This is a genomic window from Antrihabitans cavernicola (assembly GCF_008297975.1).
In the GTDB taxonomy this organism is placed as follows: domain Bacteria; phylum Actinomycetota; class Actinomycetes; order Mycobacteriales; family Mycobacteriaceae; genus Antrihabitans; species Antrihabitans cavernicola.
The window spans coordinates 115,344-169,445 of record NZ_VLNY01000010.1; the positions used below are offsets into that span (position 1 = coordinate 115,344).

Annotated in this window: 66 protein-coding genes and 3 pseudogenes (2 of these 69 running past the window's edge); 37 read left to right on the top strand and 32 right to left on the bottom strand. The window is 63.7% G+C overall.

Annotated elements, in window-relative coordinates:
- The 3 genes and pseudogenes from FOY51_RS19280 to FOY51_RS19285 all read left to right on the top strand — a co-directional run.
- A pseudogene (locus FOY51_RS19280) lies at positions 1-864 on the top strand (MFS transporter) (its annotated part extends 828 nt beyond the left edge of the window); the annotation flags it as partial.
- Positions 865-969: 105 nt separating this feature from the next.
- The gene (locus FOY51_RS27675; RefSeq protein ID WP_235916528.1) at positions 970-1,449 is read left to right on the top strand and encodes a cysteine hydrolase family protein; all 480 of its coding nucleotides are present in this window, start codon (positions 970-972) and stop codon (positions 1,447-1,449) included.
- Positions 1,450-1,451: 2 nt separating this feature from the next.
- Positions 1,452-2,015 (top strand): YbhB/YbcL family Raf kinase inhibitor-like protein, encoded by a 564-nt coding sequence (locus tag FOY51_RS19285; protein WP_235916507.1) that lies wholly within the window; start codon positions 1,452-1,454, stop codon positions 2,013-2,015.
- 58 nt (positions 2,016-2,073) lie between these two features.
- On the opposite strand, the gene FOY51_RS19290 is transcribed toward FOY51_RS19285, so the two are convergent.
- A complete protein-coding gene (locus tag FOY51_RS19290; protein ID WP_187776391.1) occupies positions 2,074-2,619 on the bottom strand; it encodes a TrmH family RNA methyltransferase in 546 nt (181 codons plus the stop codon).
- 57 nt (positions 2,620-2,676) lie between these two features.
- Positions 2,677-2,811 carry a hypothetical protein gene (locus FOY51_RS27860; protein ID WP_290367905.1) on the bottom strand — a complete coding sequence of 45 codons (135 nt, stop codon included), beginning with the start codon at positions 2,809-2,811 and terminating at the stop codon, positions 2,677-2,679.
- A gap of 113 nt (positions 2,812-2,924) precedes the next feature.
- Here FOY51_RS27860 and FOY51_RS19295 point away from each other — a divergent pair, with 113 nt between their 5' ends.
- From FOY51_RS19295 to FOY51_RS19305, 3 genes are read left to right on the top strand one after another with little or no spacing between them, the layout of a single operon-like run.
- Positions 2,925-3,653 (top strand): SDR family NAD(P)-dependent oxidoreductase, encoded by a 729-nt coding sequence (locus tag FOY51_RS19295; RefSeq protein ID WP_149431892.1) that lies wholly within the window; start codon positions 2,925-2,927, stop codon positions 3,651-3,653.
- A 27-nt stretch (positions 3,654-3,680) separates the two neighbouring features.
- A complete protein-coding gene (locus tag FOY51_RS19300; protein WP_149431893.1) occupies positions 3,681-4,193 on the top strand; it encodes a DinB family protein in 513 nt (170 codons plus the stop codon).
- Between the two features lie 7 nt (positions 4,194-4,200).
- A complete protein-coding gene (locus tag FOY51_RS19305; RefSeq protein ID WP_149431894.1) occupies positions 4,201-4,602 on the top strand; it encodes a PPOX class F420-dependent oxidoreductase in 402 nt (133 codons plus the stop codon).
- Between the two features lie 3 nt (positions 4,603-4,605).
- Here FOY51_RS19305 and FOY51_RS19310 read toward each other — a convergent pair whose 3' ends face one another.
- Positions 4,606-4,749: an FAD-dependent oxidoreductase gene (locus tag FOY51_RS19310; RefSeq protein WP_149431895.1), complete on the bottom strand. Its 144-nt coding sequence runs from the start codon at positions 4,747-4,749 to the stop codon at positions 4,606-4,608.
- Positions 4,750-5,030: 281 nt separating this feature from the next.
- Here FOY51_RS19310 and FOY51_RS19320 point away from each other — a divergent pair.
- A pseudogene (locus FOY51_RS19320) lies at positions 5,031-5,353 on the top strand (hypothetical protein).
- 16 nt (positions 5,354-5,369) lie between these two features.
- Here the strand turns inward: FOY51_RS19320 and FOY51_RS19325 are convergent.
- The gene (locus FOY51_RS19325; RefSeq protein ID WP_149431896.1) at positions 5,370-6,254 is read right to left on the bottom strand and encodes an aldo/keto reductase; all 885 of its coding nucleotides are present in this window, start codon (positions 6,252-6,254) and stop codon (positions 5,370-5,372) included.
- A gap of 101 nt (positions 6,255-6,355) precedes the next feature.
- Here FOY51_RS19325 and FOY51_RS19330 point away from each other — a divergent pair.
- Together FOY51_RS19330 and mddA are read left to right on the top strand one after the other, a co-directional pair.
- A pseudogene (locus FOY51_RS19330) lies at positions 6,356-7,017 on the top strand (MmyB family transcriptional regulator).
- A 119-nt stretch (positions 7,018-7,136) separates the two neighbouring features.
- Positions 7,137-7,925 carry a methanethiol S-methyltransferase gene (gene mddA / locus FOY51_RS19335; protein ID WP_149431897.1) on the top strand — a complete coding sequence of 263 codons (789 nt, stop codon included), beginning with the start codon at positions 7,137-7,139 and terminating at the stop codon, positions 7,923-7,925.
- On the opposite strand, the gene FOY51_RS19340 is transcribed toward mddA, so the two are convergent.
- Together FOY51_RS19340 and FOY51_RS19345 are read right to left on the bottom strand one after the other, a co-directional pair.
- Entirely contained in the window at positions 7,922-8,344 is a 423-nt protein-coding gene (locus FOY51_RS19340; protein ID WP_214633123.1) for a DUF1772 domain-containing protein, read from the bottom strand. The two genes, mddA and FOY51_RS19340, sit on opposite strands and share 4 nt — an antisense overlap.
- 140 nt (positions 8,345-8,484) lie before the next feature.
- A complete protein-coding gene (locus FOY51_RS19345) occupies positions 8,485-8,865 on the bottom strand; it encodes a DoxX family protein (protein WP_149431898.1) in 381 nt (126 codons plus the stop codon).
- A gap of 81 nt (positions 8,866-8,946) precedes the next feature.
- Here FOY51_RS19345 and FOY51_RS19350 point away from each other — a divergent pair, with 81 nt between their 5' ends.
- The gene (locus FOY51_RS19350) at positions 8,947-9,825 is read left to right on the top strand and encodes a sigma-70 family RNA polymerase sigma factor (RefSeq protein WP_149431899.1); all 879 of its coding nucleotides are present in this window, start codon (positions 8,947-8,949) and stop codon (positions 9,823-9,825) included.
- A 13-nt stretch (positions 9,826-9,838) separates the two neighbouring features.
- On the opposite strand, the gene FOY51_RS19355 is transcribed toward FOY51_RS19350, so the two are convergent.
- The 4 genes from FOY51_RS19355 to FOY51_RS19365 form a co-directional block, all read right to left on the bottom strand.
- Positions 9,839-10,639: an alpha/beta fold hydrolase gene (locus FOY51_RS19355; RefSeq protein ID WP_149431900.1), complete on the bottom strand. Its 801-nt coding sequence runs from the start codon at positions 10,637-10,639 to the stop codon at positions 9,839-9,841.
- A 61-nt stretch (positions 10,640-10,700) separates the two neighbouring features.
- A complete protein-coding gene (locus tag FOY51_RS19360) occupies positions 10,701-11,216 on the bottom strand; it encodes a class I SAM-dependent methyltransferase (RefSeq protein WP_442862206.1) in 516 nt (171 codons plus the stop codon).
- Positions 11,217-11,225: 9 nt separating this feature from the next.
- Complete coding sequence (locus FOY51_RS28200) at positions 11,226-11,360, bottom strand: hypothetical protein (protein WP_442862207.1); 135 nt, start codon at positions 11,358-11,360, stop codon at positions 11,226-11,228.
- A gap of 62 nt (positions 11,361-11,422) precedes the next feature.
- Entirely contained in the window at positions 11,423-11,962 is a 540-nt protein-coding gene (locus tag FOY51_RS19365; protein ID WP_235916509.1) for a hypothetical protein, read from the bottom strand.
- Positions 11,963-12,162: 200 nt separating this feature from the next.
- Here FOY51_RS19365 and FOY51_RS19370 point away from each other — a divergent pair, with 200 nt between their 5' ends.
- Together FOY51_RS19370 and katG are read left to right on the top strand one after the other, a co-directional pair.
- Positions 12,163-12,594 (top strand): Fur family transcriptional regulator, encoded by a 432-nt coding sequence (locus FOY51_RS19370; protein WP_149431902.1) that lies wholly within the window; start codon positions 12,163-12,165, stop codon positions 12,592-12,594.
- Between the two features lie 59 nt (positions 12,595-12,653).
- Positions 12,654-14,846 carry a catalase/peroxidase HPI gene (gene katG, locus FOY51_RS19375; RefSeq protein ID WP_187776392.1) on the top strand — a complete coding sequence of 731 codons (2,193 nt, stop codon included), beginning with the start codon at positions 12,654-12,656 and terminating at the stop codon, positions 14,844-14,846.
- Between the two features lie 32 nt (positions 14,847-14,878).
- On the opposite strand, the gene FOY51_RS19380 is transcribed toward katG, so the two are convergent.
- A complete protein-coding gene (locus FOY51_RS19380) occupies positions 14,879-15,472 on the bottom strand; it encodes a TIGR03086 family metal-binding protein (protein ID WP_149431904.1) in 594 nt (197 codons plus the stop codon).
- A 62-nt stretch (positions 15,473-15,534) separates the two neighbouring features.
- Between FOY51_RS19380 and FOY51_RS19385 the strand changes: the two genes are divergently transcribed.
- Positions 15,535-16,488: a helix-turn-helix transcriptional regulator gene (locus tag FOY51_RS19385; RefSeq protein ID WP_149431905.1), complete on the top strand. Its 954-nt coding sequence runs from the start codon at positions 15,535-15,537 to the stop codon at positions 16,486-16,488.
- Here FOY51_RS19385 and FOY51_RS19390 read toward each other — a convergent pair.
- Positions 16,474-17,040, bottom strand: a complete 567-nt coding sequence (locus tag FOY51_RS19390) for a TetR/AcrR family transcriptional regulator (RefSeq protein ID WP_149431906.1) — start codon at positions 17,038-17,040, stop codon at positions 16,474-16,476. The genes FOY51_RS19385 and FOY51_RS19390 overlap by 15 nt on opposite strands.
- A gap of 129 nt (positions 17,041-17,169) precedes the next feature.
- Between FOY51_RS19390 and FOY51_RS19395 the strand changes: the two genes are divergently transcribed.
- The gene (locus FOY51_RS19395) at positions 17,170-18,543 is read left to right on the top strand and encodes an MFS transporter (RefSeq protein ID WP_149431907.1); all 1,374 of its coding nucleotides are present in this window, start codon (positions 17,170-17,172) and stop codon (positions 18,541-18,543) included.
- A 56-nt stretch (positions 18,544-18,599) separates the two neighbouring features.
- On the opposite strand, the gene FOY51_RS19400 is transcribed toward FOY51_RS19395, so the two are convergent.
- Together FOY51_RS19400 and FOY51_RS19405 are read right to left on the bottom strand one after the other, a co-directional pair.
- Positions 18,600-19,292, bottom strand: a complete 693-nt coding sequence (locus FOY51_RS19400; RefSeq protein WP_149431961.1) for a hypothetical protein — start codon at positions 19,290-19,292, stop codon at positions 18,600-18,602.
- A gap of 64 nt (positions 19,293-19,356) precedes the next feature.
- The gene (locus FOY51_RS19405) at positions 19,357-20,325 is read right to left on the bottom strand and encodes a quinone oxidoreductase family protein (protein ID WP_149431908.1); all 969 of its coding nucleotides are present in this window, start codon (positions 20,323-20,325) and stop codon (positions 19,357-19,359) included.
- Between the two features lie 82 nt (positions 20,326-20,407).
- Here FOY51_RS19405 and FOY51_RS19410 point away from each other — a divergent pair, with 82 nt between their 5' ends.
- Both FOY51_RS19410 and FOY51_RS19415 read left to right on the top strand, forming a co-directional pair.
- Entirely contained in the window at positions 20,408-20,854 is a 447-nt protein-coding gene (locus FOY51_RS19410; RefSeq protein ID WP_149431909.1) for a MarR family winged helix-turn-helix transcriptional regulator, read from the top strand.
- A gap of 65 nt (positions 20,855-20,919) precedes the next feature.
- Positions 20,920-21,291 carry a hypothetical protein gene (locus FOY51_RS19415; RefSeq protein WP_149431910.1) on the top strand — a complete coding sequence of 124 codons (372 nt, stop codon included), beginning with the start codon at positions 20,920-20,922 and terminating at the stop codon, positions 21,289-21,291.
- On the opposite strand, the gene FOY51_RS19420 is transcribed toward FOY51_RS19415, so the two are convergent.
- Complete coding sequence (locus tag FOY51_RS19420) at positions 21,275-21,664, bottom strand: hypothetical protein (RefSeq protein ID WP_149431911.1); 390 nt, start codon at positions 21,662-21,664, stop codon at positions 21,275-21,277. The two genes, FOY51_RS19415 and FOY51_RS19420, sit on opposite strands and share 17 nt — an antisense overlap.
- Before the next feature lie 31 nt (positions 21,665-21,695).
- Positions 21,696-22,124 carry a PaaI family thioesterase gene (locus FOY51_RS19425; protein WP_149431912.1) on the bottom strand — a complete coding sequence of 143 codons (429 nt, stop codon included), beginning with the start codon at positions 22,122-22,124 and terminating at the stop codon, positions 21,696-21,698.
- A gap of 116 nt (positions 22,125-22,240) precedes the next feature.
- On the opposite strand from FOY51_RS19425, the gene FOY51_RS19430 reads away from it, so the two are divergent.
- The 3 genes from FOY51_RS19430 to FOY51_RS19440 are packed head-to-tail and all read left to right on the top strand — an operon-like array spanning position 22,241 to position 24,470.
- Positions 22,241-22,588, top strand: coding sequence for an ArsR/SmtB family transcription factor (locus FOY51_RS19430; RefSeq protein ID WP_149431913.1), 348 nt, complete (start codon positions 22,241-22,243; stop codon positions 22,586-22,588).
- A complete protein-coding gene (locus FOY51_RS19435; RefSeq protein ID WP_149431914.1) occupies positions 22,585-23,103 on the top strand; it encodes an SRPBCC family protein in 519 nt (172 codons plus the stop codon). The genes FOY51_RS19430 and FOY51_RS19435 overlap by 4 nt, the downstream gene beginning before the upstream one ends.
- Complete coding sequence (locus tag FOY51_RS19440; RefSeq protein WP_149431915.1) at positions 23,100-24,470, top strand: MFS transporter; 1,371 nt, start codon at positions 23,100-23,102, stop codon at positions 24,468-24,470. Before FOY51_RS19435 ends, FOY51_RS19440 begins: the two co-directional genes overlap by 4 nt.
- A gap of 6 nt (positions 24,471-24,476) precedes the next feature.
- Here FOY51_RS19440 and FOY51_RS19445 read toward each other — a convergent pair whose 3' ends face one another.
- Positions 24,477-24,833, bottom strand: coding sequence for a CD225/dispanin family protein (locus FOY51_RS19445; protein ID WP_149431916.1), 357 nt, complete (start codon positions 24,831-24,833; stop codon positions 24,477-24,479).
- Between the two features lie 101 nt (positions 24,834-24,934).
- Between FOY51_RS19445 and FOY51_RS19450 the strand changes: the two genes are divergently transcribed.
- On the top strand, positions 24,935-25,771 hold the full coding sequence (locus tag FOY51_RS19450; RefSeq protein WP_149431917.1) for an SAM-dependent methyltransferase: 837 nt from the start codon (positions 24,935-24,937) through the stop codon (positions 25,769-25,771).
- A 6-nt stretch (positions 25,772-25,777) separates the two neighbouring features.
- Here FOY51_RS19450 and FOY51_RS19455 read toward each other — a convergent pair whose 3' ends face one another.
- On the bottom strand, positions 25,778-26,113 hold the full coding sequence (locus tag FOY51_RS19455; protein WP_149431918.1) for a hypothetical protein: 336 nt from the start codon (positions 26,111-26,113) through the stop codon (positions 25,778-25,780).
- Between the two features lie 102 nt (positions 26,114-26,215).
- Between FOY51_RS19455 and FOY51_RS19460 the strand changes: the two genes are divergently transcribed.
- Complete coding sequence (locus tag FOY51_RS19460; RefSeq protein ID WP_149431919.1) at positions 26,216-26,521, top strand: DUF6191 domain-containing protein; 306 nt, start codon at positions 26,216-26,218, stop codon at positions 26,519-26,521.
- Here FOY51_RS19460 and FOY51_RS19465 read toward each other — a convergent pair.
- From FOY51_RS19465 to FOY51_RS19475, 3 genes are read right to left on the bottom strand one after another with little or no spacing between them, the layout of a single operon-like run.
- Entirely contained in the window at positions 26,503-26,994 is a 492-nt protein-coding gene (locus FOY51_RS19465; protein WP_149431920.1) for an SRPBCC family protein, read from the bottom strand. The genes FOY51_RS19460 and FOY51_RS19465 overlap by 19 nt on opposite strands.
- A 43-nt stretch (positions 26,995-27,037) precedes the next feature.
- A complete protein-coding gene (locus tag FOY51_RS19470) occupies positions 27,038-27,829 on the bottom strand; it encodes an SCO6745 family protein (RefSeq protein ID WP_149431921.1) in 792 nt (263 codons plus the stop codon).
- 9 nt (positions 27,830-27,838) lie between these two features.
- On the bottom strand, positions 27,839-28,717 hold the full coding sequence (locus FOY51_RS19475; protein WP_149431922.1) for a LysR family transcriptional regulator: 879 nt from the start codon (positions 28,715-28,717) through the stop codon (positions 27,839-27,841).
- A gap of 119 nt (positions 28,718-28,836) precedes the next feature.
- On the opposite strand from FOY51_RS19475, the gene FOY51_RS19480 reads away from it, so the two are divergent.
- On the top strand, positions 28,837-30,117 hold the full coding sequence (locus FOY51_RS19480) for an NAD(P)/FAD-dependent oxidoreductase (RefSeq protein WP_149431923.1): 1,281 nt from the start codon (positions 28,837-28,839) through the stop codon (positions 30,115-30,117).
- Between the two features lie 65 nt (positions 30,118-30,182).
- Complete coding sequence (locus FOY51_RS19485) at positions 30,183-30,362, top strand: hypothetical protein (protein WP_149431924.1); 180 nt, start codon at positions 30,183-30,185, stop codon at positions 30,360-30,362.
- Positions 30,363-30,367: 5 nt separating this feature from the next.
- Here the strand turns inward: FOY51_RS19485 and FOY51_RS19490 are convergent, their stop codons facing one another.
- A complete protein-coding gene (locus FOY51_RS19490) occupies positions 30,368-31,228 on the bottom strand; it encodes an alpha/beta fold hydrolase (RefSeq protein ID WP_235916511.1) in 861 nt (286 codons plus the stop codon).
- A gap of 40 nt (positions 31,229-31,268) precedes the next feature.
- Complete coding sequence (locus tag FOY51_RS19495; protein ID WP_149431925.1) at positions 31,269-31,952, bottom strand: TetR/AcrR family transcriptional regulator C-terminal domain-containing protein; 684 nt, start codon at positions 31,950-31,952, stop codon at positions 31,269-31,271.
- An 82-nt stretch (positions 31,953-32,034) separates the two neighbouring features.
- Between FOY51_RS19495 and FOY51_RS19500 the strand changes: the two genes are divergently transcribed.
- From FOY51_RS19500 to FOY51_RS19510, 3 genes are read left to right on the top strand one after another with little or no spacing between them, the layout of a single operon-like run.
- Positions 32,035-33,054, top strand: coding sequence for an NAD(P)-dependent alcohol dehydrogenase (locus FOY51_RS19500; RefSeq protein WP_235916513.1), 1,020 nt, complete (start codon positions 32,035-32,037; stop codon positions 33,052-33,054).
- Positions 33,055-33,075: 21 nt separating this feature from the next.
- Positions 33,076-33,741 carry an O-methyltransferase gene (locus FOY51_RS19505; protein WP_149431926.1) on the top strand — a complete coding sequence of 222 codons (666 nt, stop codon included), beginning with the start codon at positions 33,076-33,078 and terminating at the stop codon, positions 33,739-33,741.
- Positions 33,742-33,745: 4 nt separating this feature from the next.
- Positions 33,746-34,801: a threonine aldolase family protein gene (locus tag FOY51_RS19510; protein WP_149431927.1), complete on the top strand. Its 1,056-nt coding sequence runs from the start codon at positions 33,746-33,748 to the stop codon at positions 34,799-34,801.
- Positions 34,802-34,816: 15 nt separating this feature from the next.
- Here the strand turns inward: FOY51_RS19510 and FOY51_RS19515 are convergent, their stop codons facing one another.
- Positions 34,817-35,374 carry a dihydrofolate reductase family protein gene (locus FOY51_RS19515; protein ID WP_149431928.1) on the bottom strand — a complete coding sequence of 186 codons (558 nt, stop codon included), beginning with the start codon at positions 35,372-35,374 and terminating at the stop codon, positions 34,817-34,819.
- Positions 35,375-35,566: 192 nt separating this feature from the next.
- Here FOY51_RS19515 and FOY51_RS19520 point away from each other — a divergent pair, with 192 nt between their 5' ends.
- Entirely contained in the window at positions 35,567-36,169 is a 603-nt protein-coding gene (locus FOY51_RS19520) for a hypothetical protein (protein ID WP_149431965.1), read from the top strand.
- Positions 36,170-36,178: 9 nt separating this feature from the next.
- On the opposite strand, the gene FOY51_RS19525 is transcribed toward FOY51_RS19520, so the two are convergent.
- The 4 genes from FOY51_RS19525 to FOY51_RS19540 are packed head-to-tail and all read right to left on the bottom strand — an operon-like array spanning position 36,179 to position 39,254.
- A complete protein-coding gene (locus FOY51_RS19525) occupies positions 36,179-37,738 on the bottom strand; it encodes an acyl-CoA carboxylase subunit beta (RefSeq protein ID WP_235916517.1) in 1,560 nt (519 codons plus the stop codon).
- Positions 37,735-38,391 carry a nitroreductase family protein gene (locus FOY51_RS19530; RefSeq protein ID WP_149431929.1) on the bottom strand — a complete coding sequence of 219 codons (657 nt, stop codon included), beginning with the start codon at positions 38,389-38,391 and terminating at the stop codon, positions 37,735-37,737. The genes FOY51_RS19525 and FOY51_RS19530 overlap by 4 nt, the downstream gene beginning before the upstream one ends.
- Positions 38,354-38,800: a VOC family protein gene (locus FOY51_RS19535; protein WP_149431930.1), complete on the bottom strand. Its 447-nt coding sequence runs from the start codon at positions 38,798-38,800 to the stop codon at positions 38,354-38,356. Before FOY51_RS19535 ends, FOY51_RS19530 begins: the two co-directional genes overlap by 38 nt.
- Before the next feature lie 22 nt (positions 38,801-38,822).
- Positions 38,823-39,254, bottom strand: coding sequence for a L,D-transpeptidase (locus FOY51_RS19540; protein WP_149431931.1), 432 nt, complete (start codon positions 39,252-39,254; stop codon positions 38,823-38,825).
- Positions 39,255-39,431: 177 nt separating this feature from the next.
- On the opposite strand from FOY51_RS19540, the gene FOY51_RS19545 reads away from it, so the two are divergent.
- Positions 39,432-39,845, top strand: a complete 414-nt coding sequence (locus tag FOY51_RS19545) for a VOC family protein (RefSeq protein WP_149431932.1) — start codon at positions 39,432-39,434, stop codon at positions 39,843-39,845.
- Between the two features lie 21 nt (positions 39,846-39,866).
- Here the strand turns inward: FOY51_RS19545 and FOY51_RS19550 are convergent, their stop codons facing one another.
- On the bottom strand, positions 39,867-41,117 hold the full coding sequence (locus tag FOY51_RS19550; RefSeq protein ID WP_149431933.1) for a citrate synthase: 1,251 nt from the start codon (positions 41,115-41,117) through the stop codon (positions 39,867-39,869).
- Positions 41,118-41,211: 94 nt separating this feature from the next.
- Between FOY51_RS19550 and FOY51_RS19555 the strand changes: the two genes are divergently transcribed.
- Positions 41,212-42,354 carry a citrate/2-methylcitrate synthase gene (locus FOY51_RS19555; RefSeq protein WP_149431934.1) on the top strand — a complete coding sequence of 381 codons (1,143 nt, stop codon included), beginning with the start codon at positions 41,212-41,214 and terminating at the stop codon, positions 42,352-42,354.
- Between the two features lie 118 nt (positions 42,355-42,472).
- Positions 42,473-42,910, top strand: coding sequence for a DoxX family protein (locus FOY51_RS19560; protein WP_149431935.1), 438 nt, complete (start codon positions 42,473-42,475; stop codon positions 42,908-42,910).
- Positions 42,911-42,937: 27 nt separating this feature from the next.
- Here the strand turns inward: FOY51_RS19560 and FOY51_RS19565 are convergent, their stop codons facing one another.
- Complete coding sequence (locus tag FOY51_RS19565) at positions 42,938-43,207, bottom strand: hypothetical protein (RefSeq protein ID WP_149431936.1); 270 nt, start codon at positions 43,205-43,207, stop codon at positions 42,938-42,940.
- A 137-nt stretch (positions 43,208-43,344) separates the two neighbouring features.
- On the opposite strand from FOY51_RS19565, the gene FOY51_RS19570 reads away from it, so the two are divergent.
- Genes FOY51_RS19570 through FOY51_RS19590 form a run of 5 tightly spaced genes read left to right on the top strand, consistent with a single transcriptional unit; the run spans position 43,345 to position 47,334 of the window.
- The gene (locus FOY51_RS19570; RefSeq protein ID WP_149431937.1) at positions 43,345-43,995 is read left to right on the top strand and encodes an ABC transporter permease; all 651 of its coding nucleotides are present in this window, start codon (positions 43,345-43,347) and stop codon (positions 43,993-43,995) included.
- Between the two features lies 1 nt (position 43,996).
- A complete protein-coding gene (locus FOY51_RS19575) occupies positions 43,997-45,223 on the top strand; it encodes an ABC transporter ATP-binding protein (protein ID WP_149431966.1) in 1,227 nt (408 codons plus the stop codon).
- Positions 45,224-45,267: 44 nt separating this feature from the next.
- Positions 45,268-46,047: an ABC transporter permease gene (locus tag FOY51_RS19580; RefSeq protein WP_149431967.1), complete on the top strand. Its 780-nt coding sequence runs from the start codon at positions 45,268-45,270 to the stop codon at positions 46,045-46,047.
- Position 46,048: 1 nt separating this feature from the next.
- The gene (locus FOY51_RS19585) at positions 46,049-47,035 is read left to right on the top strand and encodes a glycine betaine ABC transporter substrate-binding protein (protein ID WP_149431938.1); all 987 of its coding nucleotides are present in this window, start codon (positions 46,049-46,051) and stop codon (positions 47,033-47,035) included.
- A gap of 23 nt (positions 47,036-47,058) precedes the next feature.
- A complete protein-coding gene (locus tag FOY51_RS19590; protein WP_149431939.1) occupies positions 47,059-47,334 on the top strand; it encodes a hypothetical protein in 276 nt (91 codons plus the stop codon).
- A gap of 12 nt (positions 47,335-47,346) precedes the next feature.
- Here the strand turns inward: FOY51_RS19590 and FOY51_RS19595 are convergent, their stop codons facing one another.
- A complete protein-coding gene (locus tag FOY51_RS19595) occupies positions 47,347-49,851 on the bottom strand; it encodes a LuxR C-terminal-related transcriptional regulator (RefSeq protein WP_149431940.1) in 2,505 nt (834 codons plus the stop codon).
- Positions 49,844-51,688: an Hsp70 family protein gene (locus FOY51_RS19600; protein ID WP_187776393.1), complete on the bottom strand. Its 1,845-nt coding sequence runs from the start codon at positions 51,686-51,688 to the stop codon at positions 49,844-49,846. Before FOY51_RS19600 ends, FOY51_RS19595 begins: the two co-directional genes overlap by 8 nt.
- 252 nt (positions 51,689-51,940) lie before the next feature.
- Between FOY51_RS19600 and FOY51_RS19605 the strand changes: the two genes are divergently transcribed.
- Positions 51,941-53,983 carry an IniB N-terminal domain-containing protein gene (locus tag FOY51_RS19605; RefSeq protein WP_149431942.1) on the top strand — a complete coding sequence of 681 codons (2,043 nt, stop codon included), beginning with the start codon at positions 51,941-51,943 and terminating at the stop codon, positions 53,981-53,983.
- 91 nt (positions 53,984-54,074) lie between these two features.
- Positions 54,075-54,102 carry the 5' portion of a dynamin family protein gene (locus FOY51_RS19610; RefSeq protein ID WP_149431943.1) on the top strand. Its footprint extends 1,832 nt past the window's final position, so 28 of the gene's 1,860 nt are visible here — the first part of the coding sequence; the start codon lies at positions 54,075-54,077; its stop codon lies off the right edge, out of view.

Sequence of the window (54,102 nt, forward strand, 5' to 3'; positions counted from 1 at the left end):
GACTCGCCGATGATCCAGTTGAGCCTCTTCCGTATCCGAGCCTTCAGTTTGGGCAACCTTGCGGGGCTTGCCATCTCGATCGGCCGCGGCGGGATGCAATTCGTACTGATCGTCTGGCTGCAGGGCATCTGGCTTCCGTTGCACGGCTACAACTACGAAAGCACCCCACTGTGGGCGGGCATATTCATGCTGCCGCTGACCGCCGGATTCCTCGCCGCCGGCCCGGTTTCCGGCTACTTGTCCGACCGGGTCGGCTCACGCGGTCTGGCCACGGGCGGAGCCGCGTTGTTCGGCGCGAGCTTCCTCGGCCTGATACTCGTCCCGATCGACTTCAGCTACTGGATCTTCGCGGTGTTGATCGCACTCAACGGGATCGCCAGCGGCATGTTTGCCTCTCCCAACTCGTCCTCGATCATGGGCAGCGTGCCCGCGCAGTTGCGTGGCGTCGCTTCGGGTATGCGCGCCACCTTCCAGAACTCCGGCACTGCCGTTTCGATCGGCGTGTTCTTCTCCCTCATGATCGCCGGGCTGGCCAGCAGCCTCCCCCGCACCCTCACCAGCGCACTACAACAGCAGGGCGTCCCCGCTGATCTCGCCACCCAGGTCGGCAACCTACCCCCCGTTGCCTCACTTTTCGCCGCGCAACTCGGCGTCAACCCGATCCAACACTTGCTGCAACCGAGCGGCGCCCTGAGGCAACTCACAGCCGCGCAGCAACAAACGCTGACCGGACGGGAGTTCTTCCCTGCGCTCATCTCCGGGCCTTTTCACTCGGGGCTGGTCATCGTGTTCGCGTTCGGCGCGACGCTCGCCTTCGTCGCCGCAATCGTCTCGCTGCTGCGCGGCACAAATAGCACTACCGACCCAACAGGAGAAGCCGCCATGGCATTGACAACGATCGACCCGACGACCGCGTTGGTCGTGATCGACCTGCAGAAGGGCGTCGTGTCCGCCGTCGCCGACAATTCGATGACTGCTGTCGTCGGGCAAGCAGCACAACTGGTCGCCGAGTTCCGGCGACACAGCTTGCCGGTGGTTCTGGTGAACGTGATCGGACGTGCGCCGGGTCGTACCGAAGCTGGATGGTCCAGGGGCAGCGCCGCAATGTCGGCCAACTGGGCTGATCTCATCGACGAACTCGACGTCCAGCCGACCGATCACCTGATCACCAAGCGCCGCCGCAGCGCGTTTCACGACACCGGCCTCGACACCCTGCTGCGAGATCTCGGTGTTACCCAGATCGTGCTCGCGGGTATTTCGACCAGCGCAGGCGTCGAGTCGACCGCCCGATCGGCATCCGATTACGGCTACCACGTCGTGCTCGCCACCGACGCCATGGGCGACCTGGAATCCTACTCGCATCGGCACAGCATCGAACGCGTCTTCCCGAAGATCGGGGAAACAGCCACCACGGCCGAGGTCATCGACATGGTCGGGGCAACGCGATGAGCATGCTCGGTCGACTCCTGAACAACCGCAGAGCCGGCGACACTCACACAGCCTGGAACCGGCCCAACCTGCACGGCCCGGAACTACTGACCGTCAGCAGCCGACATATCGATGACGGCGGCGCAATACCACTGCAGCACTGCGCGAAGAACATCGGCGGCGACGACTTGTCCCCCCACCTGGCGTGGAGCTCACTACCAACCGGGACGACACAACTGCTCCTCGTCGTAGAGGACATCGACGTTCCCATGACGAAACCAGCGGTGCACTGCCTCGCCTTGGTCGAGCCGGCGATCGCACACCTCGAGGCGGGTGCCCTGGCTGCACGGCGGCCCGGCAACGGTGTGCGGGTGCTGCGGTCCACGATCGGACGCGGCTACCACGGTCCGGCACCGATCAAGGGGCACGGGCCGCACCACTACGTCTTTCAACTCTTCGCACTGTCCTCACCCCTGGACGGCACCGGTGCGTCCTCGCCAGATCGTGTTCGCCCTCGAACCCTTCTGTCCGGAATCGACTCGCCCGTCCTCGCCCGCGGTCGACTGACCGGCGCATTCGAACGCTGACCTGAACGATCGCCTTGTCCTGGTCGAGGTCATGACAGAGCGGTGGCAACGCAACGATTCACATCAACCCCGCCGCCTTGTACAACACCAGCGAGGCTGCGACGGCGACGTTCAGGCTGTGCCCGGAGCCGAGCATCGGTATCTCCACGGCCGAGTCGAGAAGTTCCAGCGCCTCCGCTGGTATGCCGCTGCCCTCGTTGCCGAGCACCACGATCGTTCGACGACGCGCCGCAGGCAGATCGGCGAGTCTGATCGACTCGTCGGCCAGCTCGACGCCGAGAATTGCAGAATCACCCGCGCGTTGGCGGTACAGCCACCGGCACACGTCGCCCTCGATCCAGTGCACACATTGCTTGTGCCGCAGAGTATTTCCACGCCGCAGCGCTTCGGGCACCCATGGCAGGCGAGGAACTGCCAGGCACGCGCCGACAGCGTCACACGTTCGTAGCAGCGTACCGAGATTGACGCCGTGTTGCGGCCATAGCGGTGCGGCGATGAGATGGTTCCAGCATTGATGGCGTGCTGGTCTACGCTGTTGTTGCAGTTCTGATTTGCTTCTGATTCGCGGCGGTTGTCGGTCCCCACGACCCGATCGGCCGGTCACAATCGGTCGGGAAAAGCCCTCCCGCGCAATGTAGTAGTCATCGACACGATCTTAGCTTCATCGATTGAGAAATCGGTACATCGCGACAAGCAGGCCGACGACGATCATCAGGTACACCAGTCTCGACACGATGAAGACACCAGCGAGATGTCCGCCGCTGATCCCAGCGTTCGTGAGGGCGAGTACGTCCACTCTTCGAGGCTACCGCCGCATTGGTTCTTCCTCGACTGACAATTCGACAAGCTGCTCATTCACTACAAGTCGCGAGACTCGCGATCAATTCGAACATGGAAGAAGGCACCGACATGACCGCCAAAACGGCCCTTGTCACGGGGACCAGCAGGGAGGCCGGGCTCGGCTTCGCCGTGGTACGACAGTTGGCCGAGCTCGACTTCCACGTCATCGTCACCGCCCGCGATATCTCGCAAGCGGAACCGCTTGCGGAGAAGCTTCGCCAGGACGGACACGCAGCGACCGCCCTACGACTCGACTTGACCGATCGAACCAGCATGGACGAGGCCGTGGGCTACCTGGCTCGCACCTTCGGCAGCCTCGATGTGCTCGTCAACAATGCCAGCGACATGCCCGACTTCCGAGTTCTGTCCGCGCTCGACGCCGACATGGATGCGGTGCGTAAAGCTATGGAAGTCAGCGTGATCGGGCCCTGGGCGCTGACCCAGTCGATGCTCCCGCTACTGACGGCCGCGCCCGCGGCTCGGATCGTGAACGTCTCCAGCACATCCGCGCTGCAGATCTCCGACGGCCTCGACCTCGGCGCGAGCCTGCGCGCACCGGCCTATTCCATGGCGAAGCACATGCTCAACGGCTTGACCGGCGTGCTCGCTCGCGCATTGGACGACACTCCGATCCTGGTCAACGCGGTCGACCCGGGCAACACCGCCACGCACCCCGAACGCGGCGACGACAACGACCGATCCGCTTCCGAGAGCGCAAAGGACATCGTATGGGCAGCGGTTCTCGGCACCAACGGTCCCACCGGAGGACTCTTCGCCAACGGGAAGCGTATCGCCTGAAGCCACGAAGGAACGGAGTGAAATCGCATGAGTATCAACAGAATTACCGAGGGCACTGAGCGGGCGCTCATCGAGAACACGCTCGATCGCAATCGTGAAGCACTCATCGACACCGTACGAGGCTTGTCGGATGCGGACGCCCGCCGACAACTGGTTATCTCGTTGACAACACCCATCTCATTGATAAAGCACGCCGCAGGTGCGGAACGCATTTGGTTCCAACGGTTCTGGGCAGGGCTCGACGAAACCGAGTGCGACGGTTACTCGAAGCGAGACGAAGGCACGTTCGCCGTCGCCGACGACGAATCGTTGGCCGACGTCATTGCCGAATTCCAGCGCGCCAGTGCACGATCGCGTGCGATCGCCGCCCGGTTCGATCTGGACGACACCAAGGACAATCCTCGCGAAGGAACCGTCAGTATGCGATGGACACTGCTTGCCATGATCGAAGAGTTCGCCCGGCACGCAGGCCACGGCGACATCTTGCGCGAACAGATCGAAGCGCCCCGATCGGGACCGCCCTGCCATACGCCGGTATAACTGACCGATGGCTCCGACATTCAGCGATGTTTCCGGCGAGAAGTACCTTCTCCTGACCACTTTCACCAAGGACGGCAGGCCCAAGCCAACGCCCGTCTGGGGTGTTCCCGAGGGCGACAAGTTGCTGATCATCACCGATGACGGATCGTGGAAGACCAAGCGCATCAACAACACCCCTCGCGTGACGATTCAGAAATGTGGAATCTTCGGCAAGGTGCAGGGCGAGCCGGTCGAGGCGGTAGCGCGCATGTTGCCGAAGTCGGATACGAGGCGCGTGTTCGACAAGATCGTCAGGCGCTACTGGCATCACGCCATCTATTTCGTTCCGCAGGCCATCCTGCGCGGTGGCATCGACAAGGTGCATGCGGCGATCGAGGTCGAGGCACCGTCGAGCCCGACCCAGCACTAGCCGTCAGCAGGCCCGGCGCATCGCTTCGAGGACTTGGCGCGCAGCCCTTTCCCCCGACTCGATGGCTCCCTCGATGTAGCCGGCATGTTCGCAGGCGGTCTCGGCTCCGGCCCAGAAGATTGCGTCGTCGATCGGGTCCGACGGCATGGGAGGATTGCCTCGGCGTCTGCCTTGTCACGCCAGAACGGCTCGACATCGATGCCCTCACGGTGTAACGCTCGTGCCGCGATCAACCCCGCCATGCCCGCACCGATCACAGCAACAGTGGTACTAAGCGAATCAGCCGGCTCGGTGGGCATCGACATGCGAACGACCCTACCGATACAGCAACATCACATTTCTTGTTCGGTGTCGTATCGGTCGCCGCCCATTCGTGGAGTAGACGAGAGACAGCCGCTCCTGGCCGTCCCTGGACGAGGAGGAACACCATGACCGCCACCTACACATTCGACGTCTTTTCCAGCCTCGACGGCTACGGCTCCGCCACCGGTGACTGGACCGGCTACTGGGGAAAGCAAGGCCCCGAGTTGCTCGATCACCGATACGCCTTGTTCGGCCAGGAGCAACAAATGGTGTTCGGAGCGAACACCTCGTCGACCGCGTCCAGGTGACGCTCTTCCCTGTAATCACCGGGCAGACCGGGCAAGATCCAATCTTCGAGGGCGCGGCCGACTTCGACCTGGAATTGCTCGAGAGCCGTGCGCTCGATCGAAACATCCTGGAACTGATCTACCGACCCACCCTGCATTGATCGCTAGTGCGCCAACTCAGGCTTCGGGAATGTCCCTCCGAAACTTCTCGCGCGTGATGGCGTCGGGCTCGGGTCCGCCACGCACACCGGTGTCGAGCCCGTCTATCGCGTCGAGTTGGTCTGCGGTGAGCTCGAAATCGAACACGTCGAAGTTCTCCGCGATGCGCGACGGCGTCACCGATTTCGGAATGACCTGACGGCCCTCTTGCAGGTGCCACCGCAGCATAACCTGCGCGGCAGTCTTGTTGTGCGCCTTGGCAATACCGACAATCGTGGTATCTTCCAGCGTCGAACCGTGCGAGCCGTCCCGGTAGAAGGTGATGCCGCCGATCGGCGACCACGCCTGCGACACGATTCCGCGATCGGCGTTGGCGGCCAACACTTCTGGCTGGCGGAAATACGGGTGCACCTCGATCTGGTTCACTGCAGGCACCACCGATGTCTTCTCGGCGAGGTCGGCGAGATGATCGGGCATGAAGTTGCTGACGCCGATCGCGCGTACCTTGCCGTCGGCAAGGAGTTTCTCCAATGCGCGGTACGCATCGACGGTGAGCTCGAACTCGCCAGGCAAAGCTTGATGCAAGATCAACAGATCGATCTGCTCGATCCCGAGCTTGCGCGCACTCTTGTCGAAGGCATGCAGTGTCGAGTCGTAGCCGTAGTCGGTGATCCAGATCTTCGTCTCGACGAAGAGCTCGGCGCGTGGGATACCCGATCGTGCGATCGCCTCCCCCACACCCGACTCGTTGCCGTAGGCAGCTGCGGTATCGATGTGGCGATATCCGGTCGTCAATGCGGTCTCGACCGCGGTGGCCGTCTCGTCAGGGGGCGTCTGAAAGACGCCGTAACCCAGGGCGGGTATTTCGACGCCGTTGTTCAAAGTCAGGTTCGGGAGGCTCATGATCTCCACAGTAGGAGGCGGTGCACAATCGAGGGAGGTTCCACGCACCCAGGTACCGACAGTGCCTCCCCTTGATTCGGCACCGCACCTACGGTGGCTACATGGGCCCGACTGATCTGCGAACCGAAATTCGCGACTTTCTCAGCTCCAGGCGAGCGCGTATCACTCCCGAGCAATCCGGCCTTCCCGCTTACGGCGGCAATCGCCGAGTCAAGGGATTGCGCCGCGAAGAGGTTGCCGTGCTCGCGGGTGTCTCGGTCGACTACAACATCCGCATGGAACGCGGCAACCTCGCGGGCGCCTCCGACGGCGTCCTCGACGCGTTGGCCAATGCCCTGCAACCACGCGCTTCCTCTACCTCCATCCTGTAGCCGCGGGAGAATTCTTTGTCGACTACGACATGGTTGCCAGGGACGCGGCTGCGATGCTCCGCCTCGAGGCGGGGCGCAATCCGCACGACAAGGCGCTCATCGAATTGGTCGGCGAACTGTCCACCCAGAGCGATCTCTTTCGTCGGCACTGGGCTTCACAAGATGTGCGATACCACCGGAGTGGCCGAAAGCGGCTGCGCCATCCCGAAATCGGTCAGCTCGACCTCGACTTCGAGGCGATGGAGCTCCCCGGCGAGCCGGGACTTCGGCTCAACATCTATACCGCGGCCTCGGGCACGCCGACTGCAGACGGACTCAAGCTGCTTGCCTCGTGGGCAGCAAGCCAAGCAGCGTTACCGACCGAAGGCGTATCGGCCCGCAGCATCGAATAGCCCTTCCGCCCAGTGCCACTACGGGGGTGCGGTGACTCCCACCCAAGGGCACCTTGTTCCGCACCTCGCCCGATCGGAGACTCCAATGATTGGAGTACCCAGCGATCGGAGAGAACATCATGGCCGAGATGGTCGATACACCGCGGACGCCGCCCACCCTTGGGCGCGGCCGAACCCTGATGACCGCATACGGTGCCGTCGTCTACGCGGCGTTCCTTGTCGTGTTCTTGTACGCGATCGGATGGGTCGAGGATGTCGTTGTCCCCCATAGCATCAACGACGGCGCCGACGCCCCCGCCGGCGTCGCGGTAGTGATCGACCTGGCACTCGTGGCAGTCTTCGCGATGCAGCATTCGGTCATGGCGAGGCCGTGGTTCAAACGGCGCTGGACGAAGATCGTGCCCCAGCCGATCGAGCGGTCCACATACGTCTTACTCGCCACCGCGGCGCTCGCTCTGCTGATGTGGCAATGGCGCCCACTCCCCGGGACCATCTGGGACATCGACTCGACTCCGATCCGCGTTGCGGTCTTCGCGGCGTCCCTTGGCGGATGGGGACTCGTGCTTGCCGCGACGTTTGCCATCGATCACTTCGATCTATTCGGATTGCGTCAAGTTTGGCGCAATCAACGGGGAAAGATGGCTGATTCCAATCACTTTCGTACGCCGTTGCTGTACCGCATGATTCGACACCCGCTGTACACAGGTTTCGTGATCGCATTCTGGGTCGCGCCGACGATGACGTGGGGTCGACTGGTGTTCGCCGCTGGGATGACCGGATTCATCTTGATCGCAATTCGTTTCGAGGAACGCGACCTGGTCGACACGTTCGGTGACGACTATCGCAGCTATCGCTCGCGGGTGCCGATGCTGATCCCCCGACTCGGTAGCCGAGCGCGGAAGTCCTAAGCCACCGCGAGCACGACGCACAACGCTACGAGCGCCGTGGCCTGCAGAGCAACTCTCACGTTGATCACACCGTCCCAAGTTGCCTGCAGGACACGAGCGTTCGGGTGCGCCCGACCGCGTTGGGCGGCATCGACGAGTTGCTTGTTCACTGGCAAGCTGATCTTCGCGAAGATTCCCAACCACACGACAAGTGCGAGGACGGCAATCGAGGCTGCCGTGGCAGCTACGACATTGCCGGACGCGGCCGCGACGACGGCCACCAGCACCGCACTCACCAGGCCGGTGATACCGATCGGCGGAAACCGCTTGTCCGCCACCCGGTGTGCGTGCCCCATCGCGGCGGTGAGTGCAGCGTCATCGACGGCCTGCAACGCCGAACGCTGAACGACTGCCGCAAAGACATCGGTTCCAAAGATCACCGCATTGGCCCAACACGGACACTGCCGCGACCACCGAGACGATCACGCTCATCATCGATCCTCCTCGTAGCACTGCTAGATGCAGGAGCGACGCTACCACCGATACGCATCAGTTCCTAGCGCTGCTAGCGCGAGCGGCGTCATACGAACGCGTGTGGACCGAACCGACCCCAGGCAACGAAAACCGCCAGTCCCAAATAGGTCAGATCGACCAAGACGTGAACAAACTCGCGTCGTCGCGACGTCACGACTGCTGCGCCGACCATGATCGCCGCGACTCCGACCGCCGCCAGCGGCACGAGGACCGGCACGATATCGAGCGCGGCGGGGACCACCAAACCTACGGCGCCCAGTATCTCGACAACTCCGAGAAGCTTGACGAATCGAGCGCTGAAGTCGTTCACCCATCCCCCACCGGGTGCCTTTGCCAGCGTTGCCTTCGGAAGGAACACCTTGTTGGCACCCGCCAAGGCAAACACGGCGGCCAACAAGCAAGCGATAATCCACAGCGTGAGGTTCATGATTTTCTCCTTGCCGGTTACCTCGACCCGTTCGGGTCCGTCATCACCTATGACGGAATACGAACGGCGGAGGTAACGAACATGAGCGGATCATTTCCCGACAGCTCCTTGGCAGATGCCTTCGTCGAACAACGGCCGCGCCTTGTCGCCGTCGCCCATCGAATACTCGGATCGCGCGTCGACGCGGAGGACGCAGTTCAGGAAGCATGGCTCCGACTCGCGCGCCAAGACGCCGCGACCATCGACAACCTCAGCGGGTGGCTGACCACCGTCGTCAGCCGGGTCTGCATCGACACCTTGCGATCGCGAAAGGCCAAACCCGAGCAGCCGTACGACGACGATCGTGTGCCCGAGATGATCGTCACCGAAGACATCGACCGAATGCCCGAGGAAGGTGCGCTGCTCGCCGATTCGGTGGGGCTGGCACTGCTGGTGGTACTCGATTCCCTCAGCCCCGCCGAGCGACTGGCTTTCGTTCTGCACGACACGTTCGCGGTGCCGTTCGACGAGGTCGCTCAGATCGTCGGAAAGTCCACCGACGCAACCAAGATGCTTGCCAGCAGGGCCCGACGGAAGGTGCAGGGCACACAGCGTCCGGCGTCCGAACTACAGCGCCAGCGCGATGTGGTCGATGCGTTTCTCTCAGCCGCAAGAAGTGGTGACTTCGAGGCGCTGCTGGAAGTTCTCGACCCGGACGTGCGATGGACCTCGCACACCGCGCGAGGCGTGGTGGTGCGGCTGGGCGCAACCCAGGTGGCCGGCCGAGCCAAGCAGGGTGCGCACGCGAAGGTCAGCGGCCGTCGCGTTCTGGTCGACGGCCAACCAGGACTCGCTGCCTGGGGTCCGACCGGCAAGCCCCTGAGTGTCATGGCATGCACGGTGGTCGACGGCAAGATCGTCGAGATCGTATCGGTGACAGATCCGAAACGACTTGCGACCATGGATCTTCCAAAGGTGTAGGGCTGATCGACGCCTATCTGCCGAAGACCCTGGTCGCAAAACTTTCGATGATCTCGGCAACTCGGCGCGGGTCGCCGTCGTTGCCGTTGTGCCCTTCTCTTGGCAGAACCACCTTCGTCGCAGTGGGCATGACAGCTTGCAGTGCCGCCAATCGCCGACCGAGATGCGCCGGACTCCGGTCGCCCGCCAGGAAGACCGTGGGAACGGTGATCGTCGCGTAGGCAGCACGACGATCACCGAGGTCGTCGATCGCATCGGTGTCGGCGAGTTGTCTCGGGACGAATGCGCGAATTCGCGGAACGCATCCGACCAGCACTCGAAGCAGTAACGCAAGCGCGCGCGATCCCTCCATCACCGTTCTGTCGAAGATCGCCATTGCCTTGCCCGACTTGCCTGCGTCGTAGGCGGTCCACGCATCGCGAACACCGGCTCCGCCGAGCGGCGGCCCGATCACCGCGGGAGGCTCGTAAGCCACCAGCCCGACAAACGATTCCGGTGCCGCGACAACGGCTTCCAACGCAACCACGGCCCCCGACGAGTGCCCGACCAGCAGGATCGGTTCCCCGATTCGCTCGACCAGCCGCAGAACGTCCGTGACCTCCTGTGCCATCGATACCGGTTCGCTCGGTGTCAGGTCGAGTCGATACTGGCGTCGATGCAATCGAACAACTCTGAACCGCGGGACCAGTTGCGCCGCAACCTTTGCCCAGGCCGAACTGTCACCCATGCCGCCGTGCACGATCAGCAACACCGGCCCGGCACCTTCGTCGACCGCCTGAATCTCGGTGCCGTCTATCGCCGCTACGCTCAACATGGCACCAGCGTCCGCCGTTCGCCTTTCATCCTGCTTGCACGCGTCTTGCGCGACGCAGGTTCTAGCTCCTGGTGATCGTTGCCAACCAGGCGGGCGCGCCCGTGTCGCCGTGATACCTCGTGTGAACCCGCTCCGGTTCGATTTCGATCCCTGACCATCCCGTACTCGCGTCGAACGCCGCCCGCAAGTCGTCCTGACTGATCGGGTGCGGGCCGATGTCGGCGCCCACATCGGCGAAACACAGCAGGTACAGCGTCCCTCCAGGTGCGATCACCGAACCTAGACTCGACGCGTATCGACGCCGTTCGTCGCTGTCGAAAGTGTGGAACAGTCCGCTGTCCAACGCTGTCTCGAAGGTGCGGTGCAACCGCTCGAGCGCAAAGGCATCGCCTGCGACGAACTCGACGTCGATGCCGCGGTCAGCCGCCTTCTCTCGGGCTTTCGCCAAGGCGGTACCGGCGACGTCCACGCCGACCACCGACAATCCCCGAGACGCAACGAGAAGTGCGTTCTCGCCGCTCCCACACCCGGCGTCCAGCACCGCCCCGTGGAATCGACCTTCGGACTCCAGCCGCACCACAGCCGGCTAGGGGCCTACGTCCCACGGCGCGGGGCCGTCGTTGTACGACTCGTCCCACGGCCGACCCATACGACGTTCTTCGTTGGTCGGCACTCGGCCGTCGAACGGATCGTCGGCCGGAGAACCTGCTGCGTCAGGCATGCTCGTCCTTCCCGATATCGAGAGGTGTCGAGCATCAGTGTGCCCTCAGGGGCCGCCCACGTTCAGCTGATCGGGCAATGGACGGTGTAGTCCCAATCGGTGGAGCTTCCGCCGGTCACTCGAACCAGGACGGCCGTGGCTGCACCGGCGGGCACGTTGATCACCACCGATCCGGTGCCTTCATTGATGTCGTCCCCGACGAATCCCGTGTTGTAGAGCAGCGCACCTTGGTAGAAGACCTCGATCTGATCCGGGACGTTGTAGGTCTCGTAACTCAACACGAAGGACAGCGGACCGCCCCGCCCGAGCTGATGCAAGGTTTCGGTGACGCCGTCGTGGCCGGACTGCGTCGACTCGTCGCACTGTTGGGTACTCGGCGACGACGAACCGAGGCCACCGCTGAGGCTGTTGCCGAGAATCCCGATACCGCTCTCGATGATGTCGATACCGCCGTCGACGAGGCCGCTGCCGGTGTCGCTGCTGCCCCCTGAGCTTCCAGGCACCGGTAAGGCGGATGCGACCGCGGGAACGGCGAGCGCCAGTGCGGCAGCCAGCGCCGTCGCCGATGCTACGTTGCGGAGAACAGCATTCCGACTTCTCAACTTGCGCAACATATTTCCTCCGAGGCTAATTGGGCCGAACGTCCAGTGCTCACGTTTCCATCGAGCCTGGTCACCGGCATATCCTTCGTTCGAATGTCAGTCGGTCGAGCCAAGCCGGCAAACGATCGGCCATCTACGCCGCAGAAATTGGGACCCGCAAACTCTTGACTCATTCCAGAAAAGAGCGGCATAGTGTGACCATGCCCACGACGCCGGATTTTGCGCAGCAGCTGCGTACGGCCGATCTGCGTGTGACTCGACCCCGAGTTGCCGTGCTCGAAGCCGTCGGCGAGCATCCACACGCGGATACGGAAGCGATTTTCGGTGCCGTTCGAAGTGCTCTGCCCGACGTCTCCCGACAGGCGGTCTACGACGTCCTGCACGCCCTCACGGCTGCAAGCCTGATCCGCCGAATTCAGCCGTCCGGTTCGACAGCCCGCTACGAGTCGCGGATCGGCGACAACCATCACCACGTGGTCTGCAGGACGTGCGGCGCAATTGCCGACGTCGACTGCGCAGTCGGCACAACGCCGTGCCTGACCGCCGACAACGACCACGGCTTCACCATCGACGAGGCCGAGGTCATCTACTGGGGCGTGTGCCCTGCGTGCTCCACAGTCCAAAGTTTCTGAAAACCGTTATCCCGAAAGGATTCACAGTGTCCGACAGTCCTGACGCCGTAGTTGGAGAAATGAACGACGACAGCGCCGAGAGCCGGTGCCCCATGGCCGGCGCGCGCGCACCGCACCCGACCGAGGGTGGTGACAACAGCGGTTGGTGGCCCAACCGGCTCAACCTGAAGATTCTTGCCAAGAACCCTGCCGTTGCGAATCCGTTGGGCGAAAGTTTCGACTATGCAGCGGGATTCAAAACCCTCGATCTCGCAGCGGTGAAGCAGGACATCGCGAATGTGCTGACGACGTCGCAGGATTGGTGGCCTGCCGACTTCGGGCACTACGGCCCCTTCATGATTCGGATGGCATGGCACAGCGCGGGTACGTACCGCATCAGCGACGGCCGCGGTGGTGCCGGAGCGGGACAGCAGCGCTTCGCTCCACTCAACAGCTGGCCCGACAACGGCAACCTCGACAAGGCGCGTCGGCTGCTGTGGCCGGTCAAGAAGAAGTACGGCCAGAACCTGTCGTGGGCCGATCTGATCGTCCTCACCGGCAACGTTGCACTCGAGTCGATGGGCTTCGAGACGTTCGGTTACGCGGGCGGTCGCGCCGACGTGTGGGAACCGGAAGAAGACGTCTACTGGGGTCCCGAGACCACCTGGCTCGGCGATGAGCGCTACACCGGCAACCGTGAGCTCGAAGAGCCGCTCGGCGCTGTCCAGATGGGCCTCATCTACGTAAACCCCGAGGGTCCCAACGGAAATCCCGACCCGCTCGCCGCGGCCGTCGACATTCGCGAGACGTTCCGACGCATGGCGATGAACGACGAAGAGACCGTCGCCCTGATCGCTGGTGGACACACGTTCGGCAAGGCGCACGGCGCCGGCGACCCGGATGCCCACGTCGGCCCCGAGCCCGAAGGCGCGGCTATCGAGAATCAGGGCCTCGGCTGGATCAGCTCGTTCGGCAGCGGAAAGGGCCGCGACGCCATCACCAGCGGCCTCGAGGTGACATGGACCGCTACCCCGATCAAGTGGGACAACACCTTCTTCGAGACGCTGTTCGGTTTCGAATGGGAGTTGACCAAGAGCCCTGCGGGCGCCCACCAGTGGCAGCCGAAAGACGGCGGCGGCGCCAACACTGTGCCTGATCCGGAGGACGGCACGCTGAACCGTCCGCCGACGATGCTGACCACTGACCTGTCCCTGCGATTCGACCCGATCTACGAGCCGATCTCGCGACGCTTCCTCGAGAACCCAGCCGAATTCGCGGATGCCTTCGCCAGGGCCTGGTACAAACTGACCCACCGCGACATGGGGCCGATCGACCGCTACCTCGGACCCGAGGTCCCAACCGAGACCCTCATCTGGCAGGACCCGGTTCCCGCCGTGGACCACGACTTGGTCGGTGCCGACGACATCGCCGCCCTCAAGAGCCAGATCCTGTCGTCGGGTCTGACTGTCTCGCAACTGGTTTCCACCGCCTGGGCATCGGCGGCATCGTTCCGTGGCAGCGACAAGCGCGGCGGAGCCAACGGTGGCCGTATCCGCTTGCAGCCGCAGAGCGGTTGGGAGGTCAACAACCCCGACGACCTCGCACAGGTCGTGCGCACGCTGGAGGGGATCCAGGAGTCCTTCAACGCCGGCGACAAGAAGGTGTCCTTCGCCGATCTCGTCGTGCTCGGCGGTGCCGCCGGTGTGGAGCAGGCAGCCAAGAACGCCGGTTTCGACATCGAGGTGCCGTTCACGCCGGGTCGAACGGATGCCACCCAGGAGCAGACCGATGTGGAGTCGTTCTCCGCGATGGAGCCCGCCGCAGACGGCTTCCGCAACTTCCTGGGCAAGGGCAACCGCCTGCCCGCTGAGTACCTGCTGCTCGATCGGGCGAACCTGCTGACACTCAGCGCTCCCGAGACGACAGTCTTGGTCGGCGGTCTCCGTGTGCTGGGTGCGAACTACAACAAGTCCGCCGTAGGCGTTCTCACGGACACCCCCGAGTCGTTGACCAACGACTTCTTCGTGAACCTGCTCGACCTCGGCACAACGTGGTCGGCGACCGACGACACGTCGGAGACGTTCGAGGGTCGCGACAGCGCGGGGACGGTCAAGTGGACCGGAAGTCGGGCAGACCTGGTCTTCGGGTCGAACTCCGAATTGCGCGCTCTCGCAGAGGTATACGCAAGCGATGACGCCAAGGAGAAGTTCGTCCACGACTTCGTGGCCGCCTGGGTGAAGGTCTCGAACCTCGATCGGTTCGACATCGCCTGAGTCAGCGCATCACCGCAGTCGCACAGCGTGGGTCACACCCAATTCTGGGCAGAGCGTCCGGACCAGTTGGCCAGGCGTTCGGTGGGCCCTGCCACATGGCGGGGTTCCACCACTGCGGTGAAGGGCGTCCCTGGCACGCGGACCTCTCCGGGCAGGATGGCACGAACCATCACCGCTGTCGGCTCCACCAACGATGGGTCTGCTTCGGAGGGCTGTCCAGTTGCAACGGCGAGGTCCCACCCGTGGACCAGTGCCTCGTTGATGTAGCCCCACAGGGCGACTCGGCCAGGCGCTTGACCCCAGGGCGCAGCAACCGGCTTGTCGAGCAAGGCGGTGTCGGCCCACACCACTTGCGCGCGATCGGCAAGCTGCGCAAAGGTTTTTGCGTCGTACTCGGGGGCGAGAGGTGACACGGCGTCAGGACTGCCGACCTCTCCGATCGCAATGATGCGGCCGACGGTGCCGACCAAGTGCGACGACAACGCGCGCACGTCGAACTCCTCGCAAGGTGTGGGCAAGGTGAGTTGATCTTCACGAACGGCGACGAGCAAGCCTGTCACCCATGCCGTGGCACCGAGATAGATGGGTCGAGGGTCGAGTTGCTGGAGATCGGTTGCTGTAGTCATACGCCCAGTAAACCGATTGAACATGACATCTCTTGTCACCTTTTTCTGGCAATATTTCTGGCATGCGCGCCGACCGACTTCTTGCCATTCTCATGCTGCTGCAGCATCGCAGCCAGTTGACTGCCGACGAGATCGCGGCCGAACTGGAGGTCTCGCGTCGAACCGTCCTCCGCGACGTCGAAGCATTGTCCGCATCGGGCGTTCCGGTCTACACCGATCGGGGGCGGGGCGGCGGGATCCGGCTGATTGCCGGCTATCGCACCGATCTGACCGGACTGACGTTGCTCGAAGCGAAAGCGCTGATGTCGTCAACCTCGGGGCACGTCACATCCCCCGCATTTGCGAGCGCCATGCGTAAGGTCTCGGCGGCTCTGCCGGAACCGCATCGCGCCGAAGCCTCGCGCGCCGCACAACGGATCCTGGTGCGCCCCGACGGATTCGCGTGGCCGCGGATGCCCGAGCCACACCTCGGTGACTTGCAACGCGCGGTGATCGACGGAATCCGGGTGCGGGCTCGCTATCGCAGCCGAACCGCCGACGCCGTCGACCGAGTTCTCGATCCCGTCGGCCTCGTCTATGCCGGCGATCGTTGGTACCTACTTGCTCGACGCAACGACATCGAACGCACGTACCGCGTCTCCAGATTCGAGTCGGTGACGGTGCTGGCCGAGCCCGCTCAGCGACCCGCGGACGTCGATTTGGAGGCAGCGTTTCTGGCGCATCGATCGTCGTTCCGAACCTCCCTGCCGGTCGTCACCGTGAGTTGCGTGGTGCGCGCGGATACCTGGGAGAAACTGTCGCGCAGGGCAGTTCGCACGATCGACTACGACGACGAAGTCGATGGCTGGCATCGGGCCGAATTGGAGTTCTCGAGCGACCAGCATGCGGTCGGCTCGTTGTGGGCTGCCGCACCGGGAGCCGTTGCCCTTGCGCCACAGCGGATCCGGGACGCATTGGCTGATCGATCGGTCGCGGCTGCAGCCGCGTACGGCCGTCCGAGGTCACTCGCCAGGTAAGAGCGCCTCGACAATCCGCCGCGATTGCTGGGCCGGACCGGTCGATCCCATCGACATCGTCGATGCCAGCATTCCCTCCCACACGACGAACAGTTGCCGAGCCAGCGCGACCGAGTCGTCGACATCGAGTCGTTCGGTCACTGCCGCGATACTGTTCAGCAACCACGATTTGGCGGTCACCGCGTTGGCGTGGGCAGACGATGCCGGGTCTGGATATTCGGCCAACGCCATCTGTGCCGGGCACCCGCGGAAATGATCTTGGGCGGCCTGCGCAATCGCGTCGTCGAAGATCGCGAAGATCTGATCGCGGGGTTCGGCCCCTGCGGCCGCTATCGCGCTCGCGAATCGGTCCCGGAATGCGAGATCGACGCCTTCCACATACGAGCCCACCAAGTCGTCTTTGGAAGCGAACTGGCGATACAACGTGGTCGGAGCGACGCCGGCTTCGACGGCAACCAGGTCGACGCCGGTTGCCCTGATGCCCTTCGCATAGAAAAGTTCGCCAGCGACTTTCAGCAGGTGAGAACGGGTTTCGGCTCCACTTCTCGGCATGTCTTACCCTTTCGCCGTTGCGTCGCGTTCGAGCGCTACCTAATGTTGTTAGGGATCGTTCCCTTGCATCCTACGTCGACGCTAGGAATCCCATCGAAAGGATGACCGCATGGAAGCCTCGCAGTCGCGATGACCACTACCTCGCCACTCGCGTCGACCCGCGGACGTTGGATCGTGCTGGCGACCGTGCTCGGATCGAGTCTCGCGATGCTCGACGGATTTGTCGTCAATATCGCCCTACCGAAGATCGGGACCGATCTCGACACGGATGTCGCGGGGCTGCAATGGACCGTCACCGGCTACACGCTGACCTTGGCCGCGTTCATTCTGCTCGGCGGTTCGCTGTCGGATCGACTGGGGCGTCGCAAGGTATTCGTCTGGGGCACAACAGGTTTTGCGATTGCCTCGCTGATGTGCGCGGTGTCGCCCACCGTGCAACTGCTGATCGCCGCGCGTGTTGTCCAAGGTGTGGCTGGTGCCATGGTCACGCCCGGCAGCCTCGCGCTGATCTCGGCATCGATCGATGCCGAAGATCGCGGAGCAGCGGTCGGCCTGTGGTCTGGGCTCGGCGGAGTCGCATCGGCTGCGGGCCCGTTGCTCGGCGGTTGGCTGGTCGAGATCGCAGGCTGGCGCTCGGTGTTTCTCATCAATCTGCCCCTTGCCGCCGCCGTCGTAGCGGTGTCGATGTTGCATGTGCCGGAAAGTCACGATCCCAACGCTCCGGCGAAGCTCGACGTGCTCGGGGCGCTGATCGCGGCCGTCGGCCTCGGCGCGCTGACCTACGGACTCATCGCCGCGACCTGGCCGATATCCGTCGTCGGCGTAGCACTCATGGTTGCGTTCGTCGTGGTGGAACGCCGTTCGGCCCATCCATTGGTGCCGCCGTCACTGTTCGCGTCACGACTGTTCGACGCCACAAACCTGGTCACCTTCGCCGTGTATGCCGCGCTGGGCGGCGGCTTCTTTCTCGTTATCCTGCAGCTGCAGATCGTCTCCGGCTACTCGCCGCTCACAGCAGGTATCGCCACTGTCCCGGTAACGATCCTCATGCTCGTCCTCTCGCCGTCGGCCGGACGTTGGGCGCAACGGCACGGACCTCGGATTCCGATGACCGTAGGACCCGGCCTTGTCGCACTCGGCATGCTCGCGATGGTGCGAATCGGAACCGAAGCGTCGTATCTCGTCGACGTCCTGCCCGGCTTGCTGATCTTCGGGTTGGGCTTGTCGGCGTTGGTGGCGCCGCTGACGACGGCAGTGCTCAGCTCGGTGTCGCCGGAAGAGGCGGGCGTCGCATCGGGGGTCAACAACGCTGTCGCCCGCACCAGTCAGCTGCTGGCCGTCGCGGCACTTCCCGGTCTCGCGGGAATATCCACCTTCACCGATCCGCATGCGTTCGGTCAGGGTTTTCGGATTGCCATGTACATCAGCGCAGGTCTGCTGGTTGCGGGCGGGGCGATCGCATACGCGATGGTCAGCGACCAGCGTTCGCAAGAACCGGTCTGATGAGTTCGTCGACGAGACTCCGCTCGACGTCAAGTACCCGAGTGCGGAAGCGCGGGTCACGCCTCGATCTGCGCGGCGATGCGCCGCTCGAGCTGTGATCGAGCGACGACCGGGAGCACGATCAATCCCTCGAGTTCCTTGCGCGCTTTCATGTACGCGTTCTGCCGTTCCGGCGCGGTCGCGGCGTCGTCCATGGCCAAGTTCAGCAGTCGCTGCGCGCGCGCCAGCCGTTCCTGCTCGATCGGACTGAATCCACTGCGTCGCCGACGCTTGGCCTCGGTTTCGGCGATGTCGAAGGCAATCGCGTAGGCATGCACGGCGTCGCGGTATTCCACCTGCGCGTCACGGTTGCCGACCATCGATTCGGGAGCGTCGGGTCGCAGCAGATCGGCGCGCCGCTTCGTCTTGTGAAAGTCGACGGTCAGCGGCTCACGCATGTCGGTCATCATCGGAAAGTCCAGCAGGGTCACCAAGTTGGTCTCGTAGCCGAACCAGCGAGCGTCCGTCTGATCGTGCTCGTCGACGGCCCTGGCAACGTCCGTGAGCTGTGTCTGCTTGTCGATATGGGTCTGTGCCTTGGCCTGGGCGACGGCGACTTTGGTCTGCTGCTTGATTCGGTAGCGCTCCTGCCGACGTTCTATCCGTCGCGAATTGGCCGCGCTGATGGTTTTCAGCACGGCACCGATGCTGCCTCCGAAGACGAAGACCAGCCACCAGTAGTGCGAAATGAATTCGAACAGCGCGTCCACCTTGTTCATAATGCCCTGAATACGCGCGTGTGTCCGCTGCGGCTCTACGTTTCGGTTATCCCGTTCAGGGCACAACAACGGTTCGCGTGGAACCGGATTCACCTTTCGACCAGGCAGTCTCGATGTCGGACAGCGCCACGATTCGTGTGGCGATTCGGAAGGTGCCCGCATCGATCTCGTCGATGAGTGACGGCAGTTCCGCTAAATAGCCCTGAGTCGAGACAGCGCCTTGTCCGTTGCCGAAGATCCGCAGATTGGATGCCCGCAGCAATTCCGACGGCAGTTCGATAGCAGTTCCGGCAATCGATCCGATCTGAATCCAGTCGAGCGCTTTGCTTCGATCGTTGCGTCCGACCACCAAGGCCCGCATCGCCCGCTGGGCGGGTCGTCCCCATAGATAGTCGATGACGATATCGACGTCGGAACACGCTGACGACAACGCATCTTCGGCGGCCGTTTCGTCATCGACGAGCGGCACCAGAGTGTCCGCACCAAGATCGGCCAGCTCATCGAGACGCGAACGATTGCGCCCAGCCGCGATCACGTGACCAGCACCGAGCCGTCTTGCAACCTGGATCGCCATTGCGCCCGCGTTGCCGGTCGCGCCGAGTACCAACACGGTCTGACCCGGTGTGATCGCCACCCGGCGGCGTAGTGCCACCCAGGACGACATCGCCGGATTCATTGCAGCCGCGATGGCAGGTATGTCGGCACCCTCCGGCAACACCACAGCGCGCCGCATGTCTACGACGGTCTTTTCTGCCATCGGACCGGGAAGGTCGTCGTCCGCAACAAAAAACACTTTGTCGCCGTTGGCAAGTCGGGCGACTCCGTCTATTCCCGGGACCAAAGGAAGGATTCCGTCGCTGGTGTAATGCGATCCAGATGCACCAGATCGGACCCTGGGATGAAGACCGACCGCGAGGACATCGCCGATCTGATGATCCGAGTCCGGAACGTCGGGGATCTCGAAAGTTCCATAGCGCGGGGGTTCGTCGAACGATGTGACGACCGCGGCACGAGTTGTGGACATCGCGGATTCTCCTGTTCGGATTGGTTTGTGTCACCAATCAATATAGTTGGAGTTACAAACCAATGCAAGTATAGTTCTCTGCATGAGTTCGAAAGAGACTGTCGATCTGGGGATTGTCGATGCACTCGCGCAGCTCTCCTTTGCGGTGCAGAACGCGTTGGCGCGCCGGGCCGCCGCCTACGAGCTATCGATGACGCAGGTTCGACTGATGGGCGTCCTGCGCGATCGCACGGCAGGCATGCAACAAATCGCCGGCCTTCTCGAGCTGGACAAGTCCAGCGTCACAGGTCTCGTGGACCGCGCGGTCAAGCGTGGGCTGGTGGTCAAGCAGACATCGACGGATGATCGTCGCGTTTCGCGCGTCGAGCTCACCGCGGAGGGGCACCGCATCGCACGCATGGTCGGCGAGGAATTCGGCGGCGACGTGCTCGCGCTGCTGGCGGGAATCGACGCCGCGGACATCGCGGCTCTTTCTCGGATAGCCAGCGACGTAATCGTCGAGTCGGGACGTCACCCTGCTGTCGAATAGCTGTGCGCGAGTCAGTTTGCCTACAATTCGGAAATGCTGCCGCGACGCGACGAGATCGGAACCTCGTGAAGACTCGTGCCCTGCACACACGGATCCTGATCGGCGCCGCCCAGAACATCGAGCAGCTTGCCAGCAGAGCGCTCGATCTGCTCGGTGCGAGTGCGCGTCCTCCGCAGACCGATCTTGTCAGCGACAGCGCGGATCCCAGTGTTGCAGCTGTACAAAAAGCTCAACGCGCGGCAACGGCATCCGGCGATCACGATTTGGCAGACCGGCTCTCGGTGATCGAACTCGATCTTCGTCGTCAGCAGCGGACGGTCGACGACTCCGTGCTGCCGACACATCGCGGGAGGCTGGCAGCCCACGATGAACTCGAAGACATTCGAAAGCGGTTGCTGGCCAACACTCCCCGACCGTTGCCTACCGATCGGGACTGACGCCCCGGCGCTTCTGCCACAGACCCGCCGCACCGACGCCGACCCACGGCGCGACCACTGCGACCGCTTTGATCGCGCCAGCTCGTCCGACCAGGTGAGCACCACCGATCCCCGCAAGGAGATCGCCGGTATCACTCGCCAGACCTGCTGCGGCCCAGCGGCGGAAGTCATCGCGCGAGCCGGCCGTTCTAGCCACCACGGCTCCGCTGCCGAGCACCAGGTCGCGAATTCCGATCGTGCGCATCAACAACGCGTTCGTACCGTTCGCGGCGTCGTCGCGCGGTAGGACCACGGTGGGCGCCGCGATGAGCACTACACCCACCACGACCCGGGCGGAGGCCAGCAGCAGCGGAAGATCGACGCGCACAGTCACGCCTGCGACCATAGCGCCGCGACCGGTTTGTTCAGTCGGCTTTCGGAGCGAGCACCAATCCTGCCGTCGGCACCACCCGTGCCGACGCCGTAGCCGTGGCGACGATATCGCCGGCAGCGTTGCGAAGCTCCCCCGCCAGGAACGCAATAGTCTTGCCTGCCCGCACGATCCGCCCCTCTCCCACCAACCTTCCTGGCAGCGCAGGCGCGATGAACGAGACGCTGAGATCGATCGTCGCGCAGTAATGCGAGCCCTGCGATTTCACCAGAATCGTCGGGCCCAGCGTGTCGTCCAGCATCGCTGCGAGGAAGCCACCTTGGACCGTCCCGCCCGGATTACAGAATTGTGGACCGGCATCGAATCCAACCTTCACCCATCCGGTCTCTGGATTGTGTTCCGCAAGGCTCCATCCGAGCAATTGCGCGCAAGGTGGCATCGGGAACTCGTCGAAGACAGTCATGGCACTCATCCTCCATGCTTCGAGGTGGCCAGTTCTCGAACAGCGGCAGTATCGACCGAAGTCGACGTTCAACCGATCGGTTGACAATTGCATCGCGGCCGAGCATATTCAACCTTGTGGTTGAACATGCTGAAGATCCGCTGGACGCGGTGTTTCACGCACTTGCGGATCCGACACGACGCGCAATGGTCCGCCGGCTTGCGGACGGCGAGCGCACCGTGGGCGAGCTCGCCGCACCGTTCGACATGACCCTCGCCGCAGCGTCCAAGCACATCAAAGTGCTCGAGCGCGCGGGCCTGGTTCGACGACTCATCACGGGCCGCACCCACCTGTGCCGCCTCGACGCTGCGCCGATTCACGACGGGGTGGCGTGGATGCGCTACTACGAACGGTTCTGGAACGAACGGATCGATGCCCTATCGGCCGCTTTGGACGCCGACGACGAAAAGGACGAAAGACGATGACGGAATACTGCGCCTTCGAGGAACCGAACACCCTGCGCATCGAACGGGACCTGCGCGGCCCCATCGAGAGGGTGTGGCAATTCCTCACCGAGCCCGAAAGACGCAAGACGTGGATGAGTGCAGGAGAGATCGAGCCTCGTGTCGGCGGGCAGGTGGAACACGTGTTTCGCAACGCAGAACTGATCGGCGAAGCCACCGAACCGGTCGACGAATACCGTTTCGGAGGAAGGGTTCTCGCGTACGAGCCGCCGCGATTGCTCGCCTACACGTGGGACAGGGGTTCGGATGTCACTTTCGAACTGACCCCGGTAGGCGACCGCGTTCGACTTGTGGTGACGCACCGTCGCATTGCCGATCGAGACGGCTTGGTCGGATACGGATCCGGCTGGCATGCCCATCTCGATCTACTCGTGCATCGACTCGCGGACGACACACCGACCTACGACTTCCAAGCAGGGATGGCTGCACTGCAAGCCGAGTACGCGCAACGATTCCGCGTCGAGGCACCGTCATGAGTACCGCGATCTCGACACCCACCTCGAGCCGATTCACCGCCCGCCAGCGACTGATCCTGCTCGTCCTCCTCGGCGCCGGATTCATGCTGTCCGTGGACTTTTCGATCCTCAACGTCGCGCTTCCCGAAGTGGGTGCGGGCGTCGGTCTGACCGCAACGGGGCTGCCATGGATCGTCTCTGCTTACGCCCTACCCGCGGCAGGTTTCACGCTGCTGTTCGGTCGAGTCGCCGACCTGTTCGGCAGGCGGAAGGTCTTCCTCGCGGGCATGTCGTTGCTGGTCGCAGCGTCGATACTCGGCGGTGCCGCAGTTACCCCCGAAGTTCTGCTCACCGCCCGCGTACTGCAAGGTTTCGCGACCGCCATGACGATTCCCGCTGCCCTCTCGCTGCTCACCACCACCTTTCCGGAAGGTGCACTGCGCGAGCGAGTCCTCGGGCTGAACGGCGCGTTGCTCTCCGGCGGATTCACGGTCGGTGCACTCGTGGGCGGCACCTTGGTCGGCCTGTTGGGATGGCGGGCCGCGTTCTTCGTCAACGTTCCTGTCGCACTGGCAATCCTGGTCGCGACCCCCTTGCTGCTCGAGGAGAGCGGCGTCGCCGAGCGAATGAAGCTGGACGTGGCAGGAGCTGTGACGGTATCCGGCGGGTTGCTTGCGACGATCTACTCGGTCATCGAACACAGCCTGCCGATGGCGGTCGTCGGTGTGGTCCTGCTCGCCGCCTTCTGGATCGTCGAAACGCGGGCCGCGTCACCGCTCGCTCCCCCTCGTATCCTGGCAAGGCCAAACGTCAAGTGGGGCAACTACGGCGGCCTCGTGACGTTGGCCGCCGAAAGCGGAATCATCTTCATGACGACGCTGTACCTGCAGAAAGTCCTCGAGCTGTCTCCGTTGATCACCGGTTTGGTGTTCGGTGTCCCCGGATTGACCGCGGTAGCGGCCGGACCCATCGCCGGACGCCTTGTCGGACGATTCGGTAGCCGCCGAGTGCTGGCGGTCGCCCTGTTCGTCCAAGGACTGGCGACTGTTCCGCTCGCCCTCCTCGGCGCCGACCGCGCAGCTCTCCCAATTCTGTTGGGGGCGTTGTTCGTGGGGTTCTTCGGTCACGTCACCGCGATCGTCGCGTACACCGTTACCGGGACTACGGGGTTGCAGGACCACGAACAGGGTTTGGCCACCGGACTCACGTCGATGACTCAACAGGTGGCGGTGACGATCGGTGTCCCGATTCTCAGTTCGATCGCCGCAACGCAGCACGGTGAACTCACCGGGATTCACCTCGGGACGACCGTTGGCGCAGTGACGATTCTTGTGAGTGCGGCGATCGTCTGGTTCAGGCTTCGGTCAGCGCCATCGCCGACTGAGTGAGGTCCGCTACCAGTTGGAACTCGTTCCGGTGTCGTCGATTCCGTTCACAACGGCGACAATCAGAATGATGTAGAAGAGAACGAAGAGGATCATCGCTGCGGCGAAGATCGCGAGCGAGATCTGACCCAACTTCTTCGTCCGGTCCGAGGCGTACTGCGCTCCCGCGAAGTCACCCTGCGCCCATCGTGGATACACGTTCAGCGCATGTGTGAACGCGGAGAATGCCAAGGGCCAGAAGAAGACCACACTCGCCACAGCCCAGCCCGCGTTCGACTTGGGTGGCGGTGGCGGCAAGAACTGCTGCTGGCTGTATTGCCCCGCGGGGTACTGCGGTCCCCCCTGGTACGGCGCCTGTTCGCTCATCGGTCCCCCTGTGTTCTCGGAATTCGTCGTTACACCGTACTCGAGAGCGACCGAAATGTCGGTAGCGCCGCCGCCCGTGACAATCTCGCTATCGTGTGGGAATGACCGAAGAGTCGCTCGACGGCGTCGCACGGACCGCCCTCGGTGTCGCAATGGCCCGAGCCAGAGAGAGCGAACGCCCGGACCGCATGTTCGACGATCCCCTTGCCGCCGTGTTCGTGAGTGCATCGGGAGATTCCGTCGGCCGCAACATCGACGCACTCGCGCCCGAGGCGCGGCAAGCCGTCGTGGCGATGTATCACTGGGTCACTGCCCGGACCCGGTTTCTCGACGGCGTCTGCGCCGCCGCGGTCGATGACGGCCTCGACCAGGTGGTGATCGTCGGCGCCGGTCTGGACACCCGCGGCTTCCGACTCGGCTGGCCGGCCGATCTCGATCTCTTCGAGATCGACCGAACCGACATCTTCACGTTCAAGGAGAAGGCGCTCGACGACGCGTCCGCCCGTCCGACTTGCCGACGCCACGTCGTTGTCGCGGACCTGATGAACGACTGGGACACAACGCTGGCCGATGCCGGATTCGACAATGCTCGACGTACGTTGTGGCTCGCCGAGGGCCTGTTCGTCTATTTCCCGGCAGACGACGTCAGACGCTTGCTGACCACGATCACCGAACTCTCGCCACCCGGCTCGCGCTTCGGCGTGACCACCCGGAGTGTCGATGCGTCCACTGCCACACCGATTTCCAACGATCCGCACGCCGCGGTGCGGGCACTCTGGCACCACACAGAGTTCGAAATAGTCGACTGGCTCTCCGAGAACGGTTGGGAACCAACGGTTACCGATCCACGCGATGTGCTGGTCGAAGCAGGGCGCATCGCACCGAGTGTCGTCAACCCTGTCGGCAGACCGCGGCTAGTTTCGGCTCTTCGGAGCTGACGCGACTTACGATTCAATCATGTTCTGATCCAGCGGTTTCGGCAGCTGGGCGTGATGGTCGTCGAACTTGTCCCACCGCCGATCATGTCGCCGATCCAGGCGAGCATCTTCTCGCTGCTGATCGATGGCGGCCGACATCACCGCTGCAGCACAGTCGCGAGGCGACAGGTCGACTTGCGTCGATCCGCCTGTCGGAGAATGAATCACACAGACGACGGTGTCGGCCGGAACCGATGCGACGGCCGTGGTGGTTGCTGCCGAAGCAGCTGCTGTCACGATTACGGCGACAGCGAACGAATGCGCGATGATCCGGCCGCGGCCCGGCACTTTCCTGATGTTCATACCTTCCGAAAGTACTGCGGGACAACGCCGGACAGGCTGATCGACCGATGACGAAAGCGTGACGGACGTGCCTCGCTGCTGCCGCGACGGTAGTATGGCCTCATGGCAACCGCTCTAGGTCTGAGCCTTCCGCTCGGCGTCCTGGTGCTTTTGGCAGTCGGCGGCTTCGAGCTACGTAGAAAACGAAGAAGCCAACTGAGATCGACACTGTCCGCCACATATGTCGACGAGCTCACGGCCCTCTTCTACGGCAGCAAACGCATGGAGCTCGACCATCGAGACTCGACGTCGATGCTTCGAGACGACGACTCCGACGGCGCCCCACGGCAGATGGATATCGACTTGGACCGCGGGACTGCAGCTCTATCGGCGAGCTCGCTGCCTGACGATCAGCGAAGGGCCTCGTAGTAGCCCTGCTGAGCCGGGTAGTAGTCGTCGAAGCTCGGCAGCGGCGCGCCATCGCGCGAGGCCACGAGATTGTCGAGGTAGTACTCCCATCCCGGCCCGATTTCGCCGAGTCCCTCTCGATCCGATCGATGCTGGATCAGCACCAACGTGGTGGTCTCGCCACTCTGCTCGAGCTCGAGTTCGAGCTTCCAGCCGCCACTCTCGCCGCTCGTCGAGAGAGCAAGGTGCCGAGGTGCAGCACAGACGTCGACGCGCATGTCCATCCACGGTGCACCCTCTTCGAAGCGCATCTGTACTCGAATCGACTTGCCCGCGCCGCTCTCGCCCTCCCAAGCTCCGAACCACTGTGCTGTGCGGTCGGATTCGGTCACGCTCGCCCACACATCGTCGATGTCGGCGTGAAAGGTACGAGGTATCTCGAGATCGAAGCCTGTCGCGGTGGCGCGTAAGCGGCCGGTCGGAATCGGTGTCATGCTTCGGCTTCCTTCAATTCGTGCTGAACGAGTTTGCGATTGCCTACATTCGGGCGTTCTTCGCCGGGTTCTTGTCGAGCTGAATCGACGCGTTCTCGGGCATCGCTGCGCCCATCGCGGTCAAGCCCGCCTCCAGCGCGTCGCCCTCTGATTCCGTGAGAACTCCGTAGACCGGCGTGATCAGCCGCGCCGTCAGCTCGTCGGCTTGGTCGAGAACTCGCTGTTCCTCATCCGTTCCGGTCGGAAGGCTCTCCGCCGAGTAGCCGAAAGCCTGCCAGAAGTCCGGGCGCCGAACACCGTGCGCGATCTTCGGACTCAGGCCCGACGTGACGACCGACATCAGATGCACGCCGCCCTTGAACTCACGTAGAACGGCGATCAGCTGCATTGCGCGCGCAGGAAGATCTTCGGCAAGCGGCTCAACCGAGAGGCCGGCGTACAGCGCAAGTCCGGCAGGATCAACAGCATTGCTCACCTTTTCGGCCGCATCGCAAAAGGCTTGGAGATTATCGACATTCGCGAAATTGCGCCGACCGAACTCGCCGCACACCTCGAAGTACAAGGTACCGGCTTCGCGGGGCGAGAGGCTGCTCCGCTTCTGCGCCGTGATCCACATCTTTTCGATCAACCCGGGCTCGAAATAGCCGAACGCTGCCGCCACGACGGACGGTTCGACGTTTCCGAGCACGCCGCCACGGCCCAGGAAGTACAGCCGGAAGATGTCGAGCCCGTGCTCCTGCGCAACTGCACCGGTCTCTGGAACGAAGTAGTACGCCGAGCCGAAGGCACCGATTTTGGCGGAGGCAGAGGACACGAGATCGGCAGTAGTCGTCACAATCGCACCCTAGCCGGTCTGTCGGTGTGGCGTCGGCGCGGTCATGAACGCAATCAATTCCTCCACCAAGATCGACCGCCCAGCGCCTGATCGAGTCACTGCAGACACCGGAATCCGCAGCCTGCCACCGGCTTCGCGCATACAGGAGATTCCGGTCGCGGGAGTCTCCGCGTAGATCACCGTCCACGCGTCCGGATAGCTGATGAGTTCCATGGTCGCCGTGTGATCGCTGGGGATCGGCGCACCGTACATCGGTGTCGCCCCGATCTTCTCGAAGCTCTCGCGAATGACCTTGTGCAACAACACCTGTTCGAATGCCGGCGGCATCAGCAGCGGATAGTCGGCGAGATCACCGAGATTCACGGTCTCCGACTGCGCAAGCGGGTGCGTTGCTGCCGTTGCGACTATCAGATCCTCGACCCAGAGTTGCTTCACCTGCAGGTCCGCCCTGTCGATATGGCCTCGGATCAGCGCGACATCCGCATCGCCGCTCGCGACCGCGTCGATGCGGTGATGAAAGCTTTTGATCACGAACTCGACTTCGGCGTCCGGATGTCGGGCGCGAATGTCTGCGATTGCCGACAGCGATCTTGCCGCGAAGGACATGTTCGCCGCGAGGCGGATTCGGCTTCCGGGGGCCCGCACGGCAGAGTAGATCATCGTCTGCAATCCCAGCATCTGCTGCGCGAGTGGCAGCAGGCGCAGGCCCGCATCGGTAGGTGTCACCGCCCTCGTCGACCTGTCGAAGAGAGTGGCATCGAGGTCGCGCTCCAACCGGGCGATCTGGTGGCTGATCGCCGATTGTGAAATGAAACATCGTTGCGCTGCCCTGCTGAAGCTGAGCTCTTCACTGACGGCGACGAAGTACGTGAGCTGGCGTAACTCCATGCGACCATCCTATTCATGAGCGAAGCAGATAAGTGCTATCTGAATAATGCGCTTGTCAAAGACTTCTTTCGCTACTTGTATGGGTATTGGTTATAAGTCATAGAAAGGGGTGGCTCGTCATGGACGCCACGGAAGTAGTGATCGTCGGTTCGGGATTCGGTGGGCTCGCGGCTGCCAAGCAGCTGTCCAAATCGGATATCCCCTACGTCCTGATCTCCAGCACCCCTGAACACCTCTTTCAGCCGCTGCTCTACCAGGTGGCGACCGGCGTCCTGGAGGCTCACGAGATCGCGCCGAACATCGCGAAGGTCCTCCGGCGCCGCGACGAGGCCGACGTACGCGTCGGAAATGTCGTCGACGTCGACGCGGATCGCCGTGTGGTCACCTACGCGGCGGACGGCGTCAAACACTGCGTGCAGTACAAGCACCTCATCGCGGCAACCGGCGCATCGCAGGCGTACTTCGGCCACGACGAGTTCCAGGAACACAGCTACGCGCTGAAGACTATCGACGACGCGAAGAAGCTGCGTACCCAGATCAAGTCGGTATTCGCGCAGGCCTCGTCGACGGGCGACCAGGAACTACGTCGGAAACTGCTCAGCTTTGTCGTCGTCGGCGCGGGCGCAACAGGCGTCGAGGTTGCAGGGCAGATCAAGGAACTTGCGAAACGGTACTTCCACCAAGAAGTTTCGGTTCACCTGGTGGAGGGCGCCGATGAAGTGCTGCCGCCGTTCGGCGGGCGGCTCTCGGAATACTCCAAACAATCGCTCGAACGCATCGGCGTCGATGTGCAATTGGAAACGTTCGTGACGGCGATGGACGCCGACGGTGTCACGGTAAAGAGCAAGGACGGCACGTCCAGGGATATTGCCGCAGCGACCGTCGTGTGGTCGGCGGGGGTTCAAGCGGGCGGATTCGCTCGTGTGCTCGCCGACGCAACCGGATGCGAGACGGATCGGGCAGGACGGTTGCTCATCAACCGCGACCTCACCGTCGGCGGTTACGCGAACATCTTCGCCGTAGGCGACATGACATCGCTGTTGGGCTATCCCGGTCAATCTCCGGTCGCGATGCAGGAAGCACGGCACGCGGCCGACATCATCCGGCGCAAGAAGAACCCGGGAGCCCGATTCACCTACTGGGACAAGGGCAGCATGTCTGTCATCACGCGATTCAGCGCAGTCGCCAAGGTGAACAAGTGGATCCAGTTCAAGGGCTTCGTCGCGTGGCTGGCGTGGCTCGGAGTCCACCTGTTCTACCTCGTCGGATTCCGGAATCGCTTCGCGGCAGTTGCATCGTGGCTGGTCGCGTTCATCGGGACCAAGCGACCAGGTTTCGCGGAATTGGACGACAAGGCAGGTCGAGCCTCAGACAGCTACGACGAGCGGCTGGCTAGCTAGCGCGAGGTCCAGTGCCGATCGGCGAATCGGTAGCGAGAGTTCGACCGGTGTGCCACGCTCGGGGTATGTCTGATTCGGATGGTCTCGACTGGTGGTATTGCGTCAAGCATCAGAAGCCCGAACACGGAAACGTCTGCGGCACGCGGGATCGCCTCGGTCCGTTCCCTGACGAAGCGACCGCGGCGCGCGCGCCGGAAATCGCCAGGGAGCGAACCCGTATCGCAGACGAATACGACGCCCAGTAGAGCGATCAGGCGCCGAGGAACGGTGCGAGCGCGGCAGCGACGGCTGTCGGGTTTTCCACGTGCGGGTAATGGCCGGTCGCCGGATCATCATCGAGCACAACGATCTTCGCCTGCGGCAGCCGTTCCCGCAGGCGCGGCAACACGTGTCTGCCACTGATCGGATCGACCGGCCCCCACACGAAGAGTGTCGGACCCGGGTACGACTCGTGTGCGTGCTGCCATCGTTGCGCGTTGGCCTTGCGTTCGCCGATGTAGCGCATCAACGGGTGCTGGACGCGAATGCCGTCGTTGCTGCTGGTCGACCGCCACATTTCGTGGAAGTCCTCGTCGGAGATCGGTCGCCCCAAGGTCTTCCGCAATGATGCCCGGTACGACGTCTCAGTCATGCCACGGACGAGAATCGAGCCGATCGGGCTGAGAATCACCCGCTGAATCAGTAAGGGCCGGTACAGGTCCGAATACAGGCCGCCGTTCAGCCAGGCCATGCGTGAGACACGGGCCGAGTCGCGAGCGAGCAGTTCCTGAGCAACGCTGACGCCATAGTCATGCGCAACGAGGGCAGTACCGGTGATGCCCAGATGCGTCCACAGCGATTCGACGATCGTCGCTTGCTCGGCGATTCGATAGTCGTGGCCTTGCGGCTTGTCGGACGCACCGAAACCCAGGAGATCGAGCGTCGTGACCCGGCAACCGGCTTCGACCAACGCCGGCACGATCGGCTCCCAATCGTGCGAGGACGTCGGAAAGCCATGCACCAACGTCACGGGACGCCCGTCGACCGGACCGTCCTGCCGGTAGAACACCCGGTGCCCTGTCAGCGTCGCGTGCTCGCCGCCCGCGATCCATTCATCCAATGACGACAACATCCGCACTCCCCCATTGTGGTCTCGAGCAGGAGACTTCCAGTTACCGGGCCAGGCTTTCCGAGTCCAGCGTGAGTGCCCGCTCCAGACCGTCGAGAATCAACTCCAAGCCGAACCCGAACTCGTCGCTGTAGCTGTAACCAGGCTTCAGCACGTGCTCGACCGTGAGCTCGGTGAGATGCGGATACTCGCCCGACGAAAACTGCGCCATGATCGCTGCCGCGACGTCCGCGGCTTCCTCTCCGGTATCGAACGGTAGCGCAACCTCTTGCATCGCAAAGCCGTAGATGTAGCTGTCCAAGGCCGAGAAAGCATGCGCAGCAAGGACTACCGAGAAGTCGGCATCGCGCAGGGTGCCGATCACGGCGTCGTGATGTTTCAGCGTTGCTACTCCAGGTGTGGTGCGGGTTTCCATCAACGCCGTCGCCCACGGGTGGCGCAGCATCGCATTGCGCATCGAAAAAGCGCGCGCTCGCATTTGCGCCTTCCAACCACCATCGCCGTTCGGTAACTCGACCTCGGCAAAGACAGCATCGATCATACCGTCGAGTAGGTCGACCTTGTTGGAGACGTGGTTGTACAACGACATCGCCTCCACGCTCAGCGACTCACCTAGTTTGCGCATGGTGAGGGTGTCGATCCCGTTCGCATCGGCCAGAGCGACGCCTGCTGCGACGACTTTCGCGCGGTTCAGTCTGACCCGCGCTTCTGGCTGCTGCCCCGCCATACCCACTCCCTTCGACGCCTTGACAGAACTTACATCGTAAGTGGCATACTTACGATGTAAGTAAGAATCGAAGGAGCCCGCCATGGACGCACAGCCCGCACTTCCGATCGACATATCGCAGGTCACGACCATGCAGGCGATGGTGCACGACGAATACGGAGAAGCCGAAGACGTTCTCCGACTCGAGCGCGTCGAGCGTCCGAGCGTGGGCGACGACGAGTTTCTGATCCGCGTGCACACCGCCGGTGTGGACCGCGGCGCCTGGCATCTCATGGCAGGACTTCCCTACCCCGTCCGGTTGGCGGGTTACGGGGTGTGCCGTCCACGGACGCGGATCCGTGGACGCGAAGTCGCCGGGATCGTCGCCGCGACGGGCCGGAACGTGACGGACTTTCGTGTCGGCGACAAGGTGTTCGGCATCGCCGAAGGATGTTTCGCCGAATATGCCGTCGGCACAGCGGACACAGTTGTGCGCATGCCGGCATCGCTGAGCTTCGAACAGGCTGCAGCACTACCGATTTCCGGAATCACAGCCCTGCAAGCCGTGCGGGGCCGCGGGCAGGTCGCGAGTGGTCAGAGCGTGCTGATCATCGGAGCATCCGGGGGCGTCGGGACCTACGCCGTGCAGATCGCCAAAGCGCTCGGGGCCACGGTGACGGGCGTGTGCAGCGCGTCGAAGGTGGACCTGGTCCGGTCGATCGGTGCCGATCACGTCATCGACTACACCGAATCTGACATCGACACGAACAGCCACTACGACGTCATTGTCGACACGGGCGGCAATCGAGCGTTGCGACAGCTCCGGACCGCGTTGGATCAACACGGCACTCTGGTGATAGTCGGCAGCGAAACGAGCGGGCGGATCCTCGGCGGAACCGATCGCCAGCTGCGCGCATTGATGCTGTCTCCGTTCGTATCTCAGAAACTGACGACGCTGATCGCGTCGGAGAAGGCTACCGAACTTGCGGCGCTCGTCGACCTCGTCGAGTCCGGCTCGATCATGCCGGTCGTCGACAGAGCGTTTCCACTGCCGGACACGGTGGCAGCCATCGCACATATGCGAGATGGACGCGCGCGCGGAAAAGTTGTAGTCACGGTCTGAGGTCCTCGGCACACTGGAGACATGACCACACCTGACTGGAGCGACGTCGACCGATTCATCGTCGAAACGGTGCTCGAGAACGACGAAACACTGAACTCGGCATTGCAGGACAACGCGACCGCGGGCCTACCCGCGATCGACGTATCGCCCGCTCAAGGAAAGTTCCTGCACTTGCTCGCGCGATCCGTGCGGGCCCGCGAGGTTCTGGAGATCGGCACGCTCGGTGGCTACAGCACCATCTGGTTGGCGCGCGCGGTGGGGCCGAAGGGTTCGGTGTGCACGCTCGAATACAAGCCGGAGCATGCAACTGTGGCGCGCGCCAACCTCGACCGAGCAGGCATCGGCGACCGGGTGACAATCGAAGTCGGGGCGGCGCTGGATACCTTGCCCAAGGTGGCAGAGCGCGGCGATATCTTCGATCTGGTCTTCATCGACGCCGACAAGGAGAACAACTCCAACTACGTCCAGTGGGCCCTTCGATTGACCCGCCCAGGCTCGGTGATCGTGGTGGACAACGTGGTTCGGGCCGGTGGCGTAGCCGACGCGAACGCCACCGAGTCCCGAGTGGTCGCGAGCCGAGAACTGCTGCAGATGCTCGGCAACGAACCCCGCCTCGATTCGACGGTGCTGCAGACGGTTGGATCGAAGGGATGGGACGGTTTCGTATTCGCACTCGTTCAGGAGTAGCACTGTGACCCGATTGCACGACGTCTCGAAGCGCGCATTCGCCAGTGATAATCACGCGGGAGCGCACCCGGAGATGCTGCAAGCCATCGTGGACGCCAACGGTGGACACCAAAGCGCTTACGGTGCGGACGATTACACAGCGCGCTTACGCGAGGTCATGAAGACGCAGTTCGGCGAGCGCACCGAAGTGTTCCCCGTTTTCAACGGTACCGGCGCTAACGTGACGGCACTGACGGCATTGCTCCCCCGTTGGGGCGGCGTCGTCTGTGCGAGGACCGCGCACTTGGAGAACGACGAGGGCGGCGCACCCGAGCGAATGACGGGACTCAAGCTGCTCACAGTCGACACCCCGGACGGCAAGCTCACGCCCGATCTCATCGATCGGCAGGCGTGGGGTTGGGGCGACGAACATCGCGCGCAGCCACTTGCTGTGAGCATCACCGAATCCACCGAGCTCGGCACGATTTACACCGTCGACGAGATTCGCTCGATTGCCGACCACGCTCACCATCTCGGGATGAAAGTCCATATGGACGGGGCCAGGATCTCCAATGCGGCTGCTGCACTCGGTGTCTCGGTGCGCGCGTTGACGAGCGATGCCGGTGTGGACATCCTCAGCTTCGGCGGCACCAAGAACGGCATGCTCTACGGCGAAGCGATCGTCGTCTTGGACCCCGCTGCCGCTGATGGCCTGAAGTTCCTGCGGAAGATGACCATGCAACTCGCGTCGAAGATGCGATTCGTATCGGCACAGTTGTTGGCATTGTTGGCCGACGATCTGCACCTTCGATCGGCGGCGCACGCCAATGCCATGGCCGCACGGCTGCGTTCCGCACTGGTAGCTGCCGAACCCGTCGGACTGACATTCACCCAGCCGACCGAAGCCAACGCGGTGTTCGCATCGCTGTCCAACGAAGCCGCCGATCGCATTCGAAGCAAGTTCGCCTTCTACGACTGGGACCGCGCCGCAGGCCAGGTGCGGTGGATGTGCGCGTTCGATACCACCGAAGACGACGTGGACGCGTTCGCAGCGGCGATCATCGAAGAGCTGTCCGGCTAGGTGAGCCGGTTCAATTCAGCGAACTCGATACCGCAGATACACGACGCCGTTGGTGAACCGGTGCTCGTCGAGCAGTTCCAGCTCCAACCGGACGTCGTCGGGTAGATAGGGCGTGCCACCGCCGACGATGTGCGGCGTGACGTACATATGAAACTCGTCGACGATGCCCGCTCGTATCGCGTGGGCAGCCAGAGCGGCGCCGCCGACGCCGACATCGCGGTCGGCTGCGTCTGTCGAGCGGCGGACTTCGGCGGGGTCGAACGATCGCTCCAGTCTGGTCCGCTCGGTCGATACGGCCTCGAGGGTGGTCGAGTAGACAATCTTGTCGGCTGCCTGCCAGATTTCGGTGAAGTCCCGGGTGACCGCCGACTGCCCGGCAAGGGTGTGCGCCGTTTCCCAATAGCGCATCACCTCGTACATCCGTCGGCCGTAGAGATAGGTGCCGATGGAAGCTTCGCGGTCGTTGACGAAGGCGTGCACCTCGTCGTCGGGAGCACTCCAGTCGAACTTACCGTCTTTGTCCGCTATGTACCCATCGACGGACATGATGCCCGTATAGACCAGCTGCGCCATCGCGTTACCTCCGCTCGCTCACAGCGTGTACTCAGCCTGATGCACTACGATCTCTTCGTCCGGCGATTTCCGCTCTTGGTTCGAAATTATTTGAATCACCTGCGATCAAGGCATGCATTTCGCAACGATCGATCAGGGAGCGGTTCCATCACACACAACCTTCGCCATGGTGTCGCAGGTCTCGCATGGGTGCTGTCGTTCGCGTACCTCTTCGCTGAGGTCTTCACCGCAGCCGCGTGGAAAACGCCGTACAGCTTCGCGCACGATTCGATCAGCTCGCTGGGCGTGACCACGTGCGAGGCCGGCAGCTGTTCACCGCTGCACGACGTGATGAATTTTTCCTTCATCGCACTGGGCATCGTGACTTTTCTAGGCGCCCTGCTCCTGAGCCGTCACATTCCGAGCGTTGTCGGCAAGCGTTGGATTCTGGTGCTTGCCGCCCTGATCGCGGCGAGCACGGCCGCCACCGGCATCTTCCCCGCCAACGACGGCACGATCGTCCACTGGTCGGCAGTGCTGCCCGGATTCGTCGCCCGACATGTGGTTCTCGTCATCATCGCGTGGCACTTCTGGAACCACAATCGCTGGGTCGCAGTGTGGTCTGCACTATGCGCGATCACCGGAATCACCGGCGGTGTTCTGCTGCTCGCGAAGACTCTGCAGTTCGGCACCGGCGAACGGCTTGCGTTGTACCCACTCCCGCTATGGATGGCGGTCACCGGCGCCGCAGTGCTCGTCGCCTTGCTGCGCCGAACTCTCCTCAAGTCGTTTGGACCATTCGCGCTGCCTGCATGACGTGATCGGTCACCAGGTGTCGACGGTGCGCCCGCTGCCCTGCAATCGACCGCCTGACGCAGCGGCGCCGAGAGTCGCAGCTATGACGGATCGGGTGTCGCTCGGATCGATCACGTCGTCGATTTCGAAGTAGCGCGCGCTGTTCAACGCGGCCGCATGCGACTGGTACACCGCAGTCAGCTCGGCGACCCGCTGTTCGCGTTCGACGGGATCGGCAATCGCAGCCAACTCCTTGCGCATCGCCAGCCGGACCGCCCCTTCGAGTCCCATCGGCCCGAGATGGGCACTGGGCCAAGCCACCGTGAGCAACGGCTGGTGTGTACTTCCACCCAGCATCGCCTGTGCGCCGAGTCCGTAACCGCGCCGCAGTACGACGCCGATCAACGGCACCTGAACCTGCGCTCCGGCAACCAGCAGGCGTGACGTGTGCCGCACCAAGGCCGTTTGCTCCGCATCGGTACCGACCATCATCCCCGGCGTATCGACCAGAGACACGACCGGAAAGCCGAACGAGTCGCACAGCTGCAGGAACCGCGCGGCCTTGTCCGCCGCGTCCGAGGTGATCGCTCCCGCCATTACCAATGTCTGGTTGGCGATCACACCGACCGGACGACCCTCGATGCGCACCAACGCCGTCACCAGCTCCCGCGCGAACCTATCGCGAAGGAACGTCACGCTACCGACGTCCGCAACGGTGGAGATGATGGGCCGGACGTCGTACGCCGCCCGTTCGCGCTCCGGAACGACATCGCGCAACATGCTCTGATCGGACGTCGCGCCGGGACTCGTCGTGCCCTGGAAGTAGCCGATCAGCTGCTTCGTGACAGCGACCGCCTCGGCCTCGTCGGAGACTACGACATCGACAACACCGTTCGCACTCTGCACCTCGATCGGGCCGATGTCTTCGGCCCGATAGGTGCCCAACCCGCCGCCTGCGATCATCGCCGGTCCGGCCATACCGAGGTTCGAATTGGCAGTTGCCACAATCAGATCGGAGCAGCCCGCGATGACGGCGTTGCCCGCGAAGCACCGACCAGCGACGATCGCGATTCGCGGAACCCGGCCCGACAAACGTGCCCACAGCGCGAACGACTCCACGTCCAGCGCAGACACCACCGGAATGTCGGTATCCCCCGGCCGACCGCCACCGCCCTCCGCGAAAAACACTGTCGGCAAACCCATCCGCTCGATCAACGCGATCAGGCGATCCGACTTGCGATGGCCACGCATGCCCTGCGTGCCCGCGAGCACCATGTAGTCGTAAGACAACACTGCGCACGCCGACGCGTCTCCGAACACAGCACCGTTGATCCGTGCCGTACCACCGATCAGCCCGTCAGCCGGTGTCGTTGCGATCAAATCCTCGACGTCGTGGCGTTGCTCCTGCGCAGCGGTGACGAACCGGCCGTACTCGACGAACGACCCGTCGTCCACCAGATCGGCGACGTTCTCCCGCGCGGTGCGACCACCCGCGCTGTGCCGCTTGGCCACCGCGTCCGGTCGCGCCGAGTCCTCCGTGCGAGCTCTGCGGCCACGCAGTTCGGCCAACGCGGGACGCTCGTCGCTCACCAACCGTCCACGTGCAGAACGGAATCGATGGGCTCGCGTGGCGCCACTTTGAAGGACTCACCCGTGTAGTACGCAGTGGGTATCAACGCCGCCTGGTGGAATCCCGTTGGTATTCCCAACAATTCGGACACTTCGGCTTCGCGTTCGAGGTGCAGCGTTGTCCATGCGGTGCCGAGTCCACGGACCCTCGCAGCAAGGGCGTAGCTCCATGCCGCAGGCAACAGCGACCCCCACAGACCTGCCTGATTGCCCGCAGGCAAGTCGGCGCTCGCCTTGATGCACGGAATCACCAGCACGGGCACATCGCCCATTCGATCACCCAGCCATGCGACGCTGTCCCCGACTCGCTGCTGCACAGGAGCGCGATCTGGGTTGTCGGCGAACAGCTTGGCAGCCGACGCACGAGAATTCAGATACTTCTCGACTTGCTCGCCGTAGATACGTCCGACCCCGGCGCGCAATTCCGGGTCTGTGATCACGACCCATTGCCACCCTTGCCGATTGGATCCCGACGGTGCCTGCAACGCGATCTGCAGACATTCCTTGATCAGGTCCAAGGGCACCGGCTTGTCGAGGTCCAGTCGTTTACGAACTGTTCGGGTGGTGGTCAGCAGTTCATCTGGAGTCAGGTCCAGCACCGGAAACGTGGCCATTCCTCATGTTCTCATCCGAATCCGGGTACCGGGCCACCTCGACGAGGTTGCCGTCGATGTCGCGACAGTAGACAGACGTCATCAGCCCCAGCGCGCCGATCTTCTCGACCGGCCCATCCACAACGATCACCCCGAGGCGAGCGAAATGGTCGACGACGTCGGCAATCGGGTCGGTGGTCACGAAGCAGAGATCTTCCGATCCAGGGGAATCCACCTCGGCGGTATGCCAATTGTCGGCGCCCGTCGGTCTGAGGTTGATCTTCTGCAGACCGAACTTCAAGGCGACTCGGCGGTGCGGCCCGAACCGCTCGACCGACATGCCTAACACCGAGCTGTACCACTGCGCGGTCGCCTCGACGTCGCGGCAGTTGATGACGACGTGATCGATGCGGTCGATGGCGAAGGTCATCCGCCGAGCGTACGACCCCGCGTCAGGAAACGACCTCCACGACGTCACCCGGGCTCAGCGCATTGAAGAACGTGACCGCCGCGGCGTGGGAGAGATGCACGCATCCATGCGACAGATCGCTCAAAGACCCTTCGTGAAAAGCGATGCCGCCGTTGAAGAACACCGAGTAGGGCATCGGCGCGTTGTAGGCCGTACTCCAGAAATTCGCATCCTTGAAGTTGACATAGAACGTCCCGGGCGGCGTCTCGTAGCCGGGCCTACCGTGGGTCACCGGCACCGGGCCGTAGGTCACAGCCCCGCCGTTCATCAACCATGCTTGATTACCCGACAGATCCAGGCATGCTGCGGCGGAAGAATCGCACGGCGCTCCATTTCGGGCGCTTGCCGGCGCAGCTACCGCAGTCATGGCACCGACTGCCAACAGGCCGATGAACACACATTCTCGAACTCGCATAACCAACCCCCAAACCTACAGGTCAGCCCGACTCCGTCTCTCAGTATCCGCCTCCTTGGACACGCTGGTCAATCGCCGAAAATCCTTCGGCGTCCGACGAATCCGCTGTTCCATGTCCGACCCCTCTGGAAGAGTGACGGGGGTCGGCATCGGCAAACTGACCATCCAGGAGAACCCATGTCATCTCGGCTCAATCCCTACATCAGCTTCGACGGCAGCGCCCGGCAAGCGCTCGAGTTCTACAACGGCATTTTCGGTGGCGAACTCACCGTCAGCACCTTCGGTGATTTCGGCGACAAAGAGGCTCCCGGAGCCGACCTCGTCATGCACGGCCAGCTCGAGACGGACGCCGGCTACACGATCATGGCGGCCGACACTCCGCCCGGCATGGAGTACTCGCCGGGCACCAACATCACGGTCAGCCTCAGCGGCGACGACGCCGACCAGCTTCGCGGTTACTGGGAGAAGCTGATCGAAGGCGGCTCGGTCTCGGTTCCGCTCGAAAAGCAGATGTGGGGAGACGAATTCGGCCAGGGCACAGACAAATTCGGCATTTCGTGGCTGGTGAACATCGCGGGCACGCCCAGCTGAGCAGTACCTACGCCGGCGCCGTCAGCGATGTGGGCGGACGCCGGTGTAGACGCCCGGGACCCGAAACCGCAGTCCCTCCTCCTGATACTCCTCCAACGCGTGAGCTACCCACCCGGCCATACGCGCAATCGCGAAGATCGCCTCCGGGGCATCCGGTCGCAATCCGAGCCCGTGTGCGACGACGGCCAATGCGAAATCGGAGTTGGGCAGCAGATCTCGCCGCTCCGCCATGTGATCGATGATCTGTTGCGCCGCAGCAACAATGCGCGTTGCGCGAGGGTCGCTCCGGTCCCGCATGCGGGCCAGCAAGAATTCGGCGCGCGGGTCCTCGTTCGAGTAGATCACGTGCCCGAAACCCGGTATCCGCTCGCCGTCGCGCAGCCGAACGCCCAGCGCGCCGAGCGGATCCTCGACTGCAGCGTCGAGAAAACGGTACGCACGCGATGTCGCAGCACCGTGATACGGCCCGTCCATGACGCCCAGCCCAGCGGCGATGGTTGCGTACAGGTTTGCCCTCGTGCTTGCCGCCATGCGCACGGCAAGCGTGGATGCGGCGAGATCGTGATCGGCAAGCAGAACGAGGGCACTGTTGAGTGTCGCGATACCGTGCGGATCCGGCGCATGAGGGGTCAACGCGCTCCACAGCCGCTCTGCCACAGTAGCTTTCGGGGACACAGTAAGTTTCGGGATGATGGTTCCACTTCCACCTACAAGCCCGTCCACAACGGATGCGATCAGCACCGGCGCACTGCGCGCGATCGACTGCGCCTCGGTATCGAAACGCAGTGGATCGCAGACGCCCGCAACGTCGACCGACATTCGCAGTCGATCGACCAGTCGCGCATTCTCGGGCAGCGACTCCGACGCACGGGCGGCCCGTGCCACCACCGCCGCGTCCGATCGAAAGTGCGCGTGCTCGGGGAGGTCGGCGGTCCAGAGAAATTGCGCGACGCGTTCGAAGTCCACGGTCGCCAGCTCGGCGGCGGAGACGCCGCGATAATAGAGAACTCCGTTGTCCTGCAGGGTGATCTGCGTCCGAATACGTTCGACCGCTCCGCCGGGAGCACGACGGGCGCCATCACGATCGGCGAGTTTCTCGATCTCGTCGGCAGCGAAGAGGCTGCCGACGATCCCTTCGATTCGGGTGCTGACGAGTACGCCGCGGCTCACATAGGCGTAGATCGTCTGCTCCTTCACGCCGAGTCGGCGCGCGACCTGCGCAGTCGTCAGGTAGTCGCGCCCGTCGTGACGCAGCGGCTTCTGTCGTGTCATCGTCAGCTCCAATATTGATCAACTCAACATTGACAATAATCAATGTCGGACCGACAGTGAAGTCATCTCACCGGATCCGACACAGGAGCAGACGATGGATGTGCTCGAAGCCCCACGAGGGCTCAACAACGTAGTGGTCACGCAGACCTCGATCGGCGACGTGCGCGGAGAAGAAGGCTTCTACCACTACCGGCAGTACTCGGCGATCGACCTCGCGAAGTCCTGCAGCTTCGAAGACGTCTGGTTTCTCTTCGTCGAAGGCCGCTTGCCCGATGCCGATGAGCGCGAACGATTTCTCGCCGAGATCGCACCACTGCGAGAACTGCCCGAGGAGGTCCTCCCCGCGTTGCGCGCGGTAGCCCTCGCAGGGACCAAGCCCAACATGCTCGGCGGGCTACGCACGATTCTGTCGCTGGTGGGCAGTGCACGCGGCATGGCGCCGGTCTACGGTTCGCCGCCCGAGCAGCGGCGAGCAGACGCACTTCTCGTCAGTGCGGTTACCCCGACGATCCTCGCGGCGTTGCATCGCATTCGTGCAGGACTCGATCCGCTGCAGCCGCGAAGCGAGCTGTCCATGGCGCAGAATTGGCTGTACCTGATCAGTGGCGAGGTCCCCACACCGACGCACGCACGCGCAATCGAGCAATACCTGATTGCCACCATCGACCACGGCTTCAACGCGTCCACCTTCACCGCACGCGTCGTTGCATCGACCGGCGCCGATGTCGCGGCCGCGGTATGCGCGGCGATCGGAGCGTTCTCCGGGCCGTTGCACGGAGGCGCACCCGATCGCGCCTTGGATGCGCTGGATGCAATCGGCACTCCGGACCAAGCTGAGCAGTGGGTCCGCGACCGCGTGGCCGCCGGCGAACGGATCATGGGCTTCGGACATGCCGTGTACCGAACCGACGATCCCCGATCGCTCATGCTGCGGTCGATCGCCCAGAGCATCGGTGGACCGCTGGTCGATTTCGCTACGAGCGCGGAGCAGATAGTCGTCGACACTCTCGCCGAGCTCAAGCCCGACCGCGTGTTGTACGCCAACGTCGAGTTCTACGCAGGCGTCGTCATGGAGCTGTGTGGCATCCCCCGCTCGATGTTCACCCCGACTTTTGCGTGCAGTCGAGTCGTTGGCTGGAGCGCGAACATTCTGGAGCAGGCGCAGGACAGCAAGATGATCAGGCCGATCGCTCGCTACGTGGGACCCGCACCGTCACAGCCGATCGAGGTTCGCTGACCTGGCGAAAAAACTTTCTCAAAGTTTTTCGAGTCGGTTGTCGAAACGTGGCAAAGCCGTTCGACGTGTCAGTAGAGACCGGAAGGGCCGGTCGACACCACCGACTCGAGGAGCCACCATGACCACCACCACCAACGCCACCAAGGTCCCCGCCGCCGTCGTCGACTCGCCCATCTCGGCGCGGGCACGCATCTCGGGTCGGATCGTCAGCGGAGTCATCGCTGTCCTCCTGACGGTCGACGCCGTCAGCAAGATTGCAGGTGTCGAATCGGTCAAGCAAGCCTCCGCCGAGCTAGGCATCCCGGCGCACCTCACTCCGGTCATCGGCATCGTGCTGCTGGCGTGCCTCGGTCTCTACCTCTTCAGCGCGACGGCGGTCCTCGGCGCGGTCCTGCTCACCGGCTACTTCGGCGGCGCCGTCCTGATCAACATGATCAACGAGAAGCCCCTCTTCAGCACGGTGCTCTCCGGTGTGTACGCGGGCATCATCGTCTGGGTCGGCCTGTACCTGCGCGACTCCCGCGTCCGTGCGCTCGTACCGTTCGGCACCCGGTAACTCCCGAAAGTCAATCGTTGGCCCGGCTCACCAGCCGGGCCAACTTTTGGGTGCGACAAGGCAGTAGCTCTCGGTGAGCAGTTCTGCGAGCTCGTCCCAGTCCGTTGCGTCGTCGAGCGACAAGCCGACGATCGAAGGACTCCAGTTCGGCAGAAAGTACGGAAACCCCAAGGCTGCAAAGGCATCGCGTTCCACCGCACACCCACCCACGCCCGCTCTCGAAGACTTCGGGAAGCTGCGACAGGTTTCACGAATGCGATCGAGCACAGCGGGCGCAACACCATCGACGTTCGACACGCACCGATTCTTCTACAACGCCTGTCCAATTTGCCGTAAAGGCATAGGTTTACAAAAAGGTACGTACGGGTAAACAACCAGAGCGCACGCACTGCGCGTGCGAGACCTGTGGGCGAAAGAGGGTTGGTCAGCGAACCATGAATGCCTTGTGGGACTTTGTCGTCAATCGACGAAAACAGCTACTCACCGACTCTTTTCTGCACGTGTCAGCAGTGATCCAGTCGATAATTCTCGCCACGATCGTGGCCGTCGGAATCGGCGTGCTGGTCTACAAGAGTCCGGTCGGGTCGGCTGTCGCGTCCGCCGTCGCCAGCATCATCCTCACGATTCCGTCGTTCGCCCTGCTCGGCCTACTGATCCCGGTGTTGGGACTCGGCGTCAAACCGACGATCACGGCGCTCGTCCTGTACGCGCTGTTACCGATCATCAGAAACACGATCATCGGGCTCGCGTCGGTCAATCCCGCTGTGACAGACGCCGCGAAGGGCGTCGGAATGAATCGACTCAGAATTCTGGCCCGCATCGAACTGCCGCTCGCCTGGCCATCGATCCTTACCGGAATGCGCGTGAGTACCCAGATGATCATGGGCATTCTCGCCATCGCGGCCTATGCCAAAGGGCCCGGCCTCGGAAACCTGATCTTCTCCGGGCTCTCCCGAGTCGGCAGTCCGACAGCGGTTCCGCAAGCGCTGGTCGGATCGATCCTCGTCGTCATTCTTGCCCTGATCCTCGACGCTCTCTTCGTACTCGTCGGCCGTCTCACAACCTCGAGGGGTATCCGTGCCTGACATTGCAGCAACAACCTCCAGCGCAGGGAAACCGGCGACCATCTCCGGCGTCGAGATCGTGCTCGAGTCGGTGACGAAGCGTTATCCCAACCAAAAGCAGCCTGCCGTGGACAACGTGAACCTCACGATCCCGGCCGGCGAGATCGTCGTATTCGTCGGGCCGTCGGGCTGCGGCAAAACGACGACGATGCGAATGATCAATCGCCTCATCGAGCCGTCGTCGGGCACCATCACCATCGGCGGCAAGGACGCGCTGTCCATCGATCCCAACGAATTACGACGGGGCATCGGCTATTCGATCCAGCAAGCCGGTCTGTTCCCACACCTGACGATCGCCAAGAACGTCGCAACCGTTCCCGGCTTGATCGGTTGGGACAAGCAGAAGATCAAGGCGCGCACCGACGAAATGCTCGATCTGGTCGGGCTGGACCCAGACATGTACCGCGACCGGTATCCGCGCCAACTCTCCGGCGGCCAACAGCAACGTGTCGGTGTCGCCAGGGCGCTTGCCGCCGACCCGCCGGTCTTGCTGATGGACGAGCCGTTCGGTGCCGTCGATCCCATCACGCGAGGACTCCTGCAAGACGAACTGATGCGGCTGCAGAGCGAACTGGGCAAGACGATCGTATTCGTGACGCACGATTTCAACGAGGCCGTCAAGCTCGGCGACCGAATTGCCGTGCTGGGCAACCAATCCGCCATCATGCAGTACGACACGCCGGAAGCGATTCTCGCCAATCCCGCGAACGACATGGTCGCCGGATTCGTCGGCGCCGACGCCTCGCTCAAGCAACTCACGTTGACGCGTGTGCGCGATGTCGATTTGATTCAATGCCCCACGGTTACCGAAGGCGATTCGGTCGACGAACTGCGCACGCTGCTCGCTGGCCGAAAGCGTCAGTGGGCGTTGATACTCGACGACCGCGGGCGCCCGATGCGGTGGGTCAACCCAAGTCATCTCGCACATGCGTCATCCTTGCGCGGAACCGGAATGCCCGTCGGCGAAGTGGTTTCGGTGCAGTCCACGCTGCAGGATGCTCTCGAGGCGTTGCTCGCCGAGAGCACGGCGTCGACCGTGGCTACCGGAAGCAGAGGTGAGTACGTCGGCCTCATTACGATCGACACGCTGGTCAGTCACCTCTCGAGCATGCGCGAAGAGCACGCCCACGATCACGAAGAAGGCGACCACAAGGCAGTAGACGCGGAATCGAACGAGGTAGCGAGATGACCGCGCCCGCAACGCATGCTGGAAATGCCGTCGCGCCACCTGACATGGAGCCCGAACCTGCGGCACTCGATGCCAAGCGTGCGAATCCGGAGCGCCGTGCCGATCGGCTCCGACTGATCGTGCAGCCCGTGCTGGTGATCATCCTGGTTGTCGGTGTGTTGGGTTGGGCGTTCAGCCGCGACCTCACGGAGACACAGAAGTCCAGCCTCAACGCCCGCAACATCGCGACTCTCACGTGGCAGCACATTCTGCTGACGATCGCCATTGTGGCGATCGTGCTGGTGATCGCCGTCCCGCTCGGAACGCTGTTGACGCGTCCCGGTTACAAACGATTGGCGCCACTGTTCGTTGGAATAGCCAACATCGGTGCTGCTGCACCCGCCATCGGACTGCTGGTGCTGTTCTACCTCGCGTCGAGAACGACAGGATTCTGGGTCGGCGTGCTACCGATCGCGTTCTATTCACTACTTCCCGTGTTGCGCAACACCATTCTCGGATACCAAGAGGTCGACGATTCGCTGATCGACGCCGGGCGCGGCCAAGGAATGTCGCCGCTGACCGTGCTGCGTCGCGTCGAATTCCCGATGGCTGTCCCCTTCATCCTCGCCGGATTGCGGACGTCTCTCGTCCTCGCCGTCGGCACGGCGACGTTGTGCTTCCTCGTCAGCGCGGGTGGCCTTGGCATCTTGATCGACACCGGATACAAGTTGCGTGACAACGAGACGTTGATCGTGGGTGCTGTTCTGGCAGTTGCACTTGCGCTACTGATCGACTGGCTCGGCGCATTGGCCGAGCAGTATCTAGGACCCAAGGGATTGCGCTGACATGACAGGCACGTGGCGAAGGTTGGCGGCGATAACGGCAGCGGCCGGACTCGCGCTCGTGGCATCGTGCGGCCTGCAATCGGGCGGCGCTCTTCCGCTCGACGTCGGGCCAGGGAGTATCAAGCCGGTGCCCGCGTTGGACGGTGTGAAGATGACGATCGGATCCAAAGACTTCACCGAGCAGATCACTCTTGGCTACATCATCGAATTCGCCATGGCCGCGGCCGGAGCTCAAGTGCGCGACCTGACCAACATCCAGGGTTCCAACAGCACCCGTGAAGCACAGTTGCACGGTCAGATCGACCTCACCTACGAGTACACGGGAACCGGGTGGATCAACTATCTGGGCAACGAGAATCCGGTCCCTGACCCCAAGGCACAGTTCGAGGCGGTCCGCGATGCCGACTTGGCCGCAAATGGCATGGTGTGGATCGACCCGGCACCGATGAACAACACCTACGCGCTCGCGATGAACAAGGACACCGCGCAGAAGACGGGCGTCAAGACGCTCTCCGACTATGCGAAGCTCGTCCAGAGCGATCCGTCGGCCGCGACAACGTGCGTCGAGACCGAGTTCAACGTCCGCCAAGACGGTTTTCCCGGAATGGCGAGGAAATACGACTTCGACGCGAATGCGGCGCGACGGCAAATTCTGCAGACCGGCATCATCTATCAGGCCACCGCCGACGGAAATCAATGCAAGTTCGGCGAGGTGTTCACCACCGACGGCCGGATCATCGCATTGAACCTGGTTCTCCTCGATGATGACCGGCAGTTCTTTCCCAAGTACAACCCCGCACTGGTCATGAAGAAATCGTTCGCGGACGCCCACCCGGACGTGGCGAAAGTGATGGAACCGATTTCGGCGAAATTGACCAACGACGCGATGACGGAGATGAACCGCAAGGTGGACGTCGAGGGTCAGGAACCCGCGGACGTCGCCCGCGATTGGATGGTGTCCGAAGGGTTCGTCACCAAGCCGTCGTAGCCGACAGCGGACGAAATTCGCGTGTGACAACCGAACTTTCGGGGTACTACCGCGTGAAGATCCTGCTGAGCATCCATTTGTGGAGAATCGAGTCGATCATGATCACACGCGGCGCTCACTACGCGCTCATTGGACCGCACGGCCAACGAACGGTGTTCGAGGTCAAGGCGATCCGCTACTCGCCATTCCCGTACGCCGAGTTGGAGCCGAGTGGAGGTGGCAACCGCAGGGTGGTGCATCTCGCCGACCTACAACGCGACCTCGACGACGCGAAGGTCGTGAAGACGGTGCGACACTAGGTGAGCGCTCGCCTAGCGGGCCAGGACTTCGTCGGTCTTGCCGTACCCCATCGCGCGAAGCAACGACAACATCTCCGACCGCGACCCCGCGCTCAACCGACGGCGGATGCGTGCCACGTGATGTTCGACGGTCTTCGCAGAGATGAACAGGCGCGCACCCATCTCGCGATAGGTCAGCCCGAGCACCAGGAGGTCCGCAACTTCGACCTCTCTGTCGGTCAACGCCGCGCCGACCGCACGCGGTGCCGCCTCACCCGCTGTGACCGGCTTGCGCGTGTCCTGACGCAAACCTCGAGCGACCTGCAGTAGGGCCGTCGCCTGCGCGGTATCGCTCACGCGCAGCGCAGCTTCGCTCGCCAGTCGCGCACCGTCCCACGACAACCCGATTCGGCCGAGCGTGTTCGCGAACTGCTGCACCTCGACAGCGTCAGGGCGATCCTGCAGTACCCGCAGCCATGCGCCACCGGCACCTGCGAGGGCGGCGGCATACGAGTCGCCGGTTGCCGCCGCTGCCTTGAGGGCCTCCGCGTGCGGCAACATGTCGGTGGGTTCGGCCGCAAGTATCGCCGCCTGCACGCCGTACCAGTGAAAGGTGTTGGACCACAGTGCCGGTTCGCCCAGATTGCGCAGTACCTGTGCGGCCTCGTCGATCACGTGAGCAATGGTGCCCGACTCCCCCAGTCTGATCCCACCGAGCCACAGTTCGCCGAGCGGAAGCAACATGAACAAGTCCGGTGACACATCGTGCAACATGCGCACAGCCGATCCCCACGCGGCAGACAATCCGCCGTGATCGCCTGCCCGACGGGCCAGCCCGACCCGAATCGCATTTGCGAACAGTGCATTTCGCGGACCGAGACCGTCTGCATCGATGGTGTCGACGATTGCGTGGGCGCCCTGATCGTCGCCGGCGAGCATCGCCGTCCACGCTGTCAGCAACTGGTGATGGCACCAGGTGAGTGAGCCAGGACGATCGGCTGCCACAGCCCTCGTCACGATGTCCTGGGCGCGCGTGAGATCGCCGATGTGCAGGCAGGCGAGGACAGCGACGGACGCAGCCGATCCCGGCACGAACGATGCGGCATCGGTGCCCGTCAACGTTGTCGCAGCGCGACCCAGCGCGCCCGCCGACGCTACTCCCGGCGTAGATATCGACGCCACCATGGCAGCGCCGAGTTGCGCGGCACCGGCAACTGCATCCGTCGGCGGCCCGGCGGCGCCGGCCGCCATGAACGCCGCCGCGGCTGTCGAATCACCCACGGCAACCATGACGGCTGCGGCGACCCCGGAAACCGCGCCGCTGCGTTCAGGTCCCAGCCACCGGTAGAGCTCGGCGCTCCGGGTGAGCACACCCCGATATGCGGATATGCCTGCGAGAACCGCAACTGCGGTGGACAAGTCGGACGTCGACACATCCGTTGCGGTGAGCACGCCCTCCGCGAGCGACGTCGCCGTCGTCAGATCGCCCGAAACCACTGCGGCAACGCTGTGGCGCACCGCCATCGAGTCGCGATCTGCACCGGCCAGCGCTGCGGCGGCGTACATCCGAGCAGCCGAGAACAGCTCCGATCGATGGGCACCGGCGCGCAGGAAGGCACCCAAGCGGGCGTCGCGAAGCCCGGTCTCGGCAAGTCCCATCGCGGTGTGCAGGCGTAGGCCGCCCGCATCGAACTGCACGTCGAACAGTCGTTGCTGTACTGCCAGGTATTTGCGCTCCCCCGAGACTGTCCGCAACGGCTCCGCGGCGATGGGCAGCAAAAGGTCGGGCTCGGTGACCAACCCGCACGCGCGCACCCGATCGATCAAGTCGCGAGCACGATCGTCGTCCACCTCGGCGACAGCGGCGACATCGGCGGGGTCCAGTCCGCACCCGACCGCAGTCAGGGCAAGGGTCGACAACAGTTCCGGGGCATGCGATTTCAAGATCGACGCTACCCAGCGACCGACCGCGGCGGTCACCGTCCGCGCGTCCGCATTGGCGATGTCTGCTCGAGCCGCGTCCAGTGCTGCCAGCACGCCGTTGTTGGTGCCACCCGTGATGTCGTGAATCGTCTGTGCCAGTTGGGCGCTGACCGCGATGCCGAGCTCACGCCCGGCGGTGATGATCTCGGCGCTCGACAGCGGACGCAAGTCGAAGATCCGGCCGCGGGCCGACACCGTCGACACCAAGGCCCGCAACGCGCGATTGTGCGGTCGCGGTTCGGACGCGAGAACCACCACGGCATTGCCATGCTCGATCAGCGTTGTGAGCGCGGACAAGCGATCCGGTGTGAGCGCATGGGCGTCGTCGACGACGACTGCCGCGCCATCCGCCACCGATGTGACGGACTGGCCATCGTCCGAGGAGAGCGCTACTCCATCCGCACGCAACCGGCCGCGAACGCCCTCGAGCAACGCGGTCTTCCCGCTCTGCGCGGTGCCGCGAACCAAGACGACTGTCGACCCTGTCGCCGACGCGACTTCGCGATAGACCTCCGCGAGTCCGGCCTGCGCAGTGATCGTCACCGCATTAGCCACCGAGTTTCCCGGGGAGCACCTGGGAGACGATGGGGGCAACCGGAAGTGCCGTGGGAACCGGAACGACGACGGTCGGCAAACTCGGCGCGTTGAGGGGTGGCAGGTTCACGTCGGGCATCTGCGGTGTGTTGTTGTTGCCACCACCGGACTGCGCGGGCGGATTCTGTTGCACTGGAGCAGAACCCCCGTTGTCCGCCGGTGGTGCTTGCTGCTGCACGGGTGCAGGCGCCGCGGGGGCCGGTGCGCCTTCGGCGGGAGCCGCGGGCGCCGGCGAATTACCCGGGGCAGCCGGCGATCCATTCGACTGCTGACCGTTACTTCCCGTTGCCGATCCGGTCGGCACGGAACCTCCTCCGCCCGCTCCGGTGTTGCCGCTGCCTTCGGTGGATCCGGGTTGAGCAGGCGAACCGGACTGCTGTTGATCGTTGCCTGCCGGCGCGCCCGCAACCGGGGCCGCGGACGTACCGCCGGGCGCGGCAGGTGCTGACGTGGCTGCACTTGTCCCACCCGACGTGGGCGACTGCGGCGCAGGCGATCCGCCCGTGCCGAGTGACAGCCCGCCCGCTGCCAAGACCGTGATCGCCACGGCGGCAGCGGCAATGAAGCCCGCCTTCTTCCCGCGTGACATGCCCGCCTTCTCGACGGCGGGCAAGGACGCAATCGCCGCGGGACGAACGGGAGCGGGGACCGGCGCCGGCGTACGGAGTGCAACGGCCCCCGGGGTGATGGCTTCGGTGGCCGGTTCGGCTGCGGCGCTACTCGCGAGAACCGCACCGGCCGAACCGATATCGGTCGCCAACATCGCTGCTCCGATGGCGCTCACGAGTTGCGGGCGATCCGAGGACACCACCGCGAGGCCTAGATCCGATGACACCATCTCGGCGACCAACGGAATTGCGGCGCCACCGCCGATCAGCAACACCCGATCGATATCGCGAAGCTCGAGGCCTGCAGCGTAAACCGCTTCTCGCACCAGCGTCATCGACACGGACAGCGGCTCGCGGAGAAGATCTTCGAGCTCACCGCGCACCAGCCGAACCTGCTGATGCACGCCGGGAAGGTCAACGGCGAGAGCGGTTTCCGTCTCGTCGGACAACTCTTCCTTGCCCCGCGAGCAGGATCCGCGCAATATCCGCAACGCCTGCTCGGTGGCGGGATCGAAGGGATCGATGGCGTGGTTTTCGACGTGCGACAGCACGTATTGCATCGTCAGGTGGTCGAACTGCGCACCACACACGTCGTCCGAGCGGATCGGCTTGCCGATGATGCCCGCACCGGCGCCGGTACGCAGCACCGTGATGTCGAGAGACGATCCGCCCAGGTCGTAGACGACCACGGTGCCGTCGGCGAGCGGGCCCTTTGTGCCTTCGAGCCACTGCAACGCCGCCGTCGCTTCGGCAACAGGCGTGACATCGGGCAATCCTGCTCGGTCGAGTGCGTCCATCAGCGAATCGACTGTGAAACGAGGCCATGCGGTCGGATGGGTGACGACGACGGTTGGATCGTCGATATCCGTGGTCGCCTCGTGCACCAGGCACTCGACGGCCGACGCCATCAAATCCTCACCTGCGTAGGTGGCGCCGTCGTCGGTCAACATGCCGACCGGATCGCCGACCCGTGCCACGAAGCCGTCGACAAGGACGTCGCGTCCGTGGCGGCCCGTCGGCGCCGAGCCTGCACCGAGTCGCGGTGCTTCGCCTGGGGCGAGGCGCAGCGACGCAGGCCGGCTGATGGTGGTGTAGTCGGACGCGTTGACGCGACCTCTACCACTCGAGCCGATTGCAGCCACCGCGTTGACAGAACCGACGACGACGCCGAGCCCGTGCTCTCTAGACATTCGAAACTCCCGTAGTTCGACGCCGAAACCTACGGGCGTAGTCGGCCCATCCTCTTTATTCGTTACACCTTCCATGCTGGTCGGAGGACATTAGGGGGAATTTCCCCTATAGGCGGCGTTTGCCCCATCTTGCGGGGACGGCGAAGAGCGGGGATCGGCCCCGTTGGACGCGGCGCCGCAGGCCCATAGCGTCGTCACCAAGCACAACGGCGGCACGTTCAGAGCCCACCCACGAAGTCCTAGGAGATTGCCATGACCCCCAACGCAGTACTCGAATTCATCCTCAACCTGCTTCGTGACGACCACGCAGCAGCTGCGTACTGCGCCAACCCGCAGTCTGCGCTCGCGGCGGCCGGCCTCGGCACCGTGACCCACGCGGACATCGTCGCGTGTGCCCCGATGGTGGCCGAATCTGCCCTGCTCACCGGAGGTACCGAGTTGTCGACGATTCTCAACGCCGGTGGCGAGGGTGGTCTCGGTGGCGGCCTGGGCGGCGGACTCGCCGGTGGTGGTGAAGGTGGCCTCGGTGGCGGACTCGCCGGTGGTGGTGCCGGTGGTCTGGGTGGCGGACTGGCCGGTGGCGGAGGCCTCGGCGGTGGGCTGGCCGGAGGGTTGGCAGGCGGTCTCGGCCTCGGTGCGGGAGCCGGCCTGGGACTCGGTACCGCGCTCGGCGGGAACCTGGGCGGCGGCATCGACCTCGGCGCGCAGCTCTCGGCAGCCTTGAGTGCAGCGTTGCAGGCCGGTGGCGCGGCGGGCGCAGAGCTCGGCGCTTCGATCGGCGCAGCGTTGGAGTCGGCCGTCGGTGCCGGCCTCAACCTCGACAGCGATCTAGGCTTGGGCGATGCCATCGGTACTGCGCTCGGCGGCGCACTCGGCGCCAACGGCGCGATCACCGGAAACCTGAGTTCGGCACTCGACTCGGCACTGCAGGCCGCGGCGGGTGCAGCTGGCAACGTCGATCTCGGTGGAGCACTGGGTGCGCAGGGGCAGTTGACGACCGCTCTCCAATCGGCCTTGAGTGTCGGCGGCGATATCGGCGCGAACCTCGGCACCGCTCTCGGTGCCGCACTGAACACCGCGGTGACCGCCGGCGCGCAACTAGGCGGAGACTTGCAGTCCGGACTCGGAATCGACGGATCGATCGGGAATGTCCTCGGGACCACACTCGGTTCCGCACTCGGCATCGGCGGCAACTTCACCACCGACCTCGGCACCGCATTCGAGAGCGCACTCAACGGCGGGCTGGCCGCAGGCGGATCGCTCGGGAACGAACTGAACGCCGGACTCGGTGGGCTCGCGGCCGGCGGTGCCGATCTGGGCGCCGGGCTTGCCGGTGGGTTGGACGCAGGCGCAGGCCTGGGTGCGGGCCTCGGTGGCGGGCTTGCGGGTGGCTTGAGCACGGCAGGCAACGCGGGGGCAGACCTGGGCACCGCGCTCGCGGGTGGTCTCGCCGGCGGGCTGAACGCAGCGACCAATGCCGGCTCAGACCTCGGAGCCGGGCTTGCCGGCGGCCTGAGCGCGGCAGGCAACGCGGGCGCAGACCTGGGTGCAGGTCTCGGCGGCGGGATCGATGCCGCCCAGCACGCGGCGGGCGACCTGGGCGCCGGACTTTCGAGCGGTCTCGACGCAGCAGGCAACGCGGGAGCCAACCTCGGTGCCGGACTGAGCAGCGGTATCGGCGCCGGTGCCACTGGCGGCATCGACGCAGCCCAGCATGCAGCAGGCGACCTCGGCGCCGGACTTTCGAGCGGTCTCGACGCAGCAGGCAACGCAGGTGCCAACCTCGGTGCCGGACTGAGCAGCGGTATCGATGCCGGTGCCACTGGCGGCATCGACGCCGCACAGCATGCAGCAGGCGACCTCGGCGCCGGACTTTCGAGCGGTCTCGACGCCGCGGGCAATGCCGGCGGTGACCTCGGCGGGCATCTGAGCAGCGGCATCGACACCGGTGCGGCCACCGGAATCGATGCCGCGAGCCAGATCGGCAGCTCGCTCAACTCGGCGGGCCATGTCGGAACCGACATCGGTAGCTCACTCGGCGGCGGAGTCGCCACCGGTGCCGACATCGGTGGCGCGGCATCGAGCGGTCTCGACTCTGCGGCCCAGGCGGGCGTCAATTCGTGGTCGCATCTCGACGCCTCCAGTGTGTTCGGCGGAAGCGCAACCGGCGCGGCAACAGGCGCGATCGACGATTCCGCGCACACGGGACTGTTCGCCGATACGCACGCCGCGACCGACACGTCGGCGGCAGCCGATACCCATATCGCCCCGACCGGCGATATACATATCAACTGAACCGCTCCACCGCTGTGCGCGCTTTTCCCTGCCGGGTCAGGGAAAAGCGCGCACAGTTGTGAGACGCCAACCGACGCAGGGTCAGGGGAAGATGAACAGTCCAGCAACGCAGGCAGGTC

Bases quoted from the DNA above. Each gene is read 5' to 3' on its own strand.
- FOY51_RS19425 (WP_149431912.1), bottom strand. From the start codon at position 22,124: ATGACTGTCTTCGACGAGTTCCCGATGCCACCTTGCGCGCAATTGCTC.
- FOY51_RS19495 (WP_149431925.1), bottom strand. From the start codon at position 31,952: ATGGCGGGGCAGCAGCCAGAAGCGCGGGTCAGACTGAACCGCGCGAAA.
- FOY51_RS19500 (WP_235916513.1), top strand. From the start codon at position 32,035: ATGGACGCACAGCCCGCACTTCCGATCGACATATCGCAGGTCACGACC.
- FOY51_RS19535 (WP_149431930.1), bottom strand. From the start codon at position 38,800: ATGACCTTCGCCATCGACCGCATCGATCACGTCGTCATCAACTGCCGC.
- FOY51_RS19585 (WP_149431938.1), top strand. From the start codon at position 46,049: ATGACAGGCACGTGGCGAAGGTTGGCGGCGATAACGGCAGCGGCCGGA.
- FOY51_RS19600 (WP_187776393.1), bottom strand. From the start codon at position 51,688: ATGTCTAGAGAGCACGGGCTCGGCGTCGTCGTCGGTTCTGTCAACGCG.
- FOY51_RS19310 (WP_149431895.1), bottom strand. From the start codon at position 4,749: ATGCCGTCGGACCCGATCGACGACGCAATCTTCTGGGCCGGAGCCGAG.
- FOY51_RS19455 (WP_149431918.1), bottom strand. From the start codon at position 26,113: ATGAACATCAGGAAAGTGCCGGGCCGCGGCCGGATCATCGCGCATTCG.
- FOY51_RS19435 (WP_149431914.1), top strand. From the start codon at position 22,585: ATGACGGAATACTGCGCCTTCGAGGAACCGAACACCCTGCGCATCGAA.
- FOY51_RS19325 (WP_149431896.1), bottom strand. From the start codon at position 6,254: ATGAGCCTCCCGAACCTGACTTTGAACAACGGCGTCGAAATACCCGCC.
- FOY51_RS19505 (WP_149431926.1), top strand. From the start codon at position 33,076: ATGACCACACCTGACTGGAGCGACGTCGACCGATTCATCGTCGAAACG.
- FOY51_RS19345 (WP_149431898.1), bottom strand. From the start codon at position 8,865: ATGAACCTCACGCTGTGGATTATCGCTTGCTTGTTGGCCGCCGTGTTT.
- FOY51_RS19350 (WP_149431899.1), top strand. From the start codon at position 8,947: ATGAGCGGATCATTTCCCGACAGCTCCTTGGCAGATGCCTTCGTCGAA.
- FOY51_RS19460 (WP_149431919.1), top strand. From the start codon at position 26,216: ATGGCAACCGCTCTAGGTCTGAGCCTTCCGCTCGGCGTCCTGGTGCTT.
- FOY51_RS19305 (WP_149431894.1), top strand. From the start codon at position 4,201: ATGGCTCCGACATTCAGCGATGTTTCCGGCGAGAAGTACCTTCTCCTG.
- FOY51_RS19390 (WP_149431906.1), bottom strand. From the start codon at position 17,040: ATGCCGAGAAGTGGAGCCGAAACCCGTTCTCACCTGCTGAAAGTCGCT.
- FOY51_RS28200 (WP_442862207.1), bottom strand. From the start codon at position 11,360: ATGCCTGACGCAGCAGGTTCTCCGGCCGACGATCCGTTCGACGGCCGA.
- FOY51_RS19410 (WP_149431909.1), top strand. From the start codon at position 20,408: ATGAGTTCGAAAGAGACTGTCGATCTGGGGATTGTCGATGCACTCGCG.
- FOY51_RS19570 (WP_149431937.1), top strand. From the start codon at position 43,345: ATGAATGCCTTGTGGGACTTTGTCGTCAATCGACGAAAACAGCTACTC.
- FOY51_RS19555 (WP_149431934.1), top strand. From the start codon at position 41,212: ATGGATGTGCTCGAAGCCCCACGAGGGCTCAACAACGTAGTGGTCACG.
- FOY51_RS19465 (WP_149431920.1), bottom strand. From the start codon at position 26,994: ATGACACCGATTCCGACCGGCCGCTTACGCGCCACCGCGACAGGCTTC.
- FOY51_RS19550 (WP_149431933.1), bottom strand. From the start codon at position 41,117: ATGACACGACAGAAGCCGCTGCGTCACGACGGGCGCGACTACCTGACG.
- FOY51_RS19395 (WP_149431907.1), top strand. From the start codon at position 17,170: ATGACCACTACCTCGCCACTCGCGTCGACCCGCGGACGTTGGATCGTG.
- FOY51_RS19370 (WP_149431902.1), top strand. From the start codon at position 12,163: ATGCCCACGACGCCGGATTTTGCGCAGCAGCTGCGTACGGCCGATCTG.
- FOY51_RS19530 (WP_149431929.1), bottom strand. From the start codon at position 38,391: ATGGCCACGTTTCCGGTGCTGGACCTGACTCCAGATGAACTGCTGACC.
- FOY51_RS19385 (WP_149431905.1), top strand. From the start codon at position 15,535: ATGCGCGCCGACCGACTTCTTGCCATTCTCATGCTGCTGCAGCATCGC.
- FOY51_RS27675 (WP_235916528.1), top strand. From the start codon at position 970: ATGACTGCTGTCGTCGGGCAAGCAGCACAACTGGTCGCCGAGTTCCGG.
- FOY51_RS19560 (WP_149431935.1), top strand. From the start codon at position 42,473: ATGACCACCACCACCAACGCCACCAAGGTCCCCGCCGCCGTCGTCGAC.
- FOY51_RS19485 (WP_149431924.1), top strand. From the start codon at position 30,183: ATGTCTGATTCGGATGGTCTCGACTGGTGGTATTGCGTCAAGCATCAG.
- katG (WP_187776392.1), top strand. From the start codon at position 12,654: ATGAACGACGACAGCGCCGAGAGCCGGTGCCCCATGGCCGGCGCGCGC.
- FOY51_RS19405 (WP_149431908.1), bottom strand. From the start codon at position 20,325: ATGTCCACAACTCGTGCCGCGGTCGTCACATCGTTCGACGAACCCCCG.
- FOY51_RS19355 (WP_149431900.1), bottom strand. From the start codon at position 10,639: ATGTTGAGCGTAGCGGCGATAGACGGCACCGAGATTCAGGCGGTCGAC.
- FOY51_RS19490 (WP_235916511.1), bottom strand. From the start codon at position 31,228: ATGTTGTCGTCATTGGATGAATGGATCGCGGGCGGCGAGCACGCGACG.
- FOY51_RS19440 (WP_149431915.1), top strand. From the start codon at position 23,100: ATGAGTACCGCGATCTCGACACCCACCTCGAGCCGATTCACCGCCCGC.
- FOY51_RS19580 (WP_149431967.1), top strand. From the start codon at position 45,268: ATGGAGCCCGAACCTGCGGCACTCGATGCCAAGCGTGCGAATCCGGAG.
- FOY51_RS19480 (WP_149431923.1), top strand. From the start codon at position 28,837: ATGGACGCCACGGAAGTAGTGATCGTCGGTTCGGGATTCGGTGGGCTC.
- FOY51_RS19380 (WP_149431904.1), bottom strand. From the start codon at position 15,472: ATGACTACAGCAACCGATCTCCAGCAACTCGACCCTCGACCCATCTAT.
- FOY51_RS19295 (WP_149431892.1), top strand. From the start codon at position 2,925: ATGACCGCCAAAACGGCCCTTGTCACGGGGACCAGCAGGGAGGCCGGG.
- FOY51_RS19300 (WP_149431893.1), top strand. From the start codon at position 3,681: ATGAGTATCAACAGAATTACCGAGGGCACTGAGCGGGCGCTCATCGAG.
- FOY51_RS19450 (WP_149431917.1), top strand. From the start codon at position 24,935: ATGACCGAAGAGTCGCTCGACGGCGTCGCACGGACCGCCCTCGGTGTC.
- FOY51_RS19445 (WP_149431916.1), bottom strand. From the start codon at position 24,833: ATGAGCGAACAGGCGCCGTACCAGGGGGGACCGCAGTACCCCGCGGGG.
- FOY51_RS19285 (WP_235916507.1), top strand. From the start codon at position 1,452: ATGCTCGGTCGACTCCTGAACAACCGCAGAGCCGGCGACACTCACACA.
- FOY51_RS19545 (WP_149431932.1), top strand. From the start codon at position 39,432: ATGTCATCTCGGCTCAATCCCTACATCAGCTTCGACGGCAGCGCCCGG.
- mddA (WP_149431897.1), top strand. From the start codon at position 7,137: ATGGCCGAGATGGTCGATACACCGCGGACGCCGCCCACCCTTGGGCGC.
- FOY51_RS19605 (WP_149431942.1), top strand. From the start codon at position 51,941: ATGACCCCCAACGCAGTACTCGAATTCATCCTCAACCTGCTTCGTGAC.
- FOY51_RS19515 (WP_149431928.1), bottom strand. From the start codon at position 35,374: ATGGCGCAGCTGGTCTATACGGGCATCATGTCCGTCGATGGGTACATA.
- FOY51_RS19475 (WP_149431922.1), bottom strand. From the start codon at position 28,717: ATGGAGTTACGCCAGCTCACGTACTTCGTCGCCGTCAGTGAAGAGCTC.
- FOY51_RS19540 (WP_149431931.1), bottom strand. From the start codon at position 39,254: ATGCGAGTTCGAGAATGTGTGTTCATCGGCCTGTTGGCAGTCGGTGCC.